Here is a 43794-nt window from a genome sequence, read left to right as displayed (position 1 = left end):
CCCTGCTCACCAAACCCTCACAACGTTAAAACACCAGACCGGTCCAAACACTCACGACCCCCAGCACTCGGCTCGCTCGCGTGTCGCAAGGGGCCCGCCCGCTGTCAGGAGCCGGTGGTGTGGGCGTTCGCGGCGGCGGCGTGGCGGGCGGAGCGGAGTTCCCGGAAAACCTTGCGCAGGGCGGGAACCGCGGCTCCGCCGCGTTCCTCGAGTTCGGTCAGGCGGGCGCGGTGGCGGTGCCGGTCCCGGCGCGTCACGACCGGTTTCAGTTCCACCGCGGCCACCAGGGCGGTCAGCGCCGCGTCGGCCGGATCGAGCCGGGCGGGCGCCGCGCCGCCGCGGAGCGCGTTGTCCACCAGGGCGTGCAGGCGGTCGTGCGTGGCGGTGTCGAGGATCATCACCCGGGTGCGCGGGAACAGCCCGAGTGCCCGGCCCCGGTCCGCCCGGATGATCCGGGCCACCGCCAGTTGCTCCTCCACCGCGTGCAGCGCACCCCGCCAGTCCTTGCGCACCAACGACTTCCACTGGTGCGGCCGGTCGGTGAGGATCCGGCCCAGCATCTCGTCGAGCACGTCGTCCCCGGTCGTCCCGCCCGGCACCGAGCGCGCCTCCCCGTCGTAGTCCACCAGCCGCTTCCGGAGCAGCAGATCGGTGAGCCCGGCCGCGCGCACCAGGTAACCGGCGCGCTGGCGGTCGCGCAACCGGGCCCGGTCCGGATCGCAGGCCAGCAGGTACGCCTTGGCCGGCAGGGCAAGCTCGGTCATCGTTCTTCCTTCCGCGGTGGAGCGTTCCGGCAGGCCCCTCGACCAGCAGCACGGGCAGCCAGGCGAAGGCTGGGACCTCGCCGAGGGGCCGCGAAGAACGCCACTCGTCCGCGACCCGCTGCCGATTCCACTGTGGTCACTCCCCCTTTGGGCCTGCCGGAACGCTGGTACCAGTTCAGCGGCCGGGACCCGCCCGGCGACAGCGCGCATCGTGGGCAATCGGGGCTGACGAAAGTTGCCGGTGGCGGGCGCGCCCGCAACTTTCGTCGACTTCGCCCACCCGAATGTCGTGTTGTCCGCGCCCGCGAACCCGCACCTGGCTACCGTGTCGGAGTGCAAGGCAGGGACGCGGAGAGTCCGCCGTGGAAAGTGTGCGGGACGAGCCGGCGGGAGGCGCTCTCCCTCGTCATCGCCGCGCTGTTCTTCGCCGCGCTGGACACCGGCCTGCACCTCATCGGCCCGCAGTCGACCGGCTGGGCCGGGCCGCACGCCGGGCTGTTCCTCCAGCTCGCCGCGGACGCGACGCTGCCCCTGCTGTTCCGCTTCCCCCGGTTCGTCGCCGGATGCGCCATCGCGGCGGCACTGGCCATGCTCGCGTCCGATGTGTTCGCCCCCGGCCTGCTGATGCCGGTCAACCCGCTCACGCTGAGCACGGTCCCCTCGATCACGCCCATCCTCACCGCGAACCTGGTGCGCGCCACCGACCGCACCCAGGCCCTGGTACTGGTCGGCGTCCTCGCCGTGCTCGCCTCCCGGCCGTGGAACCCGACCTGGAACACCACCCCGGCCGGCCTGCTGACCACCGCGGTGCCCGCCCTGTGGATGCTGTACCTGCAGGCTCGCCGGCAACTCGTGCAGTCCCTGCGCGACCGCGCGGAACGGGCCGAACGCGAACGGGAACTGCTCGCCGAGCAGGCCCGCGCCGAGGAACGGCGGCGCCTGGCCGCCGAGATGCACGACGTGGTCACCCACCGGCTGAGCCTGATGGTGCTGCACGCCGGTGCGCTGGGCGTGACCTCACCGGATCCGTCCGTCCGCGCCGCCGCCGAGGACATCCGCACCGCCGGGACCCAGGCACTGGACGAACTGCGCGATCTGGTCGGCGTGCTGCGCGGCGCGCAGACCGAGATCGAGCAGGCGGCCGCGGACCGCCCGAACGTGCCCGATCCCGCCACCCTGATCGCCGAATCCTCGGCCGCCGGGATGTCCGTCGAGTACACCGTCGACGGGGACGCCGACCAGATCTCCCCCACCGTGGCGCGCACCGCCTACCGGGTGGTGCAGGAGGCGCTCACCAACGCCCGCAAGCACGCACCGGGCGCCCGGGTCGAGGTCGAACTGCGGTACCGCGCGGACGGGTTGCGCGTGCAGGTCCGCAACACCGCGCCGACCCGGCCACCGGATCCGGCGCTGGCCGGGAGCGGATCCGGCGCCGGGCTGCTCGGGCTGCGGCAGCGGATCGAGCTGATCGGCGGGAGCCTGCACGCGAGCCCCGTGCCGGGAGGGGGTTACCGGCTGAATGCGATACTGCCCGCGTACGTTCCGACGGCAGAGAGTGCGGGGCATGGTTCGGGTGATCGTCGTCGATGACGAGCCCATGGTGTGCGCGCATCTGCGCACGATCCTCGGTTCGGCCGAAGACATCGACGTGGTGGCGCAGGCGCAGGACGGCGCCGAGGCGGTCGAGGCCGTCGTGCGGCACCGCCCGCACGTGGTGCTGATGGATCTGCGGATGCCGGGCGTCGACGGGCTCACCGCGATCGAACGGATCGCCGAACTGCCGGACGCGCCCGCGGTGGTCGCGCTGACCACCTTCGACGCGGACACCTACGTGCTGCGCGCGCTGCGCGCCGGGGCCGCCGGTTTCCTGGTGAAGTCGACCCCGCCGGAGGACCTGATCGGACTGGTCCGGGTCGCCGCCGACGGGCACACCGTGCTCTCCCCGGAAGCCGCGCGACGGCTGGTGGCCGCGTCCGCGGACGGCCAGCAGCGTTCCGAACAGGCTCGCCGGCTCGTCGGCGGGCTGACCGAACGCGAGGTCGAGGTGCTGACCTGCCTCGGCGAAGGACTGTCCAATGCGGACATCGCGCGCCGGTTGCACCTGTCCGAGGCGACCGTGAAGAGTTACGTTTCCCGGATGCTGGTCAAACTGGACTGCACCAACCGGACCCAGGCCGGGCTGCTCGCCCACGAAGCCCGCCTGGTCGGCCGCTGACCCCAGCGGCCGGATCAGTGCGCGCCGACTTCGTCCACGGTGGCCATCAGGGTGGAGAAGAGCAGGCGCAGATGCCCCCGCGCCCGCGCCCAGCGGGCCTCGAGATCGCTCGGGTCCCGGGTGGCCCAGCTGGCGATCAGGATGCCGCGCACCACGTCCATCGCGGTGTAGACGGCGTGCAGGAACTCCGGATGCCCCGCGTAGTCCGGCAGGATCGCCTTGCCGAACTCGATCAGGCTGCTGGTGGCGATCGGTTCCACCACGGACATCTGCCGGCGGAGGTCGTCGTCGGTGCGGGCGGCGACCCAGAGTTCGACGGTCGCGGAGAACACCGGTCCCTGGTGCATGTCCCACAGCAGTTGCAGCGCGTCACCGATCGGATCGGCCGACGCCTTCAGCCGGTCCAGTTCGGCCATGGCGACCTGGGTGCGCTTGGCCGCCAGGTGCCGGATGGCCGAGGTGACCAGATCGGCCTTGGTCGGGAAGTGGTGCACCTGGGCGCCCCGGGTGACCCCCGCGCGGTCGGCGACCCGGGTCGTGGTCGTGCCCGCGTAGCCGTATTCGACGAGGCAGTCGATCGTGGCGTCCAGCAATCGCTGGCGCATCGCCGCACTGCGTTCTTCTTGAGTTCGCCCGGTCGGGCCTCGTCGTGGCGCTGACATGGGACTTACTTTATGGTGCCTCCCCCTGCCGGGGGCGCACGGCCACCGAATGCGCGGCCAGCCCGTCGGCCATCCGGGCGATGAATCGCCCCAGGAACCACCGGTAGAACCAGCCGGTGCCGAAGATCCCCGGCCGGAACGACGAGTGCCAGCGGATCCGCGTGCCGGTTCCCTCCGGAGTCAGGTCCACGTCCGCGCGGTAGCCCCGCAACGGCAGCCCGTGCCGGAGCGCGTAGCTGAACCGCCGGTCCGGCACCAGCTCGACGACCTCCTCCCAGCTGGTGAACCGGCCGGTGCGGAACACCCGGACCGCGCCGAGCCCCTCCGGCTCGCCGCTGCCCTCCCGCGCCAGTTCGAACGAGCCGAGCGGCGACCACACCGGCCAGCTCGACCCGTCCCGCAACAGCGCGTACACCACCGCGGGTTCCGCCGCCGTGGTCACCTCGACGTCGATATGCTTCTGTACCATCTGGTACATGTACCACTTGGTACAAGCCGCCACAAGGAGCCCGATGGATCCCCGCCAGAAACTCCTCGACGCCGCGATCGACCACCTCGCCCGCCACGGCGTCGGCGACCTGAGCCTGCGCGGGCTGGCCACCGCCCTCGGCACCAGCCACCGCATGCTGCTCTACCACTTCGGCTCCAAGGAGAACCTGCTGATCGAGGTCGCCCGCGCGGTCGAACAGCGCCAGCGGGACGCCCTCGCCACCCTCGACCTCGACCCGGACCTGTCCCCCGCGGACGTCGCCCGCCGGTTCTGGCGACGGCTCACCGATCCGGCCCTGCGCGAACCCGAGCGGCTGTTCTTCGAGCTCTACGGCCAGGCGCTGCGCGGCGCCCCCGGCGCCACGGGCCTGCTGGACGGCGTCATCGACGACTGGCTGCGACCGGTCGCCGAGCTGTGCCGCCGCTTCGGCATCCCGGAGGACGAGGTGGCCGAGCACGCACGCCTCGGCCTCGCCGTCGCCCGCGGGCTGCTGCTCGATCTGGTTACCACCGGCGACGCCGACGCCGTCAACGCCGCCATGGAGCGCTTCATCGCCGCCTACGAATCGCCGCAATAGCCCCCAATGCCACATTGGGGTTTTCTCGGTGTGTGGTGTGGTGCCGTGCTCGTGGGGTGCCCGGATGCCGGGCTCACCTATCGAGATGGGGAACTCGGTGTGCCGAAACGGGGAACTCGCACGTCCGGAACGGGGGACTCGCGGCAAGTGGAGGACCTGCTGCCGCGAGTTCCCTGTTCCGGAGTAGGCGAGCATCAATGCGGCCTTAGGCGCACGCGGGAAGGCAAGGTTCCCCACGCCGCATCGAGCACGCCGAGCACCACCCGAAAACCCCTACCGAGAAAACCTCATCGGGGAACTACCGGGCTTCGGCGCGGAGTTCGACGAAGGTCGGCGCCGAGCGGGTGGACGCCAGGCGGCGGGCCCAGGTCGTCGCGAGTTCCGCGTCGAGGGGTCCGAAGGCGGTGACCTTCCAGCCGTGCCCGGCGAGCCGGTCCGCCAGCACCGAGTCGACGTGGTCCGCGGTCAGCTCCGGCAGCCCGCGAATCCGGCTCGGCACCGGCTCGCGCCAGATGTCCGCGCCGATCACCACCCGCAGCGAAGCGCCCGGCCGCGCGATCGCCCGCAGCCCGCGGCAGACGCCCGGCTCCCCGGTGACCAGCCCGGTGAGCAAGGTGCCCCACGGCAGCTGCACGCAGACCTCGTCGGCGATTCCGCGCAACGGTTCCGGCGGGTCTTCGATCGCCGCGGAGACGAACAGCGCGTTCGGCGCGCCGCCGCGGGCGGGTTTGCGCTGGGCGCGCACGGCGGCGGGCACCAACCCCCGCCACGCCGGATCGAGCCCGACCACCAACGAGTCGGGTCGCGCCCGAGCCGTGCGGAGGACGAACCGGCCGTCCCCGGCTCCCACGTCCACGATCGTCCCGCGGTATCCCGCGCGCAGGGACTAATGCGGACTGAACGACGTCAGTTTCTTCCCCTGAACCACCTTCATGGCGCACACCGTAACCGCGGAAGATCGGGCGGGCGAACGATTTCCGGCCACGGGTCACAGGTGAGCCACAGCTCAGACCGGGCCGTTTCTCAGCTTCGCCGGGGCACACTGGACGAGTGCAGCAGGACGTCGTCGAGCATTCCGCGCCGGCGCGGTGGCCGGCCCGGGTCGCCGCGGCTCTCCCGCGTCCGTCGACCACGCCGTTCACCTTCTGGTACCTCGCGGTCCTGCTGGTCACCTCGATCGTGTTGCACGTCCTGCCGCAACGCACGGCCGACCGGCTGCTCGAACTGTCCAGTACGGACGTGCACAACCTGTGGCACCGCCCGATCCTCACCCTGATCACCAGCGCCCTGTGGCTGACCGACGCCCGCTGGGCGGTCTACGCCGTGCTCTTCGCGCTCATGATCGCACCGCTGGAACGCCGGATTGGGCCGTGGTGGACGGCCGCGATCTTCCTCAGCGGGCACGTGCTCGCCACCCTGGCCACCGAACTCCCGGTCATGGCGGCGGTCAGCGCGCACGTGCTGTCCCCCGCCGACGCGCGCTGGCTCGACGTCGGCGTCAGCTACGGCCTGTTCGCGGCGGCCGGCGCGCTGACCCCGATCCTGCCCGCGCAGATCCGCGGCTGGACGATCGCCGCGCTGGAATCGGGCATCCTGCTGATCTACCTCGCCGACGGCCCGGACTCGATCCCCGCCCTGGTCACCTTCGCCGGGCATGTCATCGCCCTGCACCTCGGCATGCTCGGCTGGCTGCCGTGGCTGCGCCGGCGGGGCCTGGTGGGCTCGTTCCGCCCGCTCGGAGCGCTCCGCTAGCGCTCGGCGTTCTGCTGGTCGTAGCGGTCCTGCGCGGCCAGGATCTCGTCCCCGTTGACCGAGATCCAGCGCACGAGTTGTTGCAGCGGCCGGGTCAGCCCGCGGCCGAGATCGGTGAGCTCGTAGCTCACCCGCGGCGGGGTGTACGGCTCGACGGTCCGCGAGATCAGGCCGTCGCGGACGAGGGTGCGCAGGTTCTGCGACAGCATCTTCTCGCTGATGCCGCCGATCTTCTCGCGCAGTTCGAAGAACCGCAGCGGCCCGCACCGCAGCGCCGCCAGGATCAGCGTCGCCCAGCGGCTGGTGATGTGCTCCAGGATGACGCGACCCGGGCACTCGCTGTTGAACAGGTCACCCATCGGGTCCTGCGCCCCCGTGCTGACCGGCGAACCTCCACGCATGTATGGAGCTTACCTCCAGGTATGTACTTACGAAAGGTAAGCCCGGTCGCTAGCGTGGCGGCATCGAAGAAAAACGTTCGCACCACGGAGGAAATGCATGGGTGACACGCAGCGGGTCGCGCTGATCAGCGGGGCCAGCCGGGGAATCGGCGCGGCGACCGCGCGGGAGCTCGGGCGGCGCGGGTACCACGTGATCGTCAACTACCGCGGCAGCGCGGACGCCGCGGCCGCGGTGGTCAACGGCATCGAAGCCGACGGCGGCACCGCGCAGGCCGTCCAGGCCGACGTCTGCGCAGCGGATCAGGTCGACGCGCTGGTCGACGCGGTGCACGGCGAGCACGGCCGGATCGACGCGCTGGTGTGCAACGCCAACACCGCGCAGCCGCCGTTCGAGCCGCTGGCGGCGCTGTCCTGGGAGTCCTTCGCCGCGAAGGTCAACGGCGAACTGTCCGGGGTGTTCTTCCTGACCCAGCGCGTGCTGGCGATCATGAAGGAGCAGCGCGCCGGGCGGATCGTCTACGTCTCGAGCACCGCCGCCGACACGCTCGGCGGCAGCATCGCCCATTCGACGGCGAAGGCCGCGCTCAACACGTTCAGCCGCCACATCGCCGGGGAGGCCGGCCGGTACGGGATCACCGTCAACGCGGTCGCGCCCGGCGCGGTCGACACCGACGCGACCGCGGGCGTCTTCAACGACGGGCTGCGGCAGTACCTGAAGGAGCGCTCGGTCTTCGATCGGCTGCTCAAGCCCGAGGATCTCGGCCGGGCGATCGCGCTGGTCGCCGACGACGGCTTCGGCGCGGCGACCGGTCAGGTGATCCGGGTGGACGGCGGGCTGGACGTGCTGGCGCAGAAGCTGGCCCGCACCGGCGACCGCATCTCCGGCGACGACTAGATGATCGATTCCGTGAAGGTGGTGTTCAGTGGTCGTAGGCGATGAGGCTGCGTTTGTCGGGGGCGTCTGTGTTCCAGTTGTGCCAGATGGCGGCGGCCAGGGCGAGCAGGCGCTGGGCGACGCGGGTGAATACCCCGTGTGGGGTGCGCCCGCCGTGCCGCTCCAGGCCAAGTTGGCCCTTGAGGCTGTTGTAGACCGATTCGATCCACTGCCGGACTCCGCCGAGGTTGCCGTGGCGGGCTTTCTCGTCGCGGCGGTCCGGGCGCAGCATGGTCAGGCCGAGGTTGGCGATCTGGCCCTCGATGTCGCGTCCGGCCAGGCCCTTGTCGGCCAGCACGGTGCTGCCCGGGGCGAGCACCCCGGTCTCGACGGCGATGGTCAAAAGGTCCAGGCAGATCTCCCGCTCGCCGATTTTGGGGTCGGCCAGGCACCAGGTGATCGGCATCCCGTCCGGCGCGGTGAGCAGGTACAGCTTGAAGCCCCAGTAGAAGCGCGTGTGGGCGGCGCAGAATCCGTAGCCACCCGATCCTGCGCTGTCGCTGCGCTTGACCGTCTCCCGCGATGCCGCGCAGGGCAGCGGGGTGGCGTCCAGCAGCCGCAGCGAGTCGCACCACGACGGGCTGGCCCGAGCCAGATGACCGATCGCGGAAGCAAGTATCGGTGCCGCGGCGCGCAACCGCTTGTGATAGCCGGGCTGGTTGGGCAGATACCGGAATAGATGCCCCAGCCTGCAGTAGGCGAACCGGATCCAGCGGTGCTCGTTGTCGACTCCGAGCAACACCTGCGCCACCGCAAGACAGAGCAGCTCGGCATCGGTCAGCCGGGGCCGACGACCCCGTCCCCGGCGAGGCGGCACGACATGATCGTCGATCTCCACATAGAGTGCGGTCAGGAGGGTGTCCAGGTCGTTCGTCACAGTCGATCATGGCCACCCTCCTCCCATCTCCGCAGCCATCGACACGCCACGTCCAAGGAATCGATCATCTAGGCGGATTTCGCCACCCGGCTCAGCCAGTTGTCGAACAGATCGCGGTAGTGGTTGGCGCGGGTGGAGGTGTCGGTGCGCGGGATGCGCTCGTAGAAGCTGAACGGCCGGATCCCGCCGGATTCGGCCCACTGCAGGTAGGAGACGAACACGTCCCCGTTGCCGAACCGGCACCCGTGCACGATCGGCACGCAGGAATACAGTTTCAGCTCGACCTCCACCCCGCGGGCCCGCAGTTCCCCGGCCTCGTCGGCCAGCAGCGCGCGGACGCGTTCCTGGCTGCGCTCGGCCTCGGCGGTCCAGTACTCGGGTAGTTCGTTGGACTCCGCCAGGAACGCGGGATCCAGCGAGTACAGCGTGATCCGCCAGTGCGCGGGCTGGTCCTGCGCGGTCAGCCAGGCGGCGAGCAGCGGCCAGGTGGTGTTCAGGGTCAGCCCGAGGATCTCGACCGTGCGCTCGGACCGGCGTCCCCGCTCCGAGATGACCTTGAGCGTGTTCAGCACGCTGGCGATATCGGGGTGGATCTGCGGTTCGGTGCGCGCGGCCAGTTCCGCGCGCATCGACCGCACCTGGCTCCCGAGCTGGTAGATGGCCACGATCGCGACCTCGAGCATGATCGCCACCAGCGCGACGAGCCCCTGCTCGTTCAGCTTCAGGACGTACCGTTCGAGGAACATCCGGGTGGGTTCGATCGTGTTCAGGATCAGGTACACCGCGGTCAGCAGCGCGAGCGAGGTGGTGACCGCCTCCCAGATCCGCCGCACGCGCGTGGACAGGCCCGGACCTTCGGATTTTCGTGCGCGCCCCCGGCGCTTCGCCATCACGGCGATCAACTTGGCAAACCGGACGGCGATCGCACAACCTCCGGCGGGGCCCGTTCGGCGAATAGGCTGCGCCCATGCGGTCCACCGACGCCGATCCGCGCCCCGAGGAGCGCGACGCGGTGGCGCGGGACCTCCGCGTCGCGCTGGAGGACGCCTGCCCCGGCTCGCGGACCGAACCGCGCGGCTCGCTGGCCCGGGGCACCGCGGACGCCTACAGCGACATCGACCTCGCCTGGCTCGTGCCCGGCGAGCGGTTCTCCCGCTGCGTGGACCGGGCGGCCGCCGCGGTGGACGCGGTGCATCCGGTCGAACTGGTCCGCGCTGATCCGGATTTCCGGCACTCGGCGAACCGGCGGCTGCTGTTCTTCTCCTTCCGGGACCTGCCGCTGTTCTGGCGGCTCGATCTGGAGATCTCGACGGCTTCGGGCGCCGGGGACGCGGCCGAGCCCGGCGCCGACTGGTCGCGCCCGGCGAGCGCCCTCGCCAACGCGGTCGGCACGGTCAAAGCCGTTCGGCGCGGGCGCTTCACCGAGGCGAGCGGCCTGCTGGACCGGGGGTTCCAGCGGATCGGCGCGGACGACCGGGCGACCGGCGACTGGCCTGGCGACATTGTCCGGCTCACTCGCGCGGCCGCCCGGCGGGATCCGGCACTGCGCGCCTGGGCCGAGCGGATCGCCCGGCTGGGCGCGGACCTCCGGTGACCTCAGACCCCGGCGGTCTGGCGGATCCAGCTCCGGGTCGCGGCGACGCTGCTGTACTGCTGGGTCGACGAACCGTCCGCGGTCGAGGCGACGCCGACCTGCACGCCGTCGATCATCTGCGGCCCGCCGGAATCCCCGGACCACGCGTTACCGGTGATCCGGCTGGTGCACAGCGCCTGGCCGCCGTAGTAGTCGCGGCAGATCGAGGTCATCCGGACGTCGGCGACCTTCAACTGGGGCGACACCGGCCCGTTCCGGCTGGTGTATCCCCAGCCGTAGATCTGGTTGGTGGTGCCGATCGCCGGGTTGGCGTCGGCGAGTTTCGAGTAGGCACTGGTCTGGACCGGTGTGCTGAGGCGGAGCAGGGACTGGTCGGCGGAGCTGTTGTGGTACTGGCGCACTGTCGCCAGGGTTCCCTGGGCCCGCATCACGTGGCCGACGCGGACCGTGAGCCCGCTGCCGACGCAGTGCTTCGCGGTGAGGACCCATTCCGGCGCGATGATCGTGCCGGAACAGGTGAAGGAACCGTTGCGGTACACCGCGGCGGCCCACGGGGCGGAGGACACCAGCTGGCCGCCGATGATCGCGGGGCCGACGTCACCGGAGGACGCGGACGCGGGGGCGGGCAAGGCGATCGCGGTGGCCGCGAGCAGGATGACGCCGAACGGCTTGAGCGGATTCTTGAGGCGCACGGAATTTCTCCTCGTCCAGAGGCAGGGGTGGACAGGCAGCCCCAGGATGGGGCGGGAATTCACCGCTCGAAACGGGGAATTCCCGCTCCCGGCCGCGGAGACGGCGGCCGTGCGGGTGATTCGCGCAGCCGCGCCGACAGCTGGGTCCGGCTGCGCACGTCGAGTTTGCGGTAGATCCGGGTCAGCGCGCCTTCCACGGTTTTGACGCTGATGTCCAGCTTCCCGGCCACCTCGGGATTGCTCGCGCCCTCGGTGACCAGCCGCGCGATCCGCCACTCCCAGCCGGTCAGCATGGTCACCGGTGCGACACCGGGGGCCGGGGCGTCGCCGAGCAGCGTCGAAGCGCGGCGGGCCCACACCGGGGCGCCGCATTCGACGAACACCCCCTGCGCCCGGAGCAGCGCGGCGCGCGCGGCGCCACGCCGTTTCCGGCGCCGCTCGGCGATGCCCAGCGCGAGCAGGCTCCGGCCGTACTGCAGCGGTTGGCACAGCCGGTCGTGCGCCTCGACCGCGGCGCGCAGCGCTTCCTCGGCGCGGTCGTAGTTCCGCAGCGTCAGGTGGAGCAGGCCCTCCGCGCGATCGAGTGCCGCGAGCACGCCGCGCCGCCGCAGCCGGACCGCGCCCGCGCGGGCCCCGCCGAGCACCTCCGCGGCCTCCGCCAGATGCCCGCAGGCGACCAGCGGTTCCGCGATATCGGGCTGGACGCCGAACACCGCCGGATCCGCCACGCCCATCTGCCGTTCCAGCCGCACCGCCCGGCGCAGCGGCTCGAGCGCCGTCGTCGCGTCACCGAGGCCGAGCGCGGCGAGCCCCTGCGCGTGCAGGTTGCGCAGCAGGAAGGAACAGTCGCCGTCGCGTTCGGCCCGGGCCACCCCGCGCCGCGCGACCGCGTCGGCCAGTGCGGGATTTCCGCCGTACGCCTCGGCCAAAGCCGCGCCGTAACAGGCCAGCGCCAGATCGGAATCGGTGGCTTCGGCCAGCCGCAGGCACTCGTTCGCCCGGCGCAGCGCGTTGCCGCATTCGCCCTGCGCCACCCACACCTCCACGGCGGCCCAGTTCATCCCGATCACCTCGGACAGCGTGCCGCGTTCGGCGGCGCGGTCGAGCAACCGGCCCAGCAGTTCGGCCGCGGGCCGGAGCCGGTCGGCGAACAGGTCCAGCCGCGCGGTCACCCAGGCCGGCCCGTCGTGGGTGACCACGAGATCCTCCGGCGCGATCACCCGGGCGATGTTGAGCGTGCGGTCCGCGGTGCGGTCGCCGAGCGCGATCTGGCACAGCGCCAGCGAGCACAGGGCGGGCACCTCGGTGCGCACGTCCCGGGCGTCCCGCGCCAGCACGACCGCGTCCGCGAGCTGGGCCACCGCCTGGCGGAAATCACCGCCCAGCGCCGAATGCACGCCGAACCGGTACCGCGCGGCGCCTTCCAGCGCGGAGTCGCCGCGCGCCTGGGCCAGCGCCTTGCCCACCACCCCGTCGACCGCGTTGCGCGCGTTGCGAACCGCGTCCACGATCACCAGCTGGGCCCGCACGCGGTGCTGGCGCGGCGCGCTCGAGGAACGCAACACCGTATGCGCCAGCGCGGTGGCGAACTCGTGCCGTCCGGCGTCGAGCGCGTCCCCGGCCGCGCGCAGCCGCCGCCCCGCCAGCCGCGCCGGGGCGTCCGGCGGGGTGCGTTCCGCGGCCAGGGCGCCGAGTTCCGCCGCGCGGGCGAGCGCGCCCTGGCGCCGGGCGACGGCGGCCGCCCGGATGAGCATCGCCGCCGTGCGCTCGTCGTGCCCCTCCACGGCGCACGCGCGGTGCCGGGCGCGTTCCAGCGGATCGGACACGCTCGCCGCGAGCCGGGAGTGCACCTCGCGTACCCGTTCGGGGCTGGCCTGGGCGCGCAATCCGGCCGCCAGCAACGGATGCCGGAACCGCACCTCACCGCTCACCCCCAGCCGCACGATCCGGCGCGCCGCGGGCTGCGCCAGCGCGGTCGCCGCGTCCCACCGTCCGAAGTGGACGAGAAGGTCGAGATCGGGCCGCCGGCTCAGCGCGGCCACCAGCAGGAGCTCCCGGGTTTCCCGGGACAGCCCGCGGAGTTGCTCGCTCACGATCCGGGACAGCCGGGGCGGGATCTCCAGCGGGTCACCGGCCGGGCCGCAGTCCGCGAGGCCCCGCGCGAGTTCGACCGCGAACAGCGGATTCCCCGCGGCGAGCCGGCAGGCGTTCAGCGTCGCCGGGGCGTCCGGGGCCAACTGCCCGTGATAGGCCACCAGTTCCGCGGTCGCGGCGCTGGTCAGCGGCGGCACCGCGAGCAAACCGGCCGGACGGGTGCACAGCGAGCCGCGGGCGGGCTCGTCCGGTTCGTCGACGCGTTCGGCGACGAGCATGCGCACGGCCGGCGGCCGCAACCGCGCCGCGGCGAACGAGAGCACGGTGACGCTGGCGTCGTCGGCCCACTGCGCGTCGTCCAGGACGAGCAGGACCGGCCTGCGCGCGGACGCCGAGCGCAGCAGGGACAGCACACCCCAGCGCAGCGCCAGCGAATCGAGCCGGTCCCCGCTGCCGCGGCGGCGCACCGCGTGCTCCACCGCGTGCCGCTGTGGTTCGGGCAGTTCGTCGAACAGCCTCGCGGGCAGGCCCTCCAGCAGATCGGCCAGGACCAGGAAGGGGATGCGCCGCTCCTCCGAATCCGGGCTGCTGCGCAGCACCAGGGCGTCGCCGGGGTTGCCGAGCAGCGCGGCCAGCACGCTCGAGCGGCCGATGCCCACCGGACCGTGCAGCAGCACGCTTCCGGCCGCGAGCCGTTCGCGCGCGACCGCGAGGAAATCGTCGCGGCCGAGGAAGATGTCCTCCGCCCCGGTCTCGCCGGCAGGGCGGGTTCCGCCGGGCACGGCACACCTCCCGCACTAAGGCCGATACCTGAAGGTATTGCGAACGGCCATAAGGACTCAAGACGCGTTCGGACGCCGATGATTGGGCCGTTCTACCGCTCGACGCGGTCCCCGGCAACCGCCCACCGGATCGGACAACCGGGCAGACACCTACTTTCAGCGGGGTGACACGGTTACTCCGTGCCCGCCAGTATCGACCTCGTGTGAAGAACTTTCCCTGCTGCTCACACGTGAGGTAGGCCCATGCCTAAATCCCTGCAACTCCTCGCTGCCCTCGCCCTCCTGGCCCCGATGGCCGTCGGAGCCCAGTCCGCCGAACCGGCCGACAGCGCGCCCGTCGCGTCGCACGAGCAGACCGCCCAGCGCGTCGGCGCGGACGAAACGATCACCAGCACCCTCGGCCACGACTCCCCGTCGACCACGATCGACCGGCCCGGCGCGTGGTACGTCAAGGTCCACGTCACCGGCCTGCACCTGCAACCCGGCGACGTGCTCACCGTCGCCTCCCCGGACGGCTCGGAAACGCACACCTACTCCGCCGATGTGACCGGCAACCCCGCGGCGAGCCCGGACGCGACCGGGTTCTGGGCGTTGTCGATCACCGGCCAGACCGCCGTGGTGAGCCTGCGCGGCCCGGACGGCGCCGCCGCCCCGGCCAGCCGGGCGACCGTGGACCGGATCACCCGCGGCTTCACGCCGCAGGAATTCGCCGCCACCACACCGATCCAGCCGTACAGCATCTGCGGGCGCAACGACTACAAGGACGCGGTCTGCTACCAGAGCAGCAATCCCACCGAGTTCGGCAAGACGCCCCCGGTGGCCCGGCTGCTGATGAACGGCGGTTCGCTGTGCACCGGCTGGCGGGTCGGCGCGAGCAACCGGGTGCTGACCAACAACCACTGCATCGGCAACGCCAGCACCGCGGCCAACACCGAGGTCTGGTTCAACTACCAGTGCACCACCTGCGGCGGCAGCACCAACGCCCCGGTGACCAAGGTGCTGGGCTCGACCCTGCTCAAGACGAACGCCGCGCTGGACTACACGCTGTTCGACGTCAAGGACTTCGGCAAGATCAGCTCGTTCGGGTACCTGGAGCTCGACACCACGCTGCCCGCGGTCGGCGACGAGATGTACATCATCGGCCACCCCTCCGCGAAGCCCAAGAAGGTCTCGCTGGCCGATGACCAGTCCACCGGTGGCATCTGCAAGGTCACCGCGGTGAAGGTCCAGGGCGACAGCGCGCAGAGCGACATCGCCTACAAATGCGACACCGAGGGCGGTTCCTCCGGTTCGCCGGTGCTGTCCCGGAAGACCCAGAAGGTGATAGGTCTGCACCACTGGGGCGGATGTCCGAACCAGGGCGTCCGCATCGACCTCATCGCCGCTCAGATCGGCTCGCTGCTGTAGTCCTCCCGTCTCCGGCGGGCCCGGCGCGGGCCCGCCGGACAGCCCGGTCCTGAAATCAACATCACTCGTGTCAACTTTTCCCCGGCGCCGGGCGTCTGAGTTCACATGCACGCGAGCAGCATCCGGCTGGACTCCACCCTGGGCCTCGTCATCGTCTCGATCTTGGCGGTGCTCGCGGTCGTGTCGGTGCCGTGGTTCTGGGACAAATGGCGCTGGAAGCGCACCCTGCGCAGCGCGTCCACCCTGGTCGCGGTGGTGCTGGTGCTGCTGGCCAGCGGGCTCGCGCTCAACATGGTCGGCGGGTTCTTCCCGACCCTCGGCTCACTGCTGGGCACCTCGGCCAACCCCGGTGAGGGCACCGACGGCGAAGGCGGCGCCGACGGCGCGGGCCTGGGCCGGTTGGCGGAGGCCGGTCGCCAGCGCGCGCTGGAGGGCAAGGGCACCACCGTCCACATGCGCGTCAAGGGTCAGCGGACCGGGATCAACCGGGACGTCAACGTCTACTTCCCGGCCGCCTACGCGGATCCGGCTTGGCAGGACCGGCAGTTCCCGGTGATCGAGTGGATCCCGAACTACCCGTCCGGCCCGGAGGTGGCGACCACCGGCTACCACCTGCCGGAGGCGCTGGACGCCGCGATCGCCAAGAACCGGCTGCCGCCCTCGGTGGTGATCATCCCGGACCCCAGCGGCCAGCCGCGGATCAACCACGACTCGGAATGCGTCGACGAGGTGAACGGCACCGCCAACGACACCTACCTGTCCGCGGACATCCGGAACTGGGCGGTGCACGCCCTGCGCGTCTCCCCGGAGCGGCGGGCCTGGTCCATCGTGGGCTGGTCCTCCGGCGGTTACTGCGCGATGAACCTGGCGACCCGGCATCCCCAGTGGTACGCGAACGCGGTGAGCATCAGCGGTTACGACAAGGCCCGGGTGGATGTGGAAACCGGTGACCTGTTCAAGGGGCGCAAGGAGATCGGCGAAGCCAACACGGTCAGCGTCACGGTCCGGAAGAACCCGGCGCCGCTGGACATTCTCGCGATCGCGGGTGAGCACGAACCGGACGAACTCGCCTCGACCGAGGCGATCCGCGGCGCGCTCGCCCCGCCGACCCGGCTGTTCTCGTGGACCATCCCCGATGCGGGCCACAACATGAACACGCTGAAGTCCCAGCTGGCGGCCGTGCTCGACTGGCTCGGCGCGCGCAGCGCGTCGCCCGCCCTGCCGCCCGATCCCAAGGTGACCGGTGCCGGTGGCGTGCGGCCATGGCCGCTGCCGAACACCGGTGGCGCCGGTGCGCTCACCGGCGTCGAGGAGTGATAACAGCGAGTCCTATCTAGAACGAAACTCAGGCCGCCACGGGTTCGCCCGCCACCAGCGCCAGCCCCTCCGGCGTCAGCACCGCGGGCACCCGCTGCCCCACTACCCCGGGATATCTCGGCCGGACCAGGCCCTGGTGAGCGAGCGCGTGCGCGGTGAACTGGTCGCAGCAGGGCACCCCGTCGACGTACAGATCGGGCTCACTACTGCAGGTGACCTGCGCGCGTCCGGCACCGATCGCCCGCAACATGGCGAGCGCGCGATGGCTCAGCCCGCCGCGCACCCCGGTACGCGCGGGCAGCGGGTGGACGGTGGCCAGTGCGGTGTTGTGGCTCATGTCAGCTCCTTGGTTCGCCGGTGCGGTCCCCGCGTTCGCGGCGCCTCACTGATACGTCGAACGGATCGCCCGGATTTCGACATCACCACCGCACCGAGTTCACCCAGTTTCGCCACCAGGTCCCGGGACTCCTCCCGACCTCCACCTCTTGCGTACCCGGGAAAGATCTGGCTACACGTCCGCCCCGGACGCGGCGCGCAGCAACCGGAGCTGGCCCACCTCGGCGGTGTTCTTCATCAGCTCGGAGTTCACCCAGCCGACCATGTGCGCGACGGTCATCTCGGGGCTGTCCCGCCACGGGAACGGCGCCGGGGCGTCCAGGTCGGCTTCGGTGAACCGGGTCAACTCCGCCAGCCATTCCGCGCGGAGGCCGCGCAACCACTCGATGGTCGCCGGACCGGCGCCGAGCCACCCGATCTCGGTCCGGTCCCGCGGCGCCCGCCCCGGGCGTGGTCGAGGGTCACGGTCCACCACCAGCCGATGTGCCAGGTGACCCAGCCGATCGTGGGAACCGGAACGGGATCGGGCTCGGATTCCGCCCAATCCGGCACCCAGCCCCCACCGGCGGCCGGACGCATCGTCCAGCAGTGGTCCACCGGCTCCCAGAGGAAGTCCTCCGGTTTCAGCTCCGCCAGGTGGAGTTCCAGCAGCGACCAGGTGAGGTCGAACTGCCAGCGCAGCAGCTCGCAGCGGGATACGGACATCGCCGGAGATTGTCAGGCCGACCGCCCGCCCGCAATCCGATTTCCGGAAGTTCGAATGTGCGACTCGCGTGCCGAAACGTCGAATTCGGTGAACCGGAACCAGGGACCCGCGCGAGTTGGCGTGCCGCGGAAAACCCGATCTCGACGTGCGGTATGTTGACCGGCAAGATCCGGGGGTACTTCACCGTCCTTGCACGGCGCGGATCGGCGGAGCGCCTCGCCGGCGCTTCAGGGCCGGTAGCTCAGTTGGTTAGAGCAGGGGACTCATAATCCCTTGGCCGCGGGTTCGAGCCCCGCCCGGCCCACCCACCTTGACCAGCCAGAACAGCACCTTTCATGATCATCTAGTGCGGTTCTGGCCATGGCCCTGTCCATTGACACCCTCCCAACCTCGGCTCAGCCTGAAGTCATGACCAGGCCAGCGACCAGCGGAGACAGCCGCAAGCGCGGCAGCGTGCGCCAGCGAGGGAACTCGCTACAGGTCCGCGTGTACGCGGGCGTCGATCCGGTGACCGGCAAGCCGAGCTACCTCACCGAGACGATCAAGGGCACCGACAAGGCCGCCCACCGCCGCGCCAGCAAGGCGATGACGAAGCTGCAAGCACAGGTCGACGAGCAGCGCTCGGCGAGCAGTTCGGTCCCCCTCTCCTACGCCATCGACGAATGGCTCCGCACAGCGGACATCGAGGAAACCACCCGGCACGGGTACATCGGCTACATCGAACGAACCATCCGGCCTGCGCTCGGCGACGTGCCCGTCAACAAGTTGACCACTCGGATGCTCGAGACCTTCTACGGCGAACTCCGCCGCTGCCGGACCAAGTGCAACGGCCGCCCCTTCATCGAGCACAACGCCGAAGGCGAACACGACTGCAAGGAACTGGAGTGCAAGCCGCACGAGTGCAGCCCGATGGCCTCCTCCACGGTCCGCCAGATCCACTCCATCCTCAGTGGTGTCCTGAACGCCGCCGTCCGCTGGGACTGGATCAGCTCGAACCCCGCACGAATCGCCCAACGCCCGAAACAGACTCCCCCGCAGCCTGATCCGCCATCCCCCGCGCAGGCCGCCCGCCTCGTCGACAAAGCGTTCGACCTGGACGAGGACTGGGGCACCCTGGTGTGGCTCGTGATGACCACCGGAATCCGCCGGGGCGAAGCATGCGCCCTGCGCTGGAACCGCGTCGACCTCGACGAGGGAATCATGGAAGTCCGCACCAGCTACACGAAGCTGCGGGGAGTCGGCAAGGAAAAGTCCACCAAGACACACCAAATGCGCCGAATCGCCCTCGACACGGAGACTGCCGTTCTCCTACGTGAGCACAAAGCCCGGTGCCAGCAGCGCTATACGGATCTCGGTGCCAAATGGAGCGACGACACCTACGTCTTCGCCAGCGCTCGCGGCAACGATCTGTCCGTTCCGTACTCGCCGGATGCCGTGTCGAGCCGATACAAGAAGATGGCCACCCGGCTCGGCATCAACACCCACATTCACGCCCTGCGGCACTACTCGGCCACCGAACTGCTGACGGCTGGCGTCGACCTCCGAACAGTCGCCGGTCGCCTCGGCCACGGCGGCGGAGGAGCTACCACACTCCGCGTCTACGCTGCTTGGGTCGCCGGGGCCGACCGGAAGGCGGCCGAGATACTCGGCTCACGGATGCCAAAGCGCGCCCAGAAGACGGACGGACCGTCCTAACCCCGTCATCTTCACTTCGCGGCCGACGGGGCCGTAGGCTGCCCGCGTGACTGACGAGCATGGGGCGTGGAAGACGTTCGGCGAGCGAACTGTGTACGACAACCGGTGGGTGCGGCTCGGGCTGACCGACGTACAGGCACCGAACGGGGAGCGGTGGGAGTACCACGTCGTACACCTCGCGCGCATCGCCATAGCGCTGATCGTGGACGATCAAGACCGCGTACTGATGCTGTGGCGCTACCGGTTCGCCACCGATCAGTGGGGTTACGAACTGCTCGGCGGGCTGGTCGAGGACGGCGAAGAACCGGAGAAGACTGCGGCCCGCGAGGCTGCCGAGGAGAGCGGGTACCGCCCGATCGGCGAGCCCGAGCACTTGATCAGCTTCCAGCCGCTCCCCGGGCAGGTGACGGCACCGGTCGACGTGTACCTGTGGCGCGGAGCCGAGCACATCGGAGACCCCACGGATACAGAAGAAGTCGGCCGACTCGAGTGGGTGCCGCTTACCCGCATCCTGGAATTGGCACAGCGACAGGAGATTCTCGGTTCCGGCGCGCTGGTGCCGTTGTTGTACTACATCGCGTCACGCGGTCCGGCCAGTGCCGGTGGGCAGGATCAACCGACCGAGACGACGTAACTGTCGATCCGACCTGATCTGTAACGCCAACCGGCGAGCCTCTCGTGCGTGGGCCAATGCCGCGTCCCGATCACCGGCAGCGGCACTCGCGAACGCGAGGTCGACCAGCATTCCAGTCCTGGCGCGCACGAACCTCGGTGGCAGGAGGGGCAGCGCCTTGGTGAGTTGGTCGATCGCGGCTGGCTCGCCGAGTTGGCTCAGAGCATTCCCGCGCCATCGGTCCAGGTGTACCCCACCGAGGAACAAGAACGGCAATGCGGGATCTTCCGGATTGTTCGGTAGCAGCGTGCTCGCCGCGTCGAACGCGCGTAGTGCGTCGTCTCGCTGGCCGGTCGCCGCGAGTCCTTCGCCGTGTGCCGCAGCGAGCCATGCTCTCAGCAGGTCTGGCGCGGAGTGTTGGGCGAGTGCCCTTGCCTCGCCGAGTTGGTCAACGGCTAGGTCAGCGCGGCCCATGTCCACCAGGATGAACGCCTGTTGAGCAAGAGCATGCGCCAACTGTTGCGGGGAGCGCGCCTCTCGGGCGGCCCTCTTGGCCGTCTCGTGGTGGTCCCATGCTTGCCGGTGAGCGTTCCGGTCCAACGCTTGCCAACCGGCCAATGTGGACGCGTCCGTCAACACGCGGGCCAGTGCCTCGCGCTGCCCGCCAGACGTGCTGAACCGTAACAACTCCTCGACTTGGGCGATCAGGCTGCGTAGCTGGTCGAGCATGGTCACGCCGCCGAACCGCTGGTCGACATTGCGCGCCTGTTCGACCTGCTGTTGGAACGCCTCCACAATCGAAGCGTCGACAGTGGTCGCCACGACGATCCGGGAGAGCAGTTCCTCTGCCTCGCCGTCGTCTTCTTCGAACGGAAAGCCCAGTTCCTCATTCGTCCGGCCGTACACGTCTCGGAACAGACGCCGATACGGGGCACTGACCGACTCGTGCCCGTTCTCCCAACGTGACAGCTTGGTTTTCAGGCTCGTACCGGACATCACCGCAATGCCGAGTGACTCGGCGCGGCTGAGCAACATACGGATGACCTCATCGGCCTTGTAGTCGAGTTGCCTCCGCACGGCCTGAAGCTTTGTCGCAGCCATCAGTGACACCCGCCAAAATAACCGGCCTGACCTGCGCAGTTAATTGCAGTTAATAGCACCGCGGTTAACTTGAGCCACCTGCGAAAACCTCTCTCGCTGCCGTTTCCTTGAGCCATGAACGGAAACGGCAAGCCCCCAGCGACTACGCCAAGAGAGCGCCGCGTGTCGCCAAGCATTCGACGCCTACCCCGGCCCTCGACGGCCGGTCTGGTCGAGGACTGCGGCGAGGTCAGCTCTCAGCGCTGCGAGTTGCTCGGTTATGCCGGTCAGCCGATCCTCTATCACGGCCAGGCGAGCCGAGACGGCATCTTCCATGTCCTCTCGCGGCTCGCCGAGAGCAGGCGGCCTGCGGTCGTACAGCAGGGCCAGCAGGTGCTGCGGGTGCCAGTCGAGCGCCAGCGAGAGCGCCTCGAGCGTTCGATCGCTTCGGCGGCGCTGCACCGTGTTGTGCTGCAACTCGCGCACGATCGCTTGCGAAACCTGCGACCGCTCAGCCAACTCGCGCTGCCGCAATCCGAGCTCGTTCGCGCGCTCGTTGATGGCCTTCGCGACCGCCGACCAATTCTCGGACAAGTATTCCTCCGTGCTCCGCCTCAGCGCTGACATTAGCGCCTGAGTCGATTCCGCGGCGCAGGGCCGAGTCCGCGTCGCGCATTTGGACCATTCGCGCCCTTGTGTGCGCTGATATCAGCGTGATTAGACCGCTGAAATAGTCTTCTTCGAACTAAGGAAATCCTTCATGAGTACCGCTATGCCTAATGCCGGTTCTCCGGCGTTCTACACGGTCAAAGAAGCGGCGCGCATTGTGCGTGTCGATCCGTCCACCCTCTACCGGGCGATCAGGGAAGACGCCTTCCCTGCCGTTCGAGTTCGGACCCGCTATGTGGTTCCGGCGGCCGCGCTCGATCGGCTGATCGCCGAGGCGGCCGAATCCGGCGGCTGCGTTGACCCGGCTCGGATGGTTGCCGAGTGGCGCACCGCCCGTGAGGTCGCGCAGGCGACTGGGGGTGCGTCGTGGTGAACCGAGACGACTACGAGGAGATTGCTGCTCGGCTCGACCGGTACGCGGCCGTTCCGGAGGATGTGCTCGCCGAGGTGGTGACCCGCGACGGCTTGTGTTTCTGGGCGTTCGACCGGTCCGAGATGCCGGAACTGTCCGGTGAGGACACCCCGGACCGGGAGCTGGCCGCGCGGATGTGCGCTGGCTGCCCGGTCCAGAACGAATGCCTCGAGCTGGAGCTGCGCACGGCAGGAGAGAACACGGTCGGGGTGTGGGGAGCACTCGCCGACACCGACCGACGCGAAGTGCACCGCGCATGGCGGACACGCCGTCACAACCCGGAAGGGGGTGACGGGCCATGACGGTCGACTTGACCCCCACTCAGGTGCTCGCCGGGGCCGGTGCGCTGCTGCTGGTCGTGATGATGTGGCGGCTCGGCACTCGCCGAGCTCGCCGAGCGGCCGACCTCGCTCGAGCGAGCGCTCGGGGCGTGTCACTGGCCGGGCGGGTCGTGCTGATGGCGGCCGCGATGGTCGGTGTTCAGTGGCTGGTGTTCACCAGGCTGGATGAGTTGACGTTGCGGTTTGTGGTGCTCGGGTTGCCGGACCTGATCGCCGCGTTCGTGCTCACCCGCGCGTTGACAGTCACCGATCTGCCCAGCAAGCGGGGCCGGGGTGATCGGTGATGACCAGTCGGGAAACCGCTGGTGTGGTGTGGGAAGGGGTGGCCGCCTCTGGGCGGCCACCCGCCACCCCCGCCAGCCCACAGGATGCGCGGCACGTGCCGCTCAGCCGGGCGCAGAAGTTGGCGCAGGATGCCGCCGAGGCGGCCCAGGTCCGGGCGTATCAGACGCATCCGGACGTGGTGGCGCTGCGGGTCGAACGGGTCCGCACGCAAGTAGACCGGTTGTGCTGGGCCGGGATCGTGCTCGGCCTCGCGTTCACCATGGCCAACGTCCAGTGGTTCGCCGCCGCCGGTTCGGCAACCTGGTCGCTGCCGTGGCTCACCGCCTGGCTGCTGGACCCCATGGTGTCGCTGGTGCTGCTGGCGATCCTGCGCGCCGAGCAGGTGACCGCGCGGTACCAGGTCCACACCGGCCGGTGGGTGCGGTGCGCGAAGTGGCTCACCCTGTCGGCCACGTACGTGATGAATACGTGGTCGTCGTTCGCGGCCGGGTCGGTGGCGGGGGTGGTGCTGCACTCGGTGCCGCCGCTGATCGTGTTCGCCGCCGCCGAGGCGGTGACCGATCTGCGGGACAAGCTCACCGAGGCGGTGACGGTCGCGTTCACCGAGGCGGCTCGCCGGATGGCTCCGGCCGGCTCGGTGAACGCCGACCACGGCGCGGCCGGGCGCGTTCACGAGCCTCGTCCGCGTCGGGCGCGCCGGGGTAAGGCGGCTGCGCGGCGGAAGCTGTTCGGCGAGTACCTCGCCGACGCCCGGCAGGCATGGACGCCCGGTGTGGTGGTCACCCCGGCATGGGTCCGGCAGGTCACCGACTGCTCGAGGGGACTGTCGTCCCGTCTGGCGGCGACCCTCGCCGCCGAGATCGCCCAGCCCGACGGACCGGCCGAACCGGGGAACGGGGGTGCGTCATGAACGAGGAGAACACCACCCCTGTGAACACCGGACCGGCCGGGAGCGCGAACGGTGGCGCGGTGCCCGTGCGCACAGTCGGACGGGACGTTCAGACGGCTGAGCCGATCCTGGACGGTGAACTGGTCGACGACGGCCCCACCACGACCCGCCAGCAGCGGACACGGTGGCGGCGATTCGTGTCGTGGTGGCAGCGCTCGCCGCGCGTGCCCGTGTCCCTCAAGACCCGAGCACAGGCGGTGCAGGCCGGGAAGGATCTCGTGGTCGCGGTGCTGCGCTCGCCGTGGCGATACACCCTCGCGGTGCTGCGCGGGCTGGTGACCGCCGTCCGGATCTGGCGCCGCTGGGTGACCGTGCGGGATTACCGGGAGGCGGCCGAGGAGTCGGAGAAGCTCGCCGACAAGTTCACCGAGATCCGGGAGCTGACCCTGTTCCGGTGGAAGGTCACCGGCGCGGTGCTCGTGGCCGTGCTGGTCGCCGGACTGGTCGGCGAGCTGCTCGACGGTGACCGGCCACTGTGGATCGCCGGGGCCGTCGCGTCGGTCGCGCTGGCGATTCTGGGCCGCCGCAAGGACGGCAGCCCCGGCCGCAAACCCGCACTAGCGGGACCGCGCACCCTCACGTGGACCATGGACCCGCAAGTGTTGGTGGACGCGTTCCGGGACGCGAAGCTGATCGGCAAGGACGAGTCACTCCGGCTGGTCGAACGGGCGACCCGCGTCGGCGACGGGTGGGCGATCACGGTCGACCTGCCCGCCACCCGCAAGGCAGCCGACGTGGTCAAAAACCGGGAGGCCCTCGCCTCCGCGCTCGCGGTCGACGAAATCCAACTGATCGTGGAACGCGTGCGCGGCAACGGCGGACACGCCGGGCGGGTGGCCATGTGGGTGGCCGACGAAGACCCCTACGGCTCGCCACCGTTGCGGACACCGTTGCTCGGTGCGGCGCGGTGGGATGCGTGGCGGCCGGTGCCGTTCGGCCGGGACGCCCGGGACCGGCGGATCGACCTGCCGTTGGTGTGGACCTCGCTCCTGATCGGGGCGATCCCCCGCCAGGGCAAGACGTTCGCCGCCCGGCTGCCAGCGGCCGGGTTGATCCTGGACCCGCACACCCGGCTCTACGTGGCGGATTTCAAGGCGGGCAAGGACTGGGTAGCCGCCAAGCAGGTGGCGCACCGGTTCATGTCCGGCGACGAACCCGAACACGTCCTGGCCCTCAAAGACTGGCTGGTCGAACTGGTCGGCGAGGTGCAAGGCCGGTACCGGCGGATGCAGGAACTCGACGACACGATCTGCCCGGAGTCGAAGATCACCCCGGAGATCTCGCGTGACCGGACGCTGAACATGCCGATCACCGCGATCTTCGTCGACGAGGTGCAGACACCGCTCGAGAGCCGTGAACCCGTTGCGGTGGAAGGGAAGAAGCTCACCGCGGGCGAGTACATCGGCGAGCTGCTCACGTGGTTGGCGAAGAAGGGACCGGCGGCCGGGATCGTGCTCGTGCTCGCCACGCAACGCCCGGACTCCAAGACCATCCCGCCGGGGTTGCGCGCGGTGCTCGGGTCTCGGTTCGCCCTGCGCGTGATGGATTGGAGGGACAGCAACATCGTGCTCGGCGAGCAGATGAACACCCGGGGCTTCGACTCCAGCCGCCTGCTGCCCTCGCACAAAGGCGTAGGCATCCTGCGCCCAGATGGGGAAACCCAAGCCGGGGCCGATGTGCTAGCCATGACCGTCCGGACCTACTACATGCCCAACGAGGACTGGCAGGCCATCTGCCAGCAGGGCCGGGCGGCGCGCGAGGCGGAGAACACCCTGACCGGCCACGCGGCCGGGCAGGACAATCACCTCGCGCTCGACCACGCAGCCGTGGCCAAAGCCATCGGCACCGGCACCGCCAGCAGCGCGCCGGAACCGGCGGCCCCGCCGGTCGAGTTGCCCGAACCGCTCGCGTCCGTTGTGGACTACCTCGGTGACGACCTCGACGGCTGGGAGTTCGTGCCGACCGCCGAACTGGTCGCCGCGCTCGAGGTGGACGCGACCGCGTTCGGGCGGCAGATGGGCGAACTCGGCTGCCGCTCCGAACGCAACCGCGTGCCCACCGAAGACGGCCGCACCCGCCAGATACGCGGCTACTTCACCGCCGATCTCCGCGCCGCGATCGAGCGGTGCCGCGACGGCACGATCCAGGATGCGGAGGTGGTCGACGAGGACACCTAACCCGTCACAACCCGTCTCACGTACCCGTCACGCCGTCACACCCGGCGTGACGGGTACATCCATGCCCCGACCTGCGCAAACCATGGTTGTGACGGGTGTGACGGGTAGCACCCAACCCCGTCACACTGGCCGAAACAGCCGTGAAATCCCCGGCTCGGAGTCACCTCGCGGAGGTGTCACAGACCTACGGTGAGCCAGCTTCGCGTGGGCATCGGACGGCCGACCGCCGTCTGGCTCGGGCCGGGCGAGCGGGTCAGATTTCGTTGGCGAGGTTGATGCACTCATCCTCGATCGCTCCAACCGCATCCATGAACGAATGCCCCGCCGTGTCCGCCTGCTCGAATAACCCCATGACCTCGGTGACACGGCTATTGCTGGACCCTTCCATCTCGCCGTGAAACAGCCCCTTCGCCTCCTCCAGTTCGGCCAGCACCTGCGCGACCACATCCTCGAGCCGACTCGCCTCCTGCCCAACCTGCTGTGCGACCCCTTTGGACTCCGCAAGGCTCACTCGGTCGAACTCCGCTCACTCGCCGTCGTCGCGTGTGGACAGTGCTTGCTCGTCCAGTTCGTTTACCCGGATCATCAGCCGCACCGCAAGATCCATCAGTTGCTCGACCACCCGCCGCAACTCCTCCGCCTGCTGCCCCTCATGCGGTACGAGGAGATCCGTGTGCAAGTGATTGAGCCGGATCTTCACCTTGCGGGCTGCCTCCAACAGATCTCGATCCTCGATCCGCCGACCCGTGAGCGCAGCAACCCCTACAGCCATTGCCTTGCTCAGATGCTCGACCTGCCCCGCGATGCGCTGCACAAGGCCCTCAATCACCGTCAGCCGCTCGGCAACCTCATCGCTCGGTGGACCGGGCGACGTCGCAACGGCCGTACCGGGGTCGCCGCCTTCCCCTTGCGAGAGGCTCAAGCAGATCTCGCACGGCATCCCGGACACCGCGCCGAGTTCCTCGAGCTGATCGCGCTCGAACACGGCCGGACACAGGGCCTTCAACCGATCCGGGATCGGTCCGTCGGCCGGGACCGGGAACAGGTGGATCTTCCGCTGACGTTCCCCTACGCCCGGCAGCGGGCGCGCGATCAACAGTCGCATGCTCACCGCGCACCCCCGCCGGGAGTGGAACCGGTAGACGCGAAAACCCTCGGGGAGGAATCCGCGCCTACCGGGGTTGAGGCCCGGCCGTCCCGGGGAACGGGGACCGTCGCCATGCGCGGGACTCGTCGCGATGGGACGACCGGGGGCTTAGGCGGCTGAAACAACCGGCGCAATCGGCTCGGCTTGCGGTGCCGATGCGGACGTATCCGCGCTTCAACAATCGGCAGCGAGGCAAGCGCCCGCAGGTAGGCACAACAACGCGGGCACTGCGCGCCCGGCGGCAACAGGGTGGAGCCGATCAGGACCGTGTGCCCGCAGATCGCCTCATAGCGGCCCTGCCCATCGTGCAAGCCACGCGCGAAGCTCTCGTCCCTCACCGCGTGGTCGAACCCGTCGATCACGCACCGGTACCAAAGGGCGTAGACCTCCTGAACAGGCAACAGCCCGCGCACGTCACTCACGATCATCACTCCGCTTGCCTCACCGACCCTGATCAGCCATAACGGCTGTGGGATACTTAAAATCAGCTTGTCATAAGAAGTGATTTCAGCGACAGGTCACGAAGGGGACACGAGGGGACTTGTCGGGGACATAGCGGAGGTGCCAGGCATGATGGCCGGGAAGATGTTGACGCACCCGCCGCGCACTGTGCTCGAACTACGAATCTGGGAGCGTCGCGAGACTCTCGAACAATTCGCCACTTTCGCAGCAAGGTTCGCCAAGGAGCACAACGAGCCCGCAACGCTGAGCGTGCGGCACCTCAAGCGCCTGGTATCCGGTCGCGGTGAAGGCGGTAAACCGATCGGGCGACCTCAGCGCGCCACCGCCAGGTTGCTCGAGCGGATCTTTGGTACCTCGATCGACGAGTTGCTATCGGCACCGAACGACCTGCCGACCGATGATCGCAGCGAACGCGAACTTCGCGCGATACTCCGAGCATCGGCACGCATCGACGGCACCGTATTGAAATTGCTTCATGATCAGCTCAACGCGACTCGGCGAATTGACCGACAGTTGGGCGCGATCGTGGCCCATGAGGAAGTCACGACCAAGATCAAGCAAGTAACCCGGCTTATGGGCCATAGCCTGACCCCTGCCAACCGTGAGGCCCTCGCCGCGCTTCTCGCCGAGTTGCACACCCTCGCCGGATGGCAAGCCCTCGATCTAGGAAACGTGGCCCAATCCTGGGAGCAGTACGAACACGGCAAGACAGCCGCGAAAGAGCCAACGAACCCGGCGTTCGGAGCGCATACCGCCGCCGGACACGCCTTCGTGCTGATCGATCTCGGTGACACCGCCGCCGCTGTCGAGCTACTCGCCACGACACGCAAGCGAGTTGACCGCAAGGTTGATCGGCTCCTACGTGCATGGCTTGCTGCCGCGCACGGCGAGACGCTCGCCGCCGACGGTCAGCGCTCAGCAAGTCTGCGGACCTTCGATCAAGCCGCCGTGCTTCTACCTGACGAGACGTCCAATGTGGACGGTCCGTACCTTGCGCTCGACTCGGTGCACCTCGCCCGCTGGCGTGGCCATGCCCTCGCGCGGGTCGGTGAGTCGGAAGCGGTCGACGTTCTGTCGTCGGCGCTTGACAGGCTCGATCCCACGTTCACCCGAGCCGAGACCGCGTTACAGGTGGACCTGGCTACGGCGTTCATGAAGCTGGACGAGCGCGAGCAAGCACGGGCGCACCTCGCCCGCGCTCAGACGCTCGCCGCTGACATCGGCTCGGCGCGCCAACAGCGGCGAATCAGGCAGCTACGGGCATCGATGAGATAGCCTGATCAGGACGTTCCACAGTGGACCAGCTTGTCCATGGATCGGTCCATGAAACCGTTCGGCGTGGCTCCTCTAGATCACACGAGCCGGTCACAGGTTCCTCGCTCTACCTGCCGATCTTCCTCCTGACGAGTGATTTCGGACACTCATAATCCCTTGGCCGCGGGTTCGAGCCCCGCCCGGCCCACCCGATTGGCCTGACCCTGCTCGCCGCGGAGCGGCTTCGCCGGGATCGGGTGGTGATCGCACTGGGGGTCGAACCCCTGGACCCCCGGGACGGTCGCCTAAGACTCCGAGGGTGGACGGGGAGCAGCGTGGCATTTCGCAAGCAGAACAAGCTGGACCAGGTGGTCGCCGAAGCGGAGCGCGCGGCGGGCGAAGGGCGGGCCGTGTTCACGGCGCGGCTGGAAGCCTCCCTGGCGGTCGATGGCTGGAGTGCGGCGGTTGAGGCGATCGAGGCGCACGGATGGGTGCTCGACCAGTGGGCGGTCGCCCGGGACGGGGGCGGTAGCCCCGAGGCGTACCCGCTGTTCAGGCGAGCGAAATAACCGTCTCCGGCTGGTTCATCGCCGCGGGGTTTCGCGGGCTCGGTCGATGTCCGGGCCGCGGTAGAGGCGTTCCGGGATCCGGGCGAGGGTGGACGGGTGGACCTGGGGGCCGAGGCCGTACAGGTGCTGGAAGCTCATGATCAGCGGGCGCCAGGCGTCCGGGTTGATGCGGTCCGTGGTGCCGGGCATGCGGATCTCCTCGTGCACGTGCACCCGCTGGATCCGGACTTCGAAAGTCAGGATGGCACCGCGTTGGGCGGGGTCGTCTTCGGCGAGGGGATGCACGGCTTCGACGACGGCTTCCAGGTTCACCGGGCACTCGGCGACCCGTGGCGGCGGGACGGTCTCCGCGGGGAGCGGAGTCAAACCCGCGCGGCCGAACTTGTCGGGTTCGAACCGGTAGCCACGTTCCTCCTTGCGCGGCGGAACGGGATCCGAACCCGTCGTCAGCGCGAGGCGGTCGACGGCGGCGGCCTGGGCGTCGGACGGGAGGTTCAGGACGCAATGACCGGTCCGCACCATGTTCTCCGCGGTCTTCGAGCGGGCGCCCAGACCGAGCACGGCGCGCCACCCGAGCCAGAACGCCGAGGACATCGGCGCCAGGTTCGGCGATCCGTCCTCGTTCAAGGTGGAGATCAGCACCACCGGCGTGCCGAAGTAGAGGATGCCGGGTTCGATCCGGCTGTGCGTCGAGGTCATCGCGGTCATGGCCCCAGTCTTGGCCAGCCCGGTGCCGGGTTCTGGCGTTAATCCGACATCGCGTTCGGTTACTCTCGGTCGCGTCATGGCCCGATGCGCATCACCCGAAGTGTCCGTCCTCGTCGTCGACGACGAGCCCGCCGTCCGTGCCGCGCTCACCGTGCACGGGTACCTGGTCAGCGGCGCGGCCAGGGCCTCCAGCGCCAGGGCCTGATCGCTGTCGCGCGGGGTTCTCCGCGGTCGATTCCGCGCTGGATCATCAGCCGCGCCCGGTCGACGCGGGAAGTCCAGAACGTGCGGCGCGCTTCGGCGAGTTGCCGATCGTCGAGGGCGAGGGAGGCGACGCGGGCCAGGGCGGTGCCGAGCGGCGTCGCCAGGAAGGTCGCCAAGCCGCCGCGCTCACCGGGGCCCGTTCGGTCACGACCCGCCTGTTCACCGCGGCGGAACAGGCCCAGAACCATTGCCACGTGGGCAATATCGGCGCCAGCGTCCGCGCGATCCTGTCCTGGCTCGACTCCCTGCGCTGACCCGCGGGGTCAGGCGTGTCGCCGCAGCGTGTGCGAACAGCGCGGGCAGGTTCGCACGAGCGTCTTGGGCGCCCACACCCACCAGCCGAAGGCGAGCGCGCGGGGCACCCGGACGACCTTGCGCATGGTGCACGTCCGGCAGTCACGACATCCCGCCATGCCCGAACACCTCGTCTCCGCGACGGCAATCCTACCGAGCGGTAGGATATCCGGGCGCACAGGTGGCCGCAAGATCGACGGTGGTGCCCGCGCCGCGCGGGCACGGGCACCACCTGGGCCGCGGCGTCAGCGCCGGTGCGCGTGCACCTTCCAGACCGGGAGGAAGAGGCGCCCCTGGTCGTCGGCGGCCAGCGCCTCCGGGTCGAAGGTCATGCCGACCTTCGCGAAACCACCCTGGTTCACCTGCCGCCGGAGCGAGTCCCGGGTGAACGCGCTCGTGTAGTTCTTCGGCTCGGCACTGACGATGTTCCAGTGCTGCCCCAGGTTCTCCTGCAGATTCTCGCGGCTGACCTGGAAATCACCACCCATCGCCAGCGGCATGCGGTCGGAGAAGCAGAACATGTGCAGCTGAGCGCCGGGCACGGTCACCCGGTGCAGTGCGGCGCTGTACTGCTTCCGCTGCTCGTCGTTGAGGCAGTGATACAGCGCGCTGTCCAGCACGGTGTCGAACTGCTGCGGCACACCGTCGAACCGCGTCGCGTCCGCGACCGCGAACTCCGCGTCGACACCTCGTTCCCGGGCGAGCTGCCGCGCCCGCTCGATCGCGGGCGCCGCGGCGTCGAACCCCGACACCCGGTAACCGCGCGCGGCCAGGAACAGCGTGTTCTCGCCCAGCCCGCACCCGGCGTCGAGGACGTGGCCGCGGATCTGCCCGGCTTCCTCCAGCGCGACGACCTCGGGCTGCGGCTCCCCGATGTCCCAGGGAACCCGCTCGAACTTCACGTCGAGCCCCTCGAACACGGAGTCGCCCCGGTAGATCCGGTCGAAATCCGCGTCCGCCAGGTTGACCGAACCTTGGGCGCTCTCCTCCGTCATGCGTGCCTCCTCCACTCCGAGCCGCACGGCCCGCCACCCGTTCACGGCTAATTCAATCGCCAATGAAATTGTGGCGCTGATGATCGGAAGCTGTCAACCGGCGCGGTGGTGGAGGACGGCGTCGTAGGTGGCGTTCGCGCCGCCGGTGGGGTCGGCGGGCCCGGCCAGGCCGGAGGCCACCGCGAGCAACCGCTGCTCCGCCTCGCGCAGTTCGGTCAGCACCGGAGCACGACCGTGCGCGTCGAGCACGGCGCGCAGCGTCGGATGGTCGACGGCCGCGGACCGCCAGGCCGCCGACACCGCGCCGATGAGATCGACATCTCGCCACACCGCCCCGGCGCCGACCTCCCACGGGTCGCCGACGGCGGCGCAGAGGTAACCGCTGAGCAGCCGGTTCCACTTGTGCTGCAAGGCGAGCAGCAGCTCCTGTTCGGTCCCGAACACCTCGGCGGCGCCCGGGACTTCGGCGAACGGCAGCGGGCCGCGCGGATTCCGGCGCGCCTGCCACAGGACGGCGCTCAGCACGTCCTGCCGCCGATGAAATTCGGTCCAGCCCATGACCTCTCATTTCTTTTGTGTGACACTCGCCATACCTGCGGTTTACCCCGGACTTGATCCGGGCTGATCAATTCCCGCGGGCCATGGCGCAGTAATTCGCTGAGCCGCTCGCCGGGCTGCGCGGTAGCGCGGCCCGAACGAGCGGAGGTTGCGAAAATTCTCACCGTGGAGAAATTGTCAACCGGGCGCGGTTCGCCCTGGGGAGGCCGTGTGTCACAGCAACAAACGGCGAAGAAGCCCTGTTCTGGGCCACTTCGCCGCGCACAGCAGCGTAGAGGAGCCGGAAGTACCACGGGTCCCACGCCACGCAGATTCACCTGAATTCAGCAACATCGGCAGCCCGTTTCTTTGTCGCGGACGTTTGTTGCCGCCAATACGACAGGATCAGCACGACCGATATTGCTTCCGATTATCCACAATGGCCTCGCACGATGTGGTCGACGGTGGTTCCTCCGGAAGGAGGGGCCGCGCGTCGCGCGGATCCGGACTTACGTAGGGTTATCGGTCCGTCACGCACACGCTGGCGTTGCGGACCATCCTGCTCAGTCGCCGGGAGGAACCCCCATGTCGGTGCAACGCCGGAGGAACGCGCTCACCACGGCCCTGGCCGCCGCGGTGGCCGGTGTGCTGCTGCTCCTGCCGCAGGCGGGCCCGCAGCCGAGCGCGATCGCCGCCGATCCCCCGCTCACCCGGGCGGGCGAAACCCTGTTCGTCTACCGGGTCGCCGGTGCGGCGGGCGAGGCGGAACGGCTGTTCGCCGCCGGTTTCGACGTGTTGGAACAACGCCAGGGCGCGGATTTGTTCGTGCTCGGCGACCGGGCCGCGAGCGGGCGGCTGTCGGGAGCGGGTTTCCCCGCGACGGTGGACAAGGTGCTGCCCGCCCCGCCGTGGAACCCGCCCGCGCGGCGGGACAACTCCGTCCGGCTGCCCGGCGATCTGGACGAGACGTACTACGGCGGCTACCACACGGTGAACGCGCAGTACGCTCATCTGGACCAGGTCGCCGCCGACCATCCGGACCTGGCGGAGGTGGTCACCTACGGCCAGTCGTGGCGGAAGTCGAAGGGCCAGCCGAACGGCTACGACCTCAAAGCCATCTGCCTCACCAAGAAGAACGCCGGGGACTGCGCGCGCAGCACCGGCGCGCCCAAACCCCGGTTCTTCCTGATGGGGCAGATCCACGCCCGGGAGATCACCACCGGGGACGTGGCCTGGCGGTGGATCGACTACCTCGCCGGCAATTACGGGAAGGACGACGCCGTCACCAAGCTGATGGACACCACCGAGCTGTGGGTGGTGCCGATCGCCAATCCGGACGGCGTGGACGTCGTGCAGCAAGGTGGCGACAATCCCGTCCCGCAACGCAAGAACGTCGACAGCGCGAACGGGAACTGCGGGGTGCCGAACACCGGAGTCGATCTGAACCGCAACGCCGGTTCGCACTGGGGCGCCAGCGGGATCTCCCACCAGCCGTGCAGCGCGGTGTACCTCGGCCCGAGCCCGGATTCCGAGGTGGAGAACGTCGCGCTGGAGCGGCTGTTCACCTCCCTGTACCCGGACCGGCGCGGTTCCGGGGACGGCACCGCGGCCCCCGCGGACACCAAGGGTTTGTTCATCACCCTGCACAGCTACGCGAGCGCGGTGATCTTCCCGTGGAACTTCAGCCACACGACGCATACCGGCAACGACGCCGCACTGCGTTCGCTCGGCGGGCAACTGGGCGGGATTCTCGGTTATCCGGCGGGGCAGGCCGGCGAGGTGCTCTACGACGCGGCCGGCGGCACCGACGACTGGGTGTACGACCAGCTCGGCGTGGCCAGCTACACCATCGAGGTCGGCGACAACCAGGGCCGCGGCTGCGACGGTTTCCTCCCCCGGTACAGCTGTCAGGGGGACTACTTCTGGCCGAAGATGCGGCCCGCCCTGCTGCTCGCCGCCCAGCGCGCGGCCGCGCCGTACCAGGGCGGCTGATCTTCGGTCATCCCGCGGTTTCGTAGCAGTCGTAATTCCGTTGCGCGAAGATCTTTCCGTCCCGGAATTCGATGATGGTGGCGATGTGCGCACGCAGCACGTGCCCCTCGGGTAATTCGCCCAGCGGCGCGGCGAGCGTGCCGGTCCAGACGACCTCGAGGGCGACCTGATCGCCCGCGGCGACCGCGTTGACGATCTCGAAATGCTGATGGCTCAACGTCTTCCGGCCCCGCTCCGCCGCGTCGAGGATGCCCGTCAGATCGCGGACCGCCCCGCCCGGCAGGAGCGCGTTGGGCAGTTCCCGGTGCACGGCGTCGACGTGGAAGAACTGGGCGAGTTCGGCTCCGGTGGCCCGCCGGGCAACCGCGCGGTGGTAGCGGACGGCGAGGTCGACATGGGGATGTCTCGGCAGTTCCATATGCACAACCATAGTTGCACAACTTGGGTTGTCAATGCAGGATGGCGCCATGCGACCCGTTGAGCCCCGCGATCTGGACACCGGCACGCTCGCCCTGTTCGTCGGCTTCGCCGCCGCCTCGGGAGTGCAGGACGAACTCGCCACCCGGGGGTTCGGCGACCTGCGGTTCTCCCACGGCTACGTCTTCCAGCACCTCATCGGCGCGCACCCCACCGTCGGCGAGCTCGCGGCCCTGCTGGGCGTGACGCAGCAGGCCGCGTCCAAAACGGTGGCCGAGCTCGAGCGCCTCGGCTACATCGAACGCCTCGCCGACCCCGGCGACGCCCGCATCCGCCGGGTGCACCTCACCGCCCGCGGCCGCGCCGCGGTGTCGGCGGCCCGGCGCGCACGAGCGACCCTGGAACGCCGGCTGCGACGGCGTGGTGGCGAAGAACGACTCGAGGAATGCCGCACCCTCCTCGCCGAGCTGCTCGACGAACTCGGCGGCACCGCGGCCGTCCGCCACCGCGAGGTGCGGCCACCCCGCTGACCCTCAACTCCCCGGTTCACCCGCAAAATCGGTTGCCTGCCGGTCGGGGCATCTGCTGAACTGCCCCGACACGGCACCCGGATCGAGGAGAAGGCGCATGCGAGCAGCGTTCATGTCCACCCCAGAAGGAATCGCCGCCTATCACCGGGACATGACGCTTGACGAGCACGCTGAACTTGGGGATTTTGGCCCATATCGACGCCGGTAAAACGAGCCTGACCGAGCGGCTGCTCTTCGCCGCCGGTGTCATCGACGAGATCGGCAGCGTCGACGACGGCAGCACCCAGACCGATTCCCTCGCGCTGGAACGCCAACGCGGCATCACCATCAAGTCCGCCGTCGTGTCCTTCGTCCTGGACGGGCGCACGGTCAACCTGATCGACACGCCCGGCCACCCGGATTTCATCGCCGAGGTGGAACGGGTGCTGAGTGTCCTCGACGGCGCGGTCCTGGTGGTCTCCGCCGTGGAGGGCGTGCAGGCGCAGACGCGCGTGCTGATGCGGACGTTGCGGCGGCTGCGCATTCCGACCCTCATCTTCGTGAACAAGATCGACCGCGCCGGTGCGCGGCACGAATCCTTGCTACGGAGCATTTCCGGGAAGCTCACCCCGGCGATCGTCCCGATGGGAACACCCGGCGGGCTCGGCACCCGCGATGCCCGCTTCACACCCCACGCCGAGGACGCCGAGTTCACCGCCCGGCTGATCGACGTGCTCGCCGAGCACGACGACGCGCTACTCGCGGCGTATGTCGACGACGAAGCGGCACTCTCCCACCGGCGGCTCCGCGGCGAACTCGCGGCGCAGACCGGGCGGGCGCTGGTGCATCCGGTGTTCTTCGGTTCGGCGATCACCGGTGCCGGAACGGACGCGCTGATCACCGGCATCCGGGAGTTGCTGCCCGCCTCGGCGGGCGATGCCGACGGTCCCGTTTCGGGGACGGTGTTCAAGGTCGAACGCGGTCCGGCCGGGGAGAAGATCGCCTACGCCCGGATGTTCTCGGGAACGGTCCGCACGCGGGATCGGCTGCGGTTCGGCGCGGGAGGCGAAGGGAAGGTCACCGCGATCGCCGTCTTCGACCGCGGCTCGGCGGACCGGAGTGCGTCGGTTTCCGCGGGCCGGATCGGGAAGCTCTGGGGCCTCGGCGACATCCGCGTCGGCGACGCGATCGGCCTGCCGCGCCCCGCGAAGCACCACCGGTTCGCCCCGCCGACGCTGGAAACGGTCGTCGTGCCGGACCGCCCGGCCGACAAGGGGGCGCTGCACGTCGCGCTCACCCAGCTCGCCGAACAGGACCCGCTGATCAACCTGCGGCAGGACGAGATGCGGCAGGAGATTTCCGTGTCCCTCTACGGCGAAGTGCAGAAGGAGGTCATCCAGGCGACGCTGGCCGACGAATTCGGCGTCGACGTCACCTTCCGCGAAACCACGACGATCTGCCTCGAACGTCCGATCGGCACCGGCGCGGCCGTCGAGACGATCGCCAAGGAGCCGAACCCGTTCCTCGCGACCATCGGCCTGCGCGTGGAACCGGCGCCGATCGGTTCCGGTGTGGCGTTCCGGCTGGGCATCGAACTCGGTTCGCTGCCGCTCGCGTTCGTCAAGGCGATCGAGGAAACCGTGCACGAGACCCTACGGCAGGGAATCCACGGGTGGCAGGTCGCCGACTGCGTGGTCACCTGCACGCATTCCGGCTACTGGGCGCGGCAGAGCCACTCCGGCGGCGTGTTCGACAAGCGCATGTCCAGCACCGCGGGAGATTTCCGCAACCTGACCCCGCTGGTCCTGATGAGCGCGCTGCGGCAGGCGGGCACCCGCGTGTACGAACCGATGCACCGCTTCCGCCTGGACATCCCGGCGGACACGTTCGGATCGGTGAACGCGGCCCTGGTGCGGCTGCAGGCGGTCCCCCGGACCTCGGCGCCGCGGGATTCCGCCTACCTGCTGGAAGGCGAGATCCCGGCGGCCCGCGTCCACGAACTCGACCGGCAACTGCCGTCCCTCACCCGCGGTGAAGGCGTGCTCGAATCCGCCTTCGACCACTACCGTCCGGTCCGCGGCCCGATCCCGTCCCGGCCGCGGACCGACCACAATCCCCTCAACCGCAAGGAATACCTGCTGCACGTCCTCCGCCGCGTCTAGCGCCACTCGCCTCCCCGAACGTGCAACTCGCTTACCCGAGTGTTGAATTCGCTTACCCGAGTGTGCAACTCACCAATTGCACACTCGGGCGAGTGAACTACACGTTCGGGTAAGCGAGTTGCACGTTCAGGTCAGGCGGCAGGGGTTCGCTCGGGTTCGCGGCGGCGGGTGAATGCCTTGCGCAGCAGGGGCCAGGCCAGCAGCACCGCGATGATCGCGTAGATCGTCACGGCCATCGGCGAGTTCACCAGGCCGGTCAGCGAGCCGTCGCTGAGCTGGAGTGCCCGCCGCATCTGCTGTTCCGCGCCGGGTCCGAGGATCACGCCGATGATCGCGGGCAGGACCGGCAACCCGTAGCGGCGCATGGCCAGGCCGAGCAGGCCGATCACGAACAGCAGCACCAGGTCCATCACCTGGCCGCCGACCGCGTAGGCGCCGACGCTGGCGAAGAACAGGATGCCCGCGTACAGGTACGGCCGGGGGATGCGCAGCAGCTTCGCCCAGATCGGCGCCATCGGCAGGTTGATCACCAGCAACAACACGGTCCCGACGAACAGACTCGCGATCAGGCCCCACACCAGCGCCGATTCGCGCTGGAAGAGCAGCGGTCCCGGCTGGATGCCGTACTGCTGGAAGGCCGCCAGCATGACCGCGGCGACCGCGGTGGTCGGCAGGCCGAGGGTCAGCATGGACACCAGCGTGCCCGCCGCGGACGCGCTCGCGGTCGACTCGGGTCCCGCGACGCCCTCGATGGCCCCGGAGCCGAATTCTTCGCGGTGCTTGGAGAGCCGCTTTTCGGTGACATAGGACAGGAAGGTCGGGATCTCCGCACCACCGGCCGGAATCGCGCCGAACGGGAATCCGATCACCGGGCCGCGCAGCCACGGCTTCCACGTCCGCCGCAGGTCCGTTTTGGACAGCCAGGGCCGGCCGACCGGGATGGCCTCGGCCTGCTTGTGCCGCAGATGCGCGGCCACCCAGAGCGACTCGCCCACCGCGAACAGGCCGACCGCCACGATCACCACGTCGATGCCGTCGGCCAGGTTCAGGAAACCGAAGGTGAGCCGGGACTGCCCGGTCATCTCGTCCAGCCCGACCAGGCCGATGGTGAGCCCGATGAGCAGCGAGGCGAACCCGCGGATCCGCGACTTGCCCAGCACCGAGGTGACCGCGATGAACGCCAGCACCATGACGGCGAAGTAGTCCGGCGCGCCGATGTTCACCGCGAGCGAGGCGACGGTCGGCGCGAGCAGCACGAGCGCGGTGGTGCCGATCATGCCACCGACGAAGTGCCCGATCGCCGCGGCCGCCAGCGCCTGCGCGCCCCGGCCCCGGCGGGCCATCGGGTTCCCCTCGATCGCGGTGACCACCGCGGCGCTCTCCCCCGGGGTGTTGAGCAGGATGGACGTGGTGGAGCCGCCGAACATGCCGCCGTAGTAGATCCCGGCGAACATGATGAACGCGGCCGTGGGGTCGAGCCCGTAGGTGACCGGCAGCAGCAGGGCGACCGCCATCGCCGGGCCGATCCCGGGCAGCACGCCGATCGCGGTGCCCAGCAGCACGCCCACCGCGGCGAACAGCAGGTTCGCCGGGGTCAGCGCGGTGCCGAAACCGTCCAGCAGCAACGAAATGGAGTCCATGGGCTACAGCACCCCCATCAGCGGGCCGCCGGGGAGCGCGACGCCGAGCAGTTCGTTGAACACGATCCAGGTGAGCACCGCGAGCACGGCCGACAGCAGCGGATCCCGCACCGGATGCCGGCTGCCCAGGGCATAGGCGGCGCCCCAGAACAGCAGCGCCGAGGAGATCGGGAACCCGACGACGTTGATCAGCGCCGCGTTCGCGAGGAACGCGCCGGCCAGTTTCAGCACGGTCCGCCAGTCGGCGGGTGCGTCGAGGTCGATGTCCTCACCCGCCTCGGCCTCACCCTTGCCACCCCGCAGCACGTCGCGCGCCAGCAGCAGCGAGACGACCACGAGCAGCGAACCGACGAGGACCGGTACCGCCTTCGGGCCGACCGGGCCGCGCTGCGCGAAGTCGACCGGAATCCGGATCGCGTCGGTGAGCACCAGCACACCGAGCGCGAGCAGCAGCACGCACAGGCCCAGCTCGGAATGCTTCCGCCACCAGCTTTGCCGGCGTTCGGCCGTTTTGTCCAGAGTAGACGATGTCATGCCAGCCCCAGCTCCTTCAGCACCGACGCGACCCGATCGTTCTCGGCCTTCAGGAATGCCGCGAAGGAATCCCCGGCGGAGAAGGCGTCGGTCCACCCGTTCAACCGCAACGCGTCGCGCCACTGCGGGCTGTCGTGCAGCTTGCCGAACAGCCCGACGAGCTTGTTCTTGTCGTTTTCGGACAGTCCCGGCGGCGCGACGACACCGCGCCAGTTGGTGAAGCCGACGTCCACACCGGACTCCTTCAGGGTGGGCGCGTCGATGCCCGGCACCCGCTGCGGGCTGGTCACCGCCAGCGCCCGCAACTGACCGGCGGCGATCTGGTCGCGCGTCTCGCCGATCCCGGAGACGCCGAAGCCGACCTTGCCGCCGAGCACCGAGGCCATCAGCTCGCCGCCGCCGTCGAACGGGATGTAGTTGACCTGCTTCGGGGACAGCCCGGCCGCCTTCGCCATCAGCATCGGCGCCAGGTGATCCGGTCCGCCGGGCGCCGATCCGCCGCCGACCGGGACCGCGCCCGGATTGGCCTTCCACGCCGCGACGAGCTCGCCGATCGTCCGGTACGGCGAGTCCTTGCTCACCACGACGATGTCGGGTTCCTCGGTCAGCTTGGCGATCGGCGTGGTGTCCTGCAACGAGGACGGCGCGTGGTTGGTGTACACCGCGCCGACCACGCCCAGCCCCATCGACATGGCCAGCTTGCCGTTGCCCCGTTCGCTCACCAGCCGGCCGAGGCCGACCGTGCCGCCCGCGCCGGGCAGGTTGAACACCTCGATCGGACCGTTCAGCCCGGCGTCCTCGACCGCCTTGACCGCGGTACGCGCGGTGATGTCGTAGCCACCGCCGGGTGAGTTCGGGACCATCACCCGCAGGTTGCGGATCTGCGTCCCCGCCTCGTCCTGGCCCGAGGAGACCAGGGGCGGGACCAGGAGCACCAGCAACGCGGCGCCGAGCACCGCCAGCCAGTGTTTCGGGTTCTTCATCAAGCCACCTCGCTGTGACCCCGGCCTCGTGCGCGACCGGCTGGCAGGCATGGTGCCCCGGCCGGGGTCCGTTGTCTCGTTTGCGCGCTTATCGGTACTTGTGTTCATTGTGGTCACGCGGCGCTTCCGGCGAAAAGTGTCATAGTTGGCGCGTGAGTGCGAAGGGTTCCCTGGCCAGGCAGCTGCTGGGCTGGCAGCTGGTGATCGTGTTCGCGCTGCTCGGCTGCGTCACCGCGTTCTCGGTGATCCAGTCCAACGACGCCTTCCGCGACACCGAGGGCCGCCGCCTGCTCGCGGTCGCGGAGAACGTCGCCGCCACGCCCGGGGTCCGGCTGAGCCTCGCCGACCCGGTGCGCCGGGACCCGCTGCCGATCTTCGCCGAGGGCGCGCGGACGCTCTCCGGCGCCGACTCGGTGATCATCGCCGCACCGGATCGCCGGGTGCTCACCTCCCCCGACCCCCGGCAGATCGGGCAGACGCTTTCGCTGGGTGACAGCAACGCGCCCACCGGCCGGTCCTGGGTCGGCGTGGTCGACGGCACGCTGGTCGCGCACGTGCCGGTGATCGGCGACCGGGGGAACCTCATCGGCCTGGTCGCCGCGGGCAAGGCGCTGCCCGGGTTCTTCGAGGGAATCGCGAACTCGCCGGGCAACGCGCTGGCCCTGCTCGGCATCGCCACCGTGCTCGGCCTGGCCGGTTCGCTGCTGCTGGCCTGGCGGGTGACCCGGCAGACCTGGGGCCTGGAACCCCGGGAGATCACCGGCCTGGTGGAACATCGGGAAGCTCTGCTGCACGGCATCAAGGAGGGCGTGATCGCGGTGGATCAGCAGCAGCGGATCACTCTGATCAACGACCAGGCACGGGACCTGCTCGCGCTGCCGCCGGACTGCGTGGGTGTGCTGGTGGACGAACTGGACGTCAACGAACGGCTGCGAGACGTGCTGACCGGACGCGCCCACGGCACCGATCAGATCGTGCTCCGCGCGGGACGGGTACTGGTGATGAACCGGATGCCGATCACGCGAAGCGGGCGGCGGCTCGGCGCGGTCACCACGCTGCGTGACCGCACCGAACTGGCGGCCCTGCGCGAAGAACTCGCCGCGAGTGCCCGCGCCACGGACACCCTGCGGGCCCAGGCGCACGAGTTCACCAACCGGCTGCACACCATCGCCGGGTTGATCGAACTCGGTGAGTTCGACGAGGTGCGCAACTACGTCGACCTGGTCAGCAAGGCGCACGACGAGTGGCACGCCCAGGTCACCGCCCGGATCGCCGACACCGCGGTGGCCGCCCTGCTCATCGCGAAAGCCAGCGCCGCCGCCGAACACGGCATCGGCCTGCGCCTGGCGGCGGACAGCGGCCTCCCGCCCGTCGACGACCGGCTCTCCGCGGATCTGGTCACCGTGGTCGGCAACCTGGTGGACAACGCGCTGGACGCGTTGCGGGGTTCCGGCGAAAGTGAGTGGATCGAAGTCGCGATCCGGCATTCGCCCGAGGAGGTCTCGGTCGTGGTCCGCGATTCCGGGCCCGGGGTCGCCCCGGAGATCGCCACCGAGGTGTTCGCCCACGGGTTCACCACGAAGGCCGCCGAGCACGCCGGTGAACGGGGGCTCGGCCTGGCCCTGACCCGGCAGGCGTGCATCCGCCGCGGTGGCTCGGTGACCCTGTCTCCCGGGTCTCCGGGCGCGGTGTTCACCGCGGTGTTGCCGACCGGCGCGGAGGTGCGTGGATGATCCGGGTTCTGGTGGTGGACGACGACTTCATGGTCGCCAAGGTCCACTGTGGATATATCCAGCGGACCGAAGGGTTCACCGTCGCGGGGGTGGCGCACACCGGCGCCGACGCGCTCGAGGCCGCCCACCGGCTCCGGCCGGATCTCGTGCTGCTGGACATCTACCTGCCGGATCTGGACGGGCTCACCGTGCTGCGCCGCCTGCGTGCCGATCAGTCCACTGTGGATATCGATGTCGTGGTGATCACCGCGGCGCGGGACGTGGACACCATTCGCGGGGCGATGCGCGGTGGGGCTCTGCACTACCTCATCAAGCCGTTCTCGTACGCGGCATTGCGCGACCAGTTGCACCATGTTTCGGCACTGCATCGGAAACTGGACCGCCTCGCCCGGCAGCCGACGGCCGGTCAGGAAGATGTCGACGACGTGTTCACCGGTCGGCCGCGTGGTGCGGGCGGGTTGCCGAAGGGGCTCACGACGCAGACCGCCGAGGTGATCGAGCGGGCGTTGCGGGAGCATCCGGATGGGTTGTCCGCCACCGAGTGCGCCGAGGTCACCGAGTTGTCCCGGCCGAGTGCGCGGAGGTATTTGGAGCATTTCGCGGAAACGGGTCGGGCTGAGGTTCGGCTTCGTTATGGTGGGACTGGGCGGCCGGAGCGGCAGTATCGGTGGCGTGTTTGAGTTCTTGTGCTCCGGGGTTGGTTGGTTGGCGAGTGGCGGGTTTGGTTGGGTTTCAGGCACGCCTTCGGCGTGCCGTGGGAAACTGTCGCTCCACGGGTCGGTTCACGTTGTTGGTCACCAGCGACAGTTCCCCACGGAATGGGCATGTTTGGTTGCGTTGGCGGCCGTGCCCGATTCACCCGCCGCGAGTTCCCCGTCCGGTCGCGCGAGTCCCCCGTTTCGGTAGCAGGAGTTCCCCGTTTCAGTAGCTGAAATTCACGTTCGGGCATGCGAGTTCCGGCGGAATGGGCACGTTTGGTTACATTGGTTCTGTGTTCGATTCACCCATTCGGGATGGATGTTGGTCTTCCGTTTTCGATAAAATGGAGGCGTGGAGACAAATACCAGACTTGTCGAGTTGAGAGAGATTATTCAATCGGAGGGAGAGGTGATTGCGCAGGCGCAGGCTCGGCAGTTGAGAGCCATTGCAGAACTGGACAACCTGCAAGGAAGATCTCGTGGTGTGCCCGTCGAGGTCGCTTGGATGTTGAAGTTGGTGGAGCAGAAGGCGGCGAAGAAGGTCGCGCTTGCGCGAACGCTCACCACGCGGCTACCCGAAACCCTGAAGGCCATGGAGGGTGGGGTGATCGATGAGGAGAAAGCCTCCAAGATCGCCGAGCCCACGGCGTATTTGAGCGACGAGAAGGCCCGTGAGGTTGATGCGATAGTGGCGACGCGGCTGAAAGGGAAGAATCCGGCCTCGCTGCGAAAGATGGTGAACTACTGGATCGCCAAGGTCGACAAGGAAGGGTATGAGGCTCGGTGCAAGGCCAAGCGTGCCGAACGGCAGTTGCAGTTGATTCACCAGGACCATGGCATGAGCACGTTGGTCGCGGACGTTCCGGTGGAAAAGGGGAGCGCGGCGTACCACAGCATCGATCGTGAGGCTCGCAAACGGAAAACCAAGGATGAGTCGCGGACGTTGGATCAGTTGCGGGTCGACATTCTGATCGAGCGCTGCCTCGGCGCCAGCCAAGGTGAGCCGAAAGCTGACATCTTCGTCTACGTCGATATGCAGACCTTGGCCGGGTTGAACAGCGACCCCGCACAGTTG

48 protein-coding genes, 1 tRNA gene and 1 pseudogene are annotated in these 43794 nt (G+C 69.4%); 26 read left to right on the top strand and 24 right to left on the bottom strand.

Going from position 1 to position 43794, the window contains the following annotated elements; all coding sequences use genetic code 11:
• Window positions 1-104 precede the first annotated feature (104 nt).
• Window positions 105-764: a GOLPH3/VPS74 family protein gene (locus tag FXO23_RS44035; protein WP_158893740.1), complete on the bottom strand. Its 660-nt coding sequence runs from the start codon at window positions 762-764 to the stop codon at window positions 105-107.
• A gap of 369 nt (window positions 765-1133) precedes the next feature.
• On the opposite strand from FXO23_RS44035, the gene FXO23_RS44030 reads away from it, so the two are divergent.
• Together FXO23_RS44030 and FXO23_RS44025 are read left to right on the top strand one after the other, a co-directional pair.
• A complete protein-coding gene (locus FXO23_RS44030) occupies window positions 1134-2354 on the top strand; it encodes a sensor histidine kinase (RefSeq protein ID WP_158893758.1) in 1221 nt (406 codons plus the stop codon).
• Window positions 2329-2979, top strand: a complete 651-nt coding sequence (locus FXO23_RS44025) for a response regulator (protein WP_158893738.1) — start codon at window positions 2329-2331, stop codon at window positions 2977-2979. Before FXO23_RS44030 ends, FXO23_RS44025 begins: the two co-directional genes overlap by 26 nt.
• Before the next feature lie 14 nt (window positions 2980-2993).
• On the opposite strand, the gene FXO23_RS44020 is transcribed toward FXO23_RS44025, so the two are convergent.
• Window positions 2994-3584 (bottom strand): TetR/AcrR family transcriptional regulator, encoded by a 591-nt coding sequence (locus tag FXO23_RS44020; RefSeq protein ID WP_158893736.1) that lies wholly within the window; start codon window positions 3582-3584, stop codon window positions 2994-2996.
• A 67-nt stretch (window positions 3585-3651) separates the two neighbouring features.
• Entirely contained in the window at window positions 3652-4119 is a 468-nt protein-coding gene (locus FXO23_RS44015) for an SRPBCC family protein (protein WP_425484966.1), read from the bottom strand.
• Window positions 4120-4153: 34 nt separating this feature from the next.
• On the opposite strand from FXO23_RS44015, the gene FXO23_RS44010 reads away from it, so the two are divergent.
• Entirely contained in the window at window positions 4154-4708 is a 555-nt protein-coding gene (locus FXO23_RS44010) for a TetR/AcrR family transcriptional regulator (RefSeq protein WP_158893734.1), read from the top strand.
• 298 nt (window positions 4709-5006) lie between these two features.
• Here the strand turns inward: FXO23_RS44010 and FXO23_RS44005 are convergent, their stop codons facing one another.
• Window positions 5007-5591: a class I SAM-dependent methyltransferase gene (locus FXO23_RS44005; protein ID WP_425484968.1), complete on the bottom strand. Its 585-nt coding sequence runs from the start codon at window positions 5589-5591 to the stop codon at window positions 5007-5009.
• Window positions 5592-5758: 167 nt separating this feature from the next.
• Between FXO23_RS44005 and FXO23_RS44000 the strand changes: the two genes are divergently transcribed.
• Window positions 5759-6460, top strand: a complete 702-nt coding sequence (locus tag FXO23_RS44000; protein WP_179957051.1) for a rhomboid-like protein — start codon at window positions 5759-5761, stop codon at window positions 6458-6460.
• Here the strand turns inward: FXO23_RS44000 and FXO23_RS43995 are convergent.
• On the bottom strand, window positions 6457-6861 hold the full coding sequence (locus tag FXO23_RS43995) for a winged helix-turn-helix transcriptional regulator (RefSeq protein WP_158893730.1): 405 nt from the start codon (window positions 6859-6861) through the stop codon (window positions 6457-6459). The two genes, FXO23_RS44000 and FXO23_RS43995, sit on opposite strands and share 4 nt — an antisense overlap.
• 97 nt (window positions 6862-6958) lie before the next feature.
• On the opposite strand from FXO23_RS43995, the gene FXO23_RS43990 reads away from it, so the two are divergent.
• Window positions 6959-7756, top strand: coding sequence for an SDR family oxidoreductase (locus FXO23_RS43990; RefSeq protein ID WP_158893728.1), 798 nt, complete (start codon window positions 6959-6961; stop codon window positions 7754-7756).
• A gap of 25 nt (window positions 7757-7781) precedes the next feature.
• On the opposite strand, the gene FXO23_RS43985 is transcribed toward FXO23_RS43990, so the two are convergent.
• Both FXO23_RS43985 and FXO23_RS43980 read right to left on the bottom strand, forming a co-directional pair.
• Window positions 7782-8672 (bottom strand): IS982 family transposase, encoded by an 891-nt coding sequence (locus FXO23_RS43985; protein ID WP_158893726.1) that lies wholly within the window; start codon window positions 8670-8672, stop codon window positions 7782-7784.
• Window positions 8673-8740: 68 nt separating this feature from the next.
• On the bottom strand, window positions 8741-9562 hold the full coding sequence (locus tag FXO23_RS43980) for a hypothetical protein (RefSeq protein WP_246258432.1): 822 nt from the start codon (window positions 9560-9562) through the stop codon (window positions 8741-8743).
• 77 nt (window positions 9563-9639) lie between these two features.
• Between FXO23_RS43980 and FXO23_RS43975 the strand changes: the two genes are divergently transcribed.
• Window positions 9640-10266: a nucleotidyltransferase domain-containing protein gene (locus FXO23_RS43975; protein WP_179957050.1), complete on the top strand. Its 627-nt coding sequence runs from the start codon at window positions 9640-9642 to the stop codon at window positions 10264-10266.
• 2 nt (window positions 10267-10268) lie between these two features.
• On the opposite strand, the gene FXO23_RS43970 is transcribed toward FXO23_RS43975, so the two are convergent.
• Both FXO23_RS43970 and FXO23_RS43965 read right to left on the bottom strand, forming a co-directional pair.
• The gene (locus FXO23_RS43970; RefSeq protein WP_158893722.1) at window positions 10269-10958 is read right to left on the bottom strand and encodes a S1 family peptidase; all 690 of its coding nucleotides are present in this window, start codon (window positions 10956-10958) and stop codon (window positions 10269-10271) included.
• Between the two features lie 59 nt (window positions 10959-11017).
• Window positions 11018-13834, bottom strand: coding sequence for a helix-turn-helix transcriptional regulator (locus tag FXO23_RS43965; protein ID WP_246258430.1), 2817 nt, complete (start codon window positions 13832-13834; stop codon window positions 11018-11020).
• Window positions 13835-14077: 243 nt separating this feature from the next.
• Between FXO23_RS43965 and FXO23_RS43960 the strand changes: the two genes are divergently transcribed.
• Both FXO23_RS43960 and FXO23_RS43955 read left to right on the top strand, forming a co-directional pair.
• Window positions 14078-15241: a trypsin-like serine peptidase gene (locus tag FXO23_RS43960; protein WP_158893720.1), complete on the top strand. Its 1164-nt coding sequence runs from the start codon at window positions 14078-14080 to the stop codon at window positions 15239-15241.
• A gap of 105 nt (window positions 15242-15346) precedes the next feature.
• Entirely contained in the window at window positions 15347-16558 is a 1212-nt protein-coding gene (locus tag FXO23_RS43955; protein WP_179957049.1) for an alpha/beta hydrolase, read from the top strand.
• 28 nt (window positions 16559-16586) lie between these two features.
• Here the strand turns inward: FXO23_RS43955 and FXO23_RS43950 are convergent, their stop codons facing one another.
• Window positions 16587-16808: a hypothetical protein gene (locus FXO23_RS43950; protein ID WP_246258436.1), complete on the bottom strand. Its 222-nt coding sequence runs from the start codon at window positions 16806-16808 to the stop codon at window positions 16587-16589.
• 258 nt (window positions 16809-17066) lie between these two features.
• Window positions 17067-17599: pseudogene (locus FXO23_RS43945) on the bottom strand (DinB family protein).
• Window positions 17600-17830: 231 nt separating this feature from the next.
• Between FXO23_RS43945 and FXO23_RS43940 the strand changes: the two are divergent.
• The 3 genes from FXO23_RS43940 to FXO23_RS43930 all read left to right on the top strand — a co-directional run bounded on the left by FXO23_RS43940 (window position 17831) and on the right by FXO23_RS43930 (window position 19929).
• Window positions 17831-17904 (top strand) — tRNA-Ile (locus FXO23_RS43940).
• A gap of 104 nt (window positions 17905-18008) precedes the next feature.
• Window positions 18009-19295 (top strand): site-specific integrase, encoded by a 1287-nt coding sequence (locus tag FXO23_RS43935; protein ID WP_158893746.1) that lies wholly within the window; start codon window positions 18009-18011, stop codon window positions 19293-19295.
• A gap of 46 nt (window positions 19296-19341) precedes the next feature.
• The gene (locus tag FXO23_RS43930; RefSeq protein ID WP_158893718.1) at window positions 19342-19929 is read left to right on the top strand and encodes an NUDIX hydrolase; all 588 of its coding nucleotides are present in this window, start codon (window positions 19342-19344) and stop codon (window positions 19927-19929) included.
• Here the strand turns inward: FXO23_RS43930 and FXO23_RS43925 are convergent.
• Together FXO23_RS43925 and FXO23_RS43920 are read right to left on the bottom strand one after the other, a co-directional pair.
• Complete coding sequence (locus FXO23_RS43925; RefSeq protein ID WP_158893716.1) at window positions 19876-21009, bottom strand: NsdA family TPR-like regulatory protein; 1134 nt, start codon at window positions 21007-21009, stop codon at window positions 19876-19878. The genes FXO23_RS43930 and FXO23_RS43925 overlap by 54 nt on opposite strands.
• Window positions 21010-21192: 183 nt before the next feature.
• Entirely contained in the window at window positions 21193-21582 is a 390-nt protein-coding gene (locus FXO23_RS43920) for a helix-turn-helix domain-containing protein (RefSeq protein WP_158893714.1), read from the bottom strand.
• A 166-nt stretch (window positions 21583-21748) separates the two neighbouring features.
• Here FXO23_RS43920 and FXO23_RS43915 point away from each other — a divergent pair, with 166 nt between their 5' ends.
• The 5 genes from FXO23_RS43915 to FXO23_RS43895 are packed head-to-tail and all read left to right on the top strand — an operon-like array spanning window position 21749 to window position 25821.
• Window positions 21749-22030: a helix-turn-helix domain-containing protein gene (locus tag FXO23_RS43915; protein ID WP_246258428.1), complete on the top strand. Its 282-nt coding sequence runs from the start codon at window positions 21749-21751 to the stop codon at window positions 22028-22030.
• Window positions 22024-22371: a WhiB family transcriptional regulator gene (locus FXO23_RS43910; RefSeq protein WP_425484965.1), complete on the top strand. Its 348-nt coding sequence runs from the start codon at window positions 22024-22026 to the stop codon at window positions 22369-22371. The genes FXO23_RS43915 and FXO23_RS43910 overlap by 7 nt, the downstream gene beginning before the upstream one ends.
• Window positions 22368-22694, top strand: coding sequence for a hypothetical protein (locus FXO23_RS43905; RefSeq protein WP_158893709.1), 327 nt, complete (start codon window positions 22368-22370; stop codon window positions 22692-22694). The genes FXO23_RS43910 and FXO23_RS43905 overlap by 4 nt, the downstream gene beginning before the upstream one ends.
• Window positions 22694-23605: a hypothetical protein gene (locus FXO23_RS43900; protein WP_246258426.1), complete on the top strand. Its 912-nt coding sequence runs from the start codon at window positions 22694-22696 to the stop codon at window positions 23603-23605. Before FXO23_RS43905 ends, FXO23_RS43900 begins: the two co-directional genes overlap by 1 nt.
• On the top strand, window positions 23602-25821 hold the full coding sequence (locus FXO23_RS43895) for an FtsK/SpoIIIE domain-containing protein (RefSeq protein WP_158893708.1): 2220 nt from the start codon (window positions 23602-23604) through the stop codon (window positions 25819-25821). The genes FXO23_RS43900 and FXO23_RS43895 overlap by 4 nt, the downstream gene beginning before the upstream one ends.
• A 253-nt stretch (window positions 25822-26074) precedes the next feature.
• Here FXO23_RS43895 and FXO23_RS43890 read toward each other — a convergent pair whose 3' ends face one another.
• Together FXO23_RS43890 and FXO23_RS50910 are read right to left on the bottom strand one after the other, a co-directional pair.
• Window positions 26075-26332, bottom strand: a complete 258-nt coding sequence (locus FXO23_RS43890) for a hypothetical protein (RefSeq protein ID WP_158893706.1) — start codon at window positions 26330-26332, stop codon at window positions 26075-26077.
• Between the two features lie 15 nt (window positions 26333-26347).
• Entirely contained in the window at window positions 26348-26926 is a 579-nt protein-coding gene (locus FXO23_RS50910) for a hypothetical protein (RefSeq protein WP_179957048.1), read from the bottom strand.
• Between the two features lie 612 nt (window positions 26927-27538).
• Between FXO23_RS50910 and FXO23_RS43880 the strand changes: the two genes are divergently transcribed.
• Together FXO23_RS43880 and FXO23_RS43875 are read left to right on the top strand one after the other, a co-directional pair.
• Window positions 27539-28705 carry an NsdA family TPR-like regulatory protein gene (locus FXO23_RS43880; protein ID WP_158893704.1) on the top strand — a complete coding sequence of 389 codons (1167 nt, stop codon included), beginning with the start codon at window positions 27539-27541 and terminating at the stop codon, window positions 28703-28705.
• A 314-nt stretch (window positions 28706-29019) separates the two neighbouring features.
• On the top strand, window positions 29020-29253 hold the full coding sequence (locus FXO23_RS43875; protein ID WP_158893702.1) for a hypothetical protein: 234 nt from the start codon (window positions 29020-29022) through the stop codon (window positions 29251-29253).
• A gap of 15 nt (window positions 29254-29268) precedes the next feature.
• Here FXO23_RS43875 and FXO23_RS43870 read toward each other — a convergent pair whose 3' ends face one another.
• Complete coding sequence (locus tag FXO23_RS43870; protein WP_158893700.1) at window positions 29269-29961, bottom strand: flavin reductase family protein; 693 nt, start codon at window positions 29959-29961, stop codon at window positions 29269-29271.
• A gap of 76 nt (window positions 29962-30037) precedes the next feature.
• On the opposite strand from FXO23_RS43870, the gene FXO23_RS52400 reads away from it, so the two are divergent.
• Window positions 30038-30166 (top strand): response regulator, encoded by a 129-nt coding sequence (locus FXO23_RS52400; RefSeq protein ID WP_281356728.1) that lies wholly within the window; start codon window positions 30038-30040, stop codon window positions 30164-30166.
• Here the strand turns inward: FXO23_RS52400 and FXO23_RS52815 are convergent.
• On the bottom strand, window positions 30129-30341 hold the full coding sequence (locus FXO23_RS52815) for a TetR/AcrR family transcriptional regulator C-terminal ligand-binding domain-containing protein (protein WP_425484967.1): 213 nt from the start codon (window positions 30339-30341) through the stop codon (window positions 30129-30131). The genes FXO23_RS52400 and FXO23_RS52815 overlap by 38 nt on opposite strands.
• Between FXO23_RS52815 and FXO23_RS52005 the strand changes: the two genes are divergently transcribed.
• A complete protein-coding gene (locus FXO23_RS52005) occupies window positions 30267-30479 on the top strand; it encodes a hypothetical protein (protein WP_246258424.1) in 213 nt (70 codons plus the stop codon). The two genes, FXO23_RS52815 and FXO23_RS52005, sit on opposite strands and share 75 nt — an antisense overlap.
• A 9-nt stretch (window positions 30480-30488) precedes the next feature.
• Here the strand turns inward: FXO23_RS52005 and FXO23_RS43860 are convergent, their stop codons facing one another.
• The 3 genes from FXO23_RS43860 to FXO23_RS43850 all read right to left on the bottom strand — a co-directional run bounded on the left by FXO23_RS43860 (window position 30489) and on the right by FXO23_RS43850 (window position 32072).
• On the bottom strand, window positions 30489-30638 hold the full coding sequence (locus FXO23_RS43860; RefSeq protein WP_158893696.1) for a hypothetical protein: 150 nt from the start codon (window positions 30636-30638) through the stop codon (window positions 30489-30491).
• 126 nt (window positions 30639-30764) lie between these two features.
• Entirely contained in the window at window positions 30765-31514 is a 750-nt protein-coding gene (locus FXO23_RS43855) for a class I SAM-dependent methyltransferase (RefSeq protein WP_158893694.1), read from the bottom strand.
• 93 nt (window positions 31515-31607) lie between these two features.
• A complete protein-coding gene (locus FXO23_RS43850) occupies window positions 31608-32072 on the bottom strand; it encodes a hypothetical protein (protein WP_158893692.1) in 465 nt (154 codons plus the stop codon).
• Between the two features lie 564 nt (window positions 32073-32636).
• Between FXO23_RS43850 and FXO23_RS43845 the strand changes: the two genes are divergently transcribed.
• The gene (locus tag FXO23_RS43845) at window positions 32637-34043 is read left to right on the top strand and encodes a M14 family zinc carboxypeptidase (protein ID WP_158893690.1); all 1407 of its coding nucleotides are present in this window, start codon (window positions 32637-32639) and stop codon (window positions 34041-34043) included.
• Window positions 34044-34050: 7 nt separating this feature from the next.
• Here FXO23_RS43845 and FXO23_RS43840 read toward each other — a convergent pair whose 3' ends face one another.
• Window positions 34051-34461: a nuclear transport factor 2 family protein gene (locus FXO23_RS43840; RefSeq protein WP_218952341.1), complete on the bottom strand. Its 411-nt coding sequence runs from the start codon at window positions 34459-34461 to the stop codon at window positions 34051-34053.
• A gap of 49 nt (window positions 34462-34510) precedes the next feature.
• Here FXO23_RS43840 and FXO23_RS43835 point away from each other — a divergent pair, with 49 nt between their 5' ends.
• Entirely contained in the window at window positions 34511-34990 is a 480-nt protein-coding gene (locus tag FXO23_RS43835; protein WP_158893686.1) for a MarR family winged helix-turn-helix transcriptional regulator, read from the top strand.
• A 158-nt stretch (window positions 34991-35148) separates the two neighbouring features.
• The gene (locus FXO23_RS43830) at window positions 35149-37131 is read left to right on the top strand and encodes an elongation factor G (protein ID WP_158893684.1); all 1983 of its coding nucleotides are present in this window, start codon (window positions 35149-35151) and stop codon (window positions 37129-37131) included.
• A 131-nt stretch (window positions 37132-37262) separates the two neighbouring features.
• Here FXO23_RS43830 and FXO23_RS43825 read toward each other — a convergent pair whose 3' ends face one another.
• From FXO23_RS43825 to FXO23_RS43815, 3 genes are read right to left on the bottom strand one after another with little or no spacing between them, the layout of a single operon-like run.
• Entirely contained in the window at window positions 37263-38771 is a 1509-nt protein-coding gene (locus FXO23_RS43825; protein ID WP_158893682.1) for a tripartite tricarboxylate transporter permease, read from the bottom strand.
• A 3-nt stretch (window positions 38772-38774) separates the two neighbouring features.
• Window positions 38775-39305, bottom strand: coding sequence for a tripartite tricarboxylate transporter TctB family protein (locus FXO23_RS43820; protein WP_158893680.1), 531 nt, complete (start codon window positions 39303-39305; stop codon window positions 38775-38777).
• Window positions 39302-40288 (bottom strand): Bug family tripartite tricarboxylate transporter substrate binding protein, encoded by a 987-nt coding sequence (locus FXO23_RS43815; protein WP_158893678.1) that lies wholly within the window; start codon window positions 40286-40288, stop codon window positions 39302-39304. Before FXO23_RS43815 ends, FXO23_RS43820 begins: the two co-directional genes overlap by 4 nt.
• A gap of 152 nt (window positions 40289-40440) precedes the next feature.
• Between FXO23_RS43815 and FXO23_RS43810 the strand changes: the two genes are divergently transcribed.
• The 3 genes from FXO23_RS43810 to FXO23_RS43800 form a co-directional block, all read left to right on the top strand.
• Complete coding sequence (locus tag FXO23_RS43810; RefSeq protein ID WP_158893676.1) at window positions 40441-42021, top strand: sensor histidine kinase; 1581 nt, start codon at window positions 40441-40443, stop codon at window positions 42019-42021.
• Complete coding sequence (locus tag FXO23_RS43805; RefSeq protein WP_158893674.1) at window positions 42018-42701, top strand: response regulator; 684 nt, start codon at window positions 42018-42020, stop codon at window positions 42699-42701. The genes FXO23_RS43810 and FXO23_RS43805 overlap by 4 nt, the downstream gene beginning before the upstream one ends.
• 370 nt (window positions 42702-43071) lie before the next feature.
• Window positions 43072-43794: DUF222 domain-containing protein (locus FXO23_RS43800; protein WP_158893672.1), on the top strand; the 723-nt coding region annotated here is incomplete at its 3' end.

The organism is Amycolatopsis anabasis, assembly GCF_009765355.1.
In the GTDB taxonomy this organism is placed as follows: domain Bacteria; phylum Actinomycetota; class Actinomycetes; order Mycobacteriales; family Pseudonocardiaceae; genus Amycolatopsis; species Amycolatopsis anabasis.
The sequence above is the reverse complement of the archived record's forward strand: the minus strand, read 5'-3'. Positions and strand labels throughout refer to the sequence as shown.

Coding starts and splice junctions, on each gene's coding strand:
- FXO23_RS43995 (WP_158893730.1), bottom strand. CDS start 6,861: ATGCGTGGAGGTTCGCCGGTCAGCACGGGGGCGCAGGACCCGATGGGT.
- FXO23_RS43825 (WP_158893682.1), bottom strand. CDS start 38,771: ATGGACTCCATTTCGTTGCTGCTGGACGGTTTCGGCACCGCGCTGACC.
- FXO23_RS43850 (WP_158893692.1), bottom strand. CDS start 32,072: ATGGGCTGGACCGAATTTCATCGGCGGCAGGACGTGCTGAGCGCCGTC.
- FXO23_RS44025 (WP_158893738.1), top strand. CDS start 2,329: ATGGTTCGGGTGATCGTCGTCGATGACGAGCCCATGGTGTGCGCGCAT.
- FXO23_RS43960 (WP_158893720.1), top strand. CDS start 14,078: ATGCCTAAATCCCTGCAACTCCTCGCTGCCCTCGCCCTCCTGGCCCCG.
- FXO23_RS43925 (WP_158893716.1), bottom strand. CDS start 21,009: ATGGCTGCGACAAAGCTTCAGGCCGTGCGGAGGCAACTCGACTACAAG.
- FXO23_RS43820 (WP_158893680.1), bottom strand. CDS start 39,305: ATGACATCGTCTACTCTGGACAAAACGGCCGAACGCCGGCAAAGCTGG.
- FXO23_RS43835 (WP_158893686.1), top strand. CDS start 34,511: ATGCGACCCGTTGAGCCCCGCGATCTGGACACCGGCACGCTCGCCCTG.
- FXO23_RS43955 (WP_179957049.1), top strand. CDS start 15,347: ATGCACGCGAGCAGCATCCGGCTGGACTCCACCCTGGGCCTCGTCATC.
- FXO23_RS44035 (WP_158893740.1), bottom strand. CDS start 764: ATGACCGAGCTTGCCCTGCCGGCCAAGGCGTACCTGCTGGCCTGCGAT.
- FXO23_RS43935 (WP_158893746.1), top strand. CDS start 18,009: ATGACCAGGCCAGCGACCAGCGGAGACAGCCGCAAGCGCGGCAGCGTG.
- FXO23_RS43870 (WP_158893700.1), bottom strand. CDS start 29,961: ATGACCGCGATGACCTCGACGCACAGCCGGATCGAACCCGGCATCCTC.
- FXO23_RS43845 (WP_158893690.1), top strand. CDS start 32,637: ATGTCGGTGCAACGCCGGAGGAACGCGCTCACCACGGCCCTGGCCGCC.
- FXO23_RS44015 (WP_425484966.1), bottom strand. CDS start 4,119: ATGTACCAGATGGTACAGAAGCATATCGACGTCGAGGTGACCACGGCG.
- FXO23_RS43900 (WP_246258426.1), top strand. CDS start 22,694: ATGACCAGTCGGGAAACCGCTGGTGTGGTGTGGGAAGGGGTGGCCGCC.
- FXO23_RS43855 (WP_158893694.1), bottom strand. CDS start 31,514: ATGACGGAGGAGAGCGCCCAAGGTTCGGTCAACCTGGCGGACGCGGAT.
- FXO23_RS43950 (WP_246258436.1), bottom strand. CDS start 16,808: ATGTTGCGGGCGATCGGTGCCGGACGCGCGCAGGTCACCTGCAGTAGT.
- FXO23_RS43990 (WP_158893728.1), top strand. CDS start 6,959: ATGGGTGACACGCAGCGGGTCGCGCTGATCAGCGGGGCCAGCCGGGGA.
- FXO23_RS44010 (WP_158893734.1), top strand. CDS start 4,154: ATGGATCCCCGCCAGAAACTCCTCGACGCCGCGATCGACCACCTCGCC.
- FXO23_RS43975 (WP_179957050.1), top strand. CDS start 9,640: ATGCGGTCCACCGACGCCGATCCGCGCCCCGAGGAGCGCGACGCGGTG.
- FXO23_RS43905 (WP_158893709.1), top strand. CDS start 22,368: ATGACGGTCGACTTGACCCCCACTCAGGTGCTCGCCGGGGCCGGTGCG.
- FXO23_RS50910 (WP_179957048.1), bottom strand. CDS start 26,926: ATGCGACTGTTGATCGCGCGCCCGCTGCCGGGCGTAGGGGAACGTCAG.
- FXO23_RS43860 (WP_158893696.1), bottom strand. CDS start 30,638: ATGGCGGGATGTCGTGACTGCCGGACGTGCACCATGCGCAAGGTCGTC.
- FXO23_RS44020 (WP_158893736.1), bottom strand. CDS start 3,584: ATGCGCCAGCGATTGCTGGACGCCACGATCGACTGCCTCGTCGAATAC.
- FXO23_RS43880 (WP_158893704.1), top strand. CDS start 27,539: ATGATGGCCGGGAAGATGTTGACGCACCCGCCGCGCACTGTGCTCGAA.
- FXO23_RS52400 (WP_281356728.1), top strand. CDS start 30,038: ATGGCCCGATGCGCATCACCCGAAGTGTCCGTCCTCGTCGTCGACGAC.
- FXO23_RS43915 (WP_246258428.1), top strand. CDS start 21,749: ATGAGTACCGCTATGCCTAATGCCGGTTCTCCGGCGTTCTACACGGTC.
- FXO23_RS43815 (WP_158893678.1), bottom strand. CDS start 40,288: ATGAAGAACCCGAAACACTGGCTGGCGGTGCTCGGCGCCGCGTTGCTG.
- FXO23_RS43980 (WP_246258432.1), bottom strand. CDS start 9,562: ATGGCGAAGCGCCGGGGGCGCGCACGAAAATCCGAAGGTCCGGGCCTG.
- FXO23_RS43805 (WP_158893674.1), top strand. CDS start 42,018: ATGATCCGGGTTCTGGTGGTGGACGACGACTTCATGGTCGCCAAGGTC.
- FXO23_RS43840 (WP_218952341.1), bottom strand. CDS start 34,461: ATGGAACTGCCGAGACATCCCCATGTCGACCTCGCCGTCCGCTACCAC.
- FXO23_RS43895 (WP_158893708.1), top strand. CDS start 23,602: ATGAACGAGGAGAACACCACCCCTGTGAACACCGGACCGGCCGGGAGC.